The 56938-nt window shown below is 66.1% G+C and carries 55 protein-coding genes, 1 tRNA gene and 3 pseudogenes (2 of these 59 running past the window's edge); 23 read left to right on the top strand and 36 right to left on the bottom strand.

What is annotated here, in order from left to right; all coding sequences use genetic code 11:
• Positions 1–330, top strand: partial view of an acyl-CoA synthetase gene (locus BN972_RS12220; protein WP_036358055.1) — the 3' portion only. Its footprint begins 1308 nt before the window's first position; only the last 330 of its 1638 coding nucleotides appear in the window; its start codon lies beyond the left edge, outside the window; its stop codon occupies positions 328–330.
• Here BN972_RS12220 and BN972_RS12215 read toward each other — a convergent pair.
• Complete coding sequence (locus BN972_RS12215) at positions 327–1181, bottom strand: SDR family oxidoreductase (RefSeq protein WP_036358053.1); 855 nt, start codon at positions 1179–1181, stop codon at positions 327–329. The genes BN972_RS12220 and BN972_RS12215 overlap by 4 nt on opposite strands.
• A gap of 10 nt (positions 1182–1191) precedes the next feature.
• The gene (locus BN972_RS12210) at positions 1192–2370 is read right to left on the bottom strand and encodes an LLM class F420-dependent oxidoreductase (RefSeq protein ID WP_080696822.1); all 1179 of its coding nucleotides are present in this window, start codon (positions 2368–2370) and stop codon (positions 1192–1194) included.
• On the opposite strand from BN972_RS12210, the gene BN972_RS12205 reads away from it, so the two are divergent.
• Positions 2265–2651: a lipocalin-like domain-containing protein gene (locus tag BN972_RS12205; protein WP_036358047.1), complete on the top strand. Its 387-nt coding sequence runs from the start codon at positions 2265–2267 to the stop codon at positions 2649–2651. The two genes, BN972_RS12210 and BN972_RS12205, sit on opposite strands and share 106 nt — an antisense overlap.
• Here the strand turns inward: BN972_RS12205 and BN972_RS12200 are convergent.
• Positions 2648–3853: a cytochrome P450 gene (locus BN972_RS12200; protein ID WP_036360717.1), complete on the bottom strand. Its 1206-nt coding sequence runs from the start codon at positions 3851–3853 to the stop codon at positions 2648–2650. The genes BN972_RS12205 and BN972_RS12200 overlap by 4 nt on opposite strands.
• Before the next feature lie 181 nt (positions 3854–4034).
• Here BN972_RS12200 and BN972_RS12195 point away from each other — a divergent pair, with 181 nt between their 5' ends.
• Positions 4035–5180, top strand: coding sequence for a thiolase family protein (locus tag BN972_RS12195; RefSeq protein WP_036358044.1), 1146 nt, complete (start codon positions 4035–4037; stop codon positions 5178–5180).
• A gap of 19 nt (positions 5181–5199) precedes the next feature.
• Here the strand turns inward: BN972_RS12195 and BN972_RS12190 are convergent, their stop codons facing one another.
• The 7 genes from BN972_RS12190 to BN972_RS12160 all read right to left on the bottom strand — a co-directional run bounded on the left by BN972_RS12190 (position 5200) and on the right by BN972_RS12160 (position 12936).
• Positions 5200–5949 carry a YoaK family protein gene (locus tag BN972_RS12190; protein ID WP_051545396.1) on the bottom strand — a complete coding sequence of 250 codons (750 nt, stop codon included), beginning with the start codon at positions 5947–5949 and terminating at the stop codon, positions 5200–5202.
• A gap of 154 nt (positions 5950–6103) precedes the next feature.
• On the bottom strand, positions 6104–7297 hold the full coding sequence (locus BN972_RS12185; RefSeq protein ID WP_036358041.1) for an acyl-CoA dehydrogenase family protein: 1194 nt from the start codon (positions 7295–7297) through the stop codon (positions 6104–6106).
• A 4-nt stretch (positions 7298–7301) separates the two neighbouring features.
• Positions 7302–8339 carry an acyl-CoA dehydrogenase family protein gene (locus BN972_RS12180; protein ID WP_036358038.1) on the bottom strand — a complete coding sequence of 346 codons (1038 nt, stop codon included), beginning with the start codon at positions 8337–8339 and terminating at the stop codon, positions 7302–7304.
• Positions 8340–8341: 2 nt separating this feature from the next.
• The gene (locus BN972_RS12175) at positions 8342–9196 is read right to left on the bottom strand and encodes an amidohydrolase family protein (protein WP_036358033.1); all 855 of its coding nucleotides are present in this window, start codon (positions 9194–9196) and stop codon (positions 8342–8344) included.
• Positions 9193–10821 (bottom strand): acyl-CoA synthetase, encoded by a 1629-nt coding sequence (locus BN972_RS12170; RefSeq protein WP_036358031.1) that lies wholly within the window; start codon positions 10819–10821, stop codon positions 9193–9195. The genes BN972_RS12175 and BN972_RS12170 overlap by 4 nt, the downstream gene beginning before the upstream one ends.
• 8 nt (positions 10822–10829) lie before the next feature.
• A complete protein-coding gene (locus BN972_RS12165) occupies positions 10830–12041 on the bottom strand; it encodes an amidohydrolase family protein (protein WP_036358027.1) in 1212 nt (403 codons plus the stop codon).
• A 13-nt stretch (positions 12042–12054) separates the two neighbouring features.
• Positions 12055–12936: an enoyl-CoA hydratase gene (locus BN972_RS12160; RefSeq protein WP_036358024.1), complete on the bottom strand. Its 882-nt coding sequence runs from the start codon at positions 12934–12936 to the stop codon at positions 12055–12057.
• Positions 12937–13073: 137 nt separating this feature from the next.
• Here BN972_RS12160 and BN972_RS28825 point away from each other — a divergent pair.
• The 3 genes and pseudogenes from BN972_RS28825 to BN972_RS31185 form a co-directional block, all read left to right on the top strand.
• Positions 13074–13232: pseudogene (locus BN972_RS28825) on the top strand (cytochrome P450); the annotation flags it as partial.
• A 26-nt stretch (positions 13233–13258) separates the two neighbouring features.
• Complete coding sequence (locus tag BN972_RS12150) at positions 13259–14473, top strand: CaiB/BaiF CoA transferase family protein (RefSeq protein WP_036360713.1); 1215 nt, start codon at positions 13259–13261, stop codon at positions 14471–14473.
• Positions 14474–14578: 105 nt separating this feature from the next.
• Positions 14579–16122, top strand: a pseudogene (locus BN972_RS31185) (DUF222 domain-containing protein).
• 1 nt (position 16123) lies between these two features.
• Here BN972_RS31185 and BN972_RS12140 read toward each other — a convergent pair.
• Positions 16124–16975, bottom strand: a complete 852-nt coding sequence (locus BN972_RS12140) for an enoyl-CoA hydratase (RefSeq protein WP_036358018.1) — start codon at positions 16973–16975, stop codon at positions 16124–16126.
• Positions 16976–17010: 35 nt separating this feature from the next.
• Positions 17011–17283 (bottom strand): GlsB/YeaQ/YmgE family stress response membrane protein, encoded by a 273-nt coding sequence (locus BN972_RS12135; protein ID WP_036360711.1) that lies wholly within the window; start codon positions 17281–17283, stop codon positions 17011–17013.
• Positions 17284–17385: 102 nt separating this feature from the next.
• On the opposite strand from BN972_RS12135, the gene BN972_RS12130 reads away from it, so the two are divergent.
• On the top strand, positions 17386–17625 hold the full coding sequence (locus tag BN972_RS12130; RefSeq protein ID WP_036358015.1) for a hypothetical protein: 240 nt from the start codon (positions 17386–17388) through the stop codon (positions 17623–17625).
• Positions 17626–17678: 53 nt separating this feature from the next.
• Complete coding sequence (gene mbp1 / locus BN972_RS12125; protein WP_036358011.1) at positions 17679–17915, top strand: microaggregate-binding protein 1; 237 nt, start codon at positions 17679–17681, stop codon at positions 17913–17915.
• A gap of 76 nt (positions 17916–17991) precedes the next feature.
• Here mbp1 and BN972_RS12120 read toward each other — a convergent pair whose 3' ends face one another.
• On the bottom strand, positions 17992–18996 hold the full coding sequence (locus tag BN972_RS12120) for a dihydrodipicolinate synthase family protein (protein ID WP_036358009.1): 1005 nt from the start codon (positions 18994–18996) through the stop codon (positions 17992–17994).
• A gap of 114 nt (positions 18997–19110) precedes the next feature.
• Between BN972_RS12120 and BN972_RS12115 the strand changes: the two genes are divergently transcribed.
• Positions 19111–19887, top strand: coding sequence for a TetR/AcrR family transcriptional regulator (locus BN972_RS12115; RefSeq protein WP_036358007.1), 777 nt, complete (start codon positions 19111–19113; stop codon positions 19885–19887).
• A 15-nt stretch (positions 19888–19902) separates the two neighbouring features.
• Here the strand turns inward: BN972_RS12115 and BN972_RS12110 are convergent, their stop codons facing one another.
• Positions 19903–20796, bottom strand: a complete 894-nt coding sequence (locus BN972_RS12110) for an enoyl-CoA hydratase/isomerase family protein (protein ID WP_036358004.1) — start codon at positions 20794–20796, stop codon at positions 19903–19905.
• Positions 20793–21482 carry a hotdog family protein gene (locus tag BN972_RS12105; RefSeq protein ID WP_036358001.1) on the bottom strand — a complete coding sequence of 230 codons (690 nt, stop codon included), beginning with the start codon at positions 21480–21482 and terminating at the stop codon, positions 20793–20795. The genes BN972_RS12110 and BN972_RS12105 overlap by 4 nt, the downstream gene beginning before the upstream one ends.
• A 127-nt stretch (positions 21483–21609) precedes the next feature.
• Here BN972_RS12105 and BN972_RS12100 point away from each other — a divergent pair, with 127 nt between their 5' ends.
• The 6 genes from BN972_RS12100 to BN972_RS12075 are packed head-to-tail and all read left to right on the top strand — an operon-like array spanning position 21610 to position 28537.
• Positions 21610–22431, top strand: a complete 822-nt coding sequence (locus BN972_RS12100; protein WP_036360709.1) for an enoyl-CoA hydratase-related protein — start codon at positions 21610–21612, stop codon at positions 22429–22431.
• Positions 22432–22453: 22 nt separating this feature from the next.
• On the top strand, positions 22454–23260 hold the full coding sequence (locus BN972_RS12095; protein WP_036357998.1) for an enoyl-CoA hydratase/isomerase family protein: 807 nt from the start codon (positions 22454–22456) through the stop codon (positions 23258–23260).
• Complete coding sequence (locus tag BN972_RS12090; RefSeq protein ID WP_036357996.1) at positions 23260–24045, top strand: enoyl-CoA hydratase/isomerase family protein; 786 nt, start codon at positions 23260–23262, stop codon at positions 24043–24045. Before BN972_RS12095 ends, BN972_RS12090 begins: the two co-directional genes overlap by 1 nt.
• Positions 24045–25490 carry an AMP-binding protein gene (locus BN972_RS12085; RefSeq protein WP_036357994.1) on the top strand — a complete coding sequence of 482 codons (1446 nt, stop codon included), beginning with the start codon at positions 24045–24047 and terminating at the stop codon, positions 25488–25490. Before BN972_RS12090 ends, BN972_RS12085 begins: the two co-directional genes overlap by 1 nt.
• The gene (locus BN972_RS12080; RefSeq protein ID WP_036357991.1) at positions 25480–27024 is read left to right on the top strand and encodes a class I adenylate-forming enzyme family protein; all 1545 of its coding nucleotides are present in this window, start codon (positions 25480–25482) and stop codon (positions 27022–27024) included. The genes BN972_RS12085 and BN972_RS12080 overlap by 11 nt, the downstream gene beginning before the upstream one ends.
• Positions 27017–28537 (top strand): class I adenylate-forming enzyme family protein, encoded by a 1521-nt coding sequence (locus BN972_RS12075; RefSeq protein WP_036357988.1) that lies wholly within the window; start codon positions 27017–27019, stop codon positions 28535–28537. The genes BN972_RS12080 and BN972_RS12075 overlap by 8 nt, the downstream gene beginning before the upstream one ends.
• Here BN972_RS12075 and BN972_RS12070 read toward each other — a convergent pair.
• The 6 genes from BN972_RS12070 to fabG all read right to left on the bottom strand — a co-directional run bounded on the left by BN972_RS12070 (position 28534) and on the right by fabG (position 34026).
• On the bottom strand, positions 28534–28896 hold the full coding sequence (locus BN972_RS12070; RefSeq protein WP_036357985.1) for a hypothetical protein: 363 nt from the start codon (positions 28894–28896) through the stop codon (positions 28534–28536). The genes BN972_RS12075 and BN972_RS12070 overlap by 4 nt on opposite strands.
• Before the next feature lie 77 nt (positions 28897–28973).
• Positions 28974–29654: a GntR family transcriptional regulator gene (locus BN972_RS12065; RefSeq protein WP_036357982.1), complete on the bottom strand. Its 681-nt coding sequence runs from the start codon at positions 29652–29654 to the stop codon at positions 28974–28976.
• A gap of 4 nt (positions 29655–29658) precedes the next feature.
• Entirely contained in the window at positions 29659–30852 is a 1194-nt protein-coding gene (locus BN972_RS12060) for an acyl-CoA dehydrogenase family protein (protein WP_036357979.1), read from the bottom strand.
• On the bottom strand, positions 30849–32057 hold the full coding sequence (locus BN972_RS12055) for a CoA transferase (RefSeq protein WP_036357976.1): 1209 nt from the start codon (positions 32055–32057) through the stop codon (positions 30849–30851). Before BN972_RS12055 ends, BN972_RS12060 begins: the two co-directional genes overlap by 4 nt.
• Positions 32054–33280: an acetyl-CoA C-acetyltransferase gene (locus BN972_RS12050; RefSeq protein WP_036357973.1), complete on the bottom strand. Its 1227-nt coding sequence runs from the start codon at positions 33278–33280 to the stop codon at positions 32054–32056. The genes BN972_RS12055 and BN972_RS12050 overlap by 4 nt, the downstream gene beginning before the upstream one ends.
• Positions 33277–34026 (bottom strand): 3-oxoacyl-ACP reductase FabG, encoded by a 750-nt coding sequence (gene fabG / locus BN972_RS12045; RefSeq protein ID WP_036357970.1) that lies wholly within the window; start codon positions 34024–34026, stop codon positions 33277–33279. The genes BN972_RS12050 and fabG overlap by 4 nt, the downstream gene beginning before the upstream one ends.
• Positions 34027–34135: 109 nt before the next feature.
• Between fabG and BN972_RS12040 the strand changes: the two genes are divergently transcribed.
• Genes BN972_RS12040 through BN972_RS12030 form a run of 3 tightly spaced genes read left to right on the top strand, consistent with a single transcriptional unit; the run spans position 34136 to position 39482 of the window.
• Positions 34136–35305 (top strand): acyl-CoA dehydrogenase family protein, encoded by a 1170-nt coding sequence (locus BN972_RS12040; RefSeq protein ID WP_036357967.1) that lies wholly within the window; start codon positions 34136–34138, stop codon positions 35303–35305.
• Entirely contained in the window at positions 35302–36123 is an 822-nt protein-coding gene (locus tag BN972_RS12035) for a mycofactocin-coupled SDR family oxidoreductase (protein WP_036357964.1), read from the top strand. Before BN972_RS12040 ends, BN972_RS12035 begins: the two co-directional genes overlap by 4 nt.
• Positions 36124–36173: 50 nt before the next feature.
• The gene (locus tag BN972_RS12030) at positions 36174–39482 is read left to right on the top strand and encodes a helix-turn-helix transcriptional regulator (protein ID WP_036357961.1); all 3309 of its coding nucleotides are present in this window, start codon (positions 36174–36176) and stop codon (positions 39480–39482) included.
• A gap of 2 nt (positions 39483–39484) precedes the next feature.
• Here the strand turns inward: BN972_RS12030 and BN972_RS12025 are convergent, their stop codons facing one another.
• The 5 genes from BN972_RS12025 to BN972_RS12005 form a co-directional block, all read right to left on the bottom strand.
• Positions 39485–40561, bottom strand: a complete 1077-nt coding sequence (locus BN972_RS12025) for a phosphotransferase family protein (RefSeq protein WP_036357958.1) — start codon at positions 40559–40561, stop codon at positions 39485–39487.
• Between the two features lie 53 nt (positions 40562–40614).
• Positions 40615–42363, bottom strand: a complete 1749-nt coding sequence (locus BN972_RS12020; RefSeq protein WP_036357955.1) for an ABC transporter ATP-binding protein — start codon at positions 42361–42363, stop codon at positions 40615–40617.
• Positions 42360–44948, bottom strand: coding sequence for an ABC transporter ATP-binding protein/permease (locus BN972_RS12015; RefSeq protein ID WP_036357952.1), 2589 nt, complete (start codon positions 44946–44948; stop codon positions 42360–42362). The genes BN972_RS12020 and BN972_RS12015 overlap by 4 nt, the downstream gene beginning before the upstream one ends.
• On the bottom strand, positions 44948–45661 hold the full coding sequence (locus tag BN972_RS12010; RefSeq protein ID WP_051545393.1) for a TetR family transcriptional regulator: 714 nt from the start codon (positions 45659–45661) through the stop codon (positions 44948–44950). The genes BN972_RS12015 and BN972_RS12010 overlap by 1 nt, the downstream gene beginning before the upstream one ends.
• 89 nt (positions 45662–45750) lie before the next feature.
• A complete protein-coding gene (locus BN972_RS12005) occupies positions 45751–46371 on the bottom strand; it encodes a TIGR03085 family metal-binding protein (RefSeq protein ID WP_036360706.1) in 621 nt (206 codons plus the stop codon).
• An 86-nt stretch (positions 46372–46457) separates the two neighbouring features.
• Here BN972_RS12005 and BN972_RS12000 point away from each other — a divergent pair, with 86 nt between their 5' ends.
• The gene (locus tag BN972_RS12000; protein ID WP_036357950.1) at positions 46458–46673 is read left to right on the top strand and encodes a DUF3072 domain-containing protein; all 216 of its coding nucleotides are present in this window, start codon (positions 46458–46460) and stop codon (positions 46671–46673) included.
• A gap of 22 nt (positions 46674–46695) precedes the next feature.
• Here BN972_RS12000 and BN972_RS11995 read toward each other — a convergent pair.
• Positions 46696–46779: transfer RNA gene (locus BN972_RS11995), tRNA-Leu, on the bottom strand.
• Positions 46780–46840: 61 nt separating this feature from the next.
• On the opposite strand from BN972_RS11995, the gene BN972_RS11990 reads away from it, so the two are divergent.
• Positions 46841–47233 carry a hypothetical protein gene (locus BN972_RS11990; protein WP_036360705.1) on the top strand — a complete coding sequence of 131 codons (393 nt, stop codon included), beginning with the start codon at positions 46841–46843 and terminating at the stop codon, positions 47231–47233.
• Positions 47230–47586: a DUF3817 domain-containing protein gene (locus BN972_RS11985; RefSeq protein WP_036357948.1), complete on the top strand. Its 357-nt coding sequence runs from the start codon at positions 47230–47232 to the stop codon at positions 47584–47586. Before BN972_RS11990 ends, BN972_RS11985 begins: the two co-directional genes overlap by 4 nt.
• 1 nt (position 47587) lies before the next feature.
• Here BN972_RS11985 and rdgB read toward each other — a convergent pair whose 3' ends face one another.
• The 8 genes and pseudogenes from rdgB to clpS form a co-directional block, all read right to left on the bottom strand.
• The gene (gene rdgB / locus BN972_RS11980; RefSeq protein ID WP_036357946.1) at positions 47588–48190 is read right to left on the bottom strand and encodes an RdgB/HAM1 family non-canonical purine NTP pyrophosphatase; all 603 of its coding nucleotides are present in this window, start codon (positions 48188–48190) and stop codon (positions 47588–47590) included.
• The gene (rph, locus tag BN972_RS11975; protein ID WP_036357943.1) at positions 48187–48966 is read right to left on the bottom strand and encodes a ribonuclease PH; all 780 of its coding nucleotides are present in this window, start codon (positions 48964–48966) and stop codon (positions 48187–48189) included. Before rph ends, rdgB begins: the two co-directional genes overlap by 4 nt.
• Before the next feature lie 44 nt (positions 48967–49010).
• Positions 49011–49835 (bottom strand): cyclic nucleotide-degrading phosphodiesterase, encoded by an 825-nt coding sequence (locus BN972_RS11970; RefSeq protein ID WP_080696821.1) that lies wholly within the window; start codon positions 49833–49835, stop codon positions 49011–49013.
• Positions 49836–49857: 22 nt separating this feature from the next.
• Positions 49858–50673, bottom strand: a complete 816-nt coding sequence (gene murI, locus BN972_RS11965; protein WP_036357937.1) for a glutamate racemase — start codon at positions 50671–50673, stop codon at positions 49858–49860.
• Positions 50670–51331, bottom strand: a pseudogene (locus BN972_RS11960) (rhomboid family intramembrane serine protease). Before BN972_RS11960 ends, murI begins: the two are co-directional and overlap by 4 nt.
• Positions 51332–51379: 48 nt before the next feature.
• A complete protein-coding gene (locus tag BN972_RS11955; protein ID WP_036357934.1) occupies positions 51380–52414 on the bottom strand; it encodes a P1 family peptidase in 1035 nt (344 codons plus the stop codon).
• On the bottom strand, positions 52411–53016 hold the full coding sequence (aosR, locus tag BN972_RS11950) for an oxidative stress transcriptional regulator AosR (protein ID WP_036357932.1): 606 nt from the start codon (positions 53014–53016) through the stop codon (positions 52411–52413). The genes BN972_RS11955 and aosR overlap by 4 nt, the downstream gene beginning before the upstream one ends.
• Before the next feature lie 25 nt (positions 53017–53041).
• Positions 53042–53347: an ATP-dependent Clp protease adapter ClpS gene (clpS, locus tag BN972_RS29930; RefSeq protein ID WP_036357929.1), complete on the bottom strand. Its 306-nt coding sequence runs from the start codon at positions 53345–53347 to the stop codon at positions 53042–53044.
• 9 nt (positions 53348–53356) lie between these two features.
• Between clpS and BN972_RS11940 the strand changes: the two genes are divergently transcribed.
• Both BN972_RS11940 and BN972_RS11935 read left to right on the top strand, forming a co-directional pair.
• A complete protein-coding gene (locus BN972_RS11940) occupies positions 53357–54700 on the top strand; it encodes a nicotinate phosphoribosyltransferase (RefSeq protein ID WP_390176219.1) in 1344 nt (447 codons plus the stop codon).
• A gap of 6 nt (positions 54701–54706) precedes the next feature.
• A complete protein-coding gene (locus BN972_RS11935; RefSeq protein WP_036357923.1) occupies positions 54707–56707 on the top strand; it encodes an ATP-dependent DNA helicase in 2001 nt (666 codons plus the stop codon).
• On the opposite strand, the gene glgP is transcribed toward BN972_RS11935, so the two are convergent.
• Positions 56694–56938: the 3' portion of an alpha-glucan family phosphorylase gene (gene glgP / locus BN972_RS11930; RefSeq protein ID WP_036357920.1), read on the bottom strand. Its footprint extends 2350 nt past the window's final position; 245 of the gene's 2595 nt are visible here — the last part of the coding sequence; its start codon lies off the right edge, out of view — the gene reads right to left on this strand; the stop codon is at positions 56694–56696. The genes BN972_RS11935 and glgP overlap by 14 nt on opposite strands.

The following is a 56938-nucleotide window of genomic DNA, read 5'->3' as shown; positions in this document are numbered from 1 at the left end:
GAGTTGCTGGGCCGGGACTCGGTCACCATCAACTCCGGCGGAGAGAAGATCTTCGCCGAAGAGGTCGAGACCGCGATTGCCTCCCATCCGGCGGTGTTCGACGTGGTCGTCGCCGGGCGCCCGAGCGACCGGTGGGGACAGGAGGTGGTGGCCGTCGTCGCGCTGGCCGAGGGAGCACACGCCGAGCCCGAGGAACTGGTGGCCCACGCCGCCCAGTCGCTGGCGCGTTACAAGTTGCCCAAGGCGATCGTGTTTCGCTCGGTTGTCGTGCGCAGCCCGTCGGGCAAGGCCGACTACCGATGGGCGCGGGAGCAGGCTCTCAACCCCTAGCGATCGACGACTCCCAACGCGGATTGCGCACGCCGCTCGTAGAAAGCCCGGGCAGCATGGTCGATGTCGTCGAGAAACAGCGTGTCCGCGCCGATCCTCCTGTTGAACCACCGTCGGCCGCGTGCGCCGAGCATCGACACCACCGGCCCGACTAACCGGGCCGGCCGGGGTACCGACACCTGCGTGCGCGGTTTGTCCAGCGCCCCGACGATGGCGGCGGCCACCACATCGGGCTCAACTGGTCGGCCGACGCCGGACGCCTTGGTCCCGGCGATCAGATCGGTGCGGGTGAAGGGTGGCAATACGACGGTGACTTGCACACCGTGCGAGGCGAATTCGTCGGCCAGCGCCACGCTGAGCCCGACGACGCCGAATTTCGTGGCGGCATAGACCACCTGCCCCGGGATGGCCATCACGCCGGCCATCGATGCGATGTTGACGATGTGACCGCGACGCCGGGTCAGCATTTCCGGCAGTACCAGCTGACAACCGTTGAGTACGCCATAGAGATTCACCTCAAGGGCGGACCGAATGGCTTGTGCCGGTTGCTCGGTGAATGAACCCACGGGCATCACTCCGGCATTGTTGATCAGCACATCGATGCCGCCATCGCTGCCGGATTTGGCAAGGCTCAGAAAGTGTACAAACGAATCACGGTCCGCGACATCCAGCGGATAGCCCAAAACCGCACCGGCGCGGCTCAATTCCGCGACAGCGTCCCGGAGCGCGCCAGCGTCGCGGTCACCGATCACCACCAGCGCACCCCGCACCAGCAATGCCTTCGCCGTCGCGAACCCGATGCCCCGGGCGCCGCCGGTGACGACCACCGTTCGGCCGCGGACTCTGTCCATCCCGAACCCCCTACCGCAGTTCCTCGAGGATCGTCGCGATCACTTCTTTAGGCAGGCCGGCCGGAAATGCCGGCAGCACCCGGTCCACCGCGCCGTTGCACCGTTCCCGCAGCGCGACCGCTAGCCGGTCGACCGGCGCCACGACGGCGAAGGCGCCGAGCACCTCGTCGTCGATCAACGCACCCATGGCGTCCCAGTCGCCCCGACGTGACAACCGGTGCAACTCGGTGTGCAGGTCCGCCCAGCCGTGTAGGTCGAGTACGGTCAGGTAAGCCGGCGTGGACCCGTAGAACGCGATTTGTTTTCGCGCTGCCACGGCGGCATCGGACATTTCGCCTCCGGTGCGGCCCGTCACGACGAACACCGGGCACGACACCGCGACCTCACCGCGCGCGCGACCGGACCGCTGGAGCCCGCGTTGCAGCGCCGGGAGGGTCACCTCATCCAAGTACCGCGCGGTGGTGAACGCGTGGGCGACCACGCCGTCGGCGACCTCGCCGCACAGTTCGGTCATGGCCTCGCCCACCGCGGCGACGAAAACCTTTGGTGGCGCGCAGTTCAGCGGTTCCGGAGTGAACGTCGGCGTCATCAGCGTGTGGGTGTAGAAGTCGCCCTGAAAGCAGAGCCGGGTGCCGTGCTGCCAGCTGTCCCAGATCGCTCGTAGCGCGCAGATGAACTCGCGCATGCGCGGCACCGGACGGCTCCATGGCATACCGAACCGCTTTTCGATATGGGTCCGGATCTGGGTGCCCAGGCCCAGCATGAACCGTCCTACCGAGTAGGACTGCAGGTCCCAGGCGGTGTGCGCAACTGTCATCGGGTTGCGGGCGAAGGCCACCGCGATACTGGTGCCCAGTTCGATCCTGGACGTGTGCTCGGCCGCGAGCAGCATGGGTAGAAAGGGGTCGTGGTTGATCTCACCGGTCCAACAGCCGTCGTAGTCACGCCGTTCGAGTTCGGCGGCCACGCCGGGCGCCCGTCGCAGTTCCATGGGGATTCCCCCATCGATCTTGATGCCGGCGCGCTCAGAGGCACCGCTCATGCGTGTGGACGTTACTGTAATTAATTCGGTAGGGTCAACCGGTGCGTGCACTGGGTGAGACCATCCTGGGTGGCTGGCGATTGGAGTCTTTTGTCTCCCGCGATGCCGCGACCGGCGAGCTGCGGCATCCGTTCGGCGAGCAACCATCAGGCCTGATCCTCTACACCACCGACGGGCACATGTCCGCGCAGCTGACACCCGGGCCCGGTGGCGAATTCATCTCCTATGGCGGACGGTTCCGCGTCGATGAGGCCGCGGGCACGGTCTGCCACGACGTCGCGATCGCGACGATGCCGGAGTTGTTGCAGCGACCGCAGATTCGCAACGCGCAGGTCGACGGTGACCGGCTGACGTTATCGGCAAGCGTCACCTCGCCAGAGGGCACGACCACGCATAGCACCCTGGTGTGGCGCCGGGATCACACTTAGCGCAGCACCCGCACCGGCACGTTGCTCCAGCCCGCGACGTTTTGCATGTTGACCCGTCGGCAACCCGCCCAGTCGACCTCATAGCGCGGCATGAACTCGAGCATCCGTTCCAGCGCAATGGTGCTTTCCAGGCGTGCCAGCGCCGCGCCCAGACAACTGTGGATGCCGTAGCCGAGCCCGAGGTTCTGCGACTGGGTGCGGTCGCGGTCGATTTCGAAGGTGTCGGGGTCGGTCCAGGCCACCGGGTCACGGTTGGCCGACCCGCCCACCAGGAACACCGGTTTTCCGGCCGGGATGGTCTTGCCGTGCAGCCTGACTTCGCGGGTCGAGCGTCGCACGTTGTATTGCGCGGGCGCCTCGTAGCGCAGCAGTTCCTCGACCGCGAGCGGCACTTTGCTGCGATCGTCGAGCAGCTTGCGCCACTGTCCGGGGTTGCGGGCGAACACGACGGCCGCGTTGCCGATGAGCTTGGTGACCGTCTCAGCACCGGCGCCGCCCAACAACGTGGCGAATTCGGTGATCTCGACGTTGTCCAGCGGAGCCATTTCGCCGTTCTCGCGTTCGACCTCGGCCCGGATCAGCCGGCTCAGCAAATCATCGCCCAAGTTCTCCCGGCGCTGTTTGGTGAGGCGGTAGTAATAGATGGCCATGTCGACGGCGGACTTCAGACCGGCCTCGCCCATCTCGACCTCTCCCGGCGCGCGGTGCAACAGGTCGTCGATCCACAACCGGATCTGTTGGCGGTCGCCCTCCGGTACGCCTTGCATGGTGGTCATCACGTCGACGGGGAACAGTGCCGAGAAGTCCTGAACGAAGTCGAAACCGTCCGGGTCGACCCGCGATAGGTACCTGTCGACCACCTGGGTCACCAAGGGCCGCAACGCCTGAATAGCGCGAGGGGTGAACACCTTGTTGAGCAGGCCCCGCATGCGACGGTGTGCGGGCGGATCCATCGCGATGATCGACCCGTGCTTGGTCACCTGGCCTTTGCGCACCTGCGCCAGGTCGACACCGTACGCCGACGAGTAGGTCAGATGGTCCTTGAACGCGGTGGCGACATCTTCATGGCGGGTCAGCGCGTAGAAGTCGTATTCGGCACTGTAGTAGACGGGAGCTTCCGCGCGCATTCGCCGGTAGGTCACATACGGGCTGTTGAAGAATTCCTCGGAAAACGGGTCGAACACCACCGCGGCAGTGGTCACCGAAGGACCTCCGGTGCCTGGATACGGCGACGGATTCTGTTGCGCGGCAGCCAAAGCTGGCCGGAGCACCGATCCTCGGCCACGTTGCGACCTCTTCCCGATGGGCGTGGAATGATCAACGGTAATGGTTACAGTATTATAGTCAAGTGTCCTTGGCACCAGGGAAGCGAGAATCGCCGCAATGAAGGATGTCGCCATCATCGGCGTGGGCCTGCACCCCTTTGGCCGGTTCGAGGGAAAATCCGCGATGGAGATGGCCGTCGACGCGATCTTCGCCGCAGTAAAGGACGCCGGTGTGCGGTGGAGAGACATCCAGGCGGCGACCGGTGGGAGCTGGACGGTGGCCAATCCCGATGCGATCGTCGGCATGGTCGGACTGTCCGGCATCCCGTTCACCAACGTGTTCAACGCATGTGCCACCGCGGCGAGCGCGGCGAAGGCCTGCGCCGACGGAATCCGGCTGGGGGACTACGACATCGGGATCGCCATTGGGCTGGACAAACACCCACGGGGTGCGTTCACCGAAGATCCGGCCCTGGTCGGCATGCCGCGCTGGTACGCCGAGAACGGGCAATACCTCACCACCAAGTTTTTCGGGATGAAGGCTAACCGGTACCTCCACGACCACGGCATATCGCAGCGCACTCTGGCCAAGGTCGCCGCGAAGAATTTCCGCAACGGCGTGCTGAACCCGAACGCCTTCCGCCGCAAGCCGATATCCGAGGAGGATATCCTCGCTTCGGCGATGCTCAACTATCCGCTGACCCAGTACATGTTCTGCGCCCCGGACGAGGGTGCCGCTGCAGTGGTGATGTGCCGCGCCGACATCGCACACCGCTACAGCGACAAGCCGGTCTACTTGAAGGCGGCCGAAGTCCGCACCCGCCGATACGGCGCCTACGAGGTGAACACGACCTTCGCCCCGGTCGAGGAGGATGTCGCACCCACCGTCTACGCGGCGCGCGCCGCGTTCGAAAAGGCGGGTGTCAGTCCGGATGACGTGGACGTAATCCAGTTGCAGGACACCGATGCCGGCGCGGAAATCATCCACATGGCTGAATGCGGTTTCTGCGCCCACGGGGACCAGGAAAGATTGCTGGCCGACGGCGCCACCGAGATCAACGGCGCCATGCCGGTGAACACCGACGGCGGCCTGATCGCCAATGGGGAGCCGATCGGCGCGTCGGGCCTACGGCAGATCCACGAGATCGTGCGGCAACTGCGGGGCCAGGCCGGAGACCGTCAGGTTCCCGGCGAGCCGAAGGTCGGCTTCACTCAGCTCTACGGGGCGCCGGGCACGGCGGCGGCAACGATTCTGACCACCTGAGAGACGCGCCTGAGGCAACTCAGGGCATTACTGCTGCAGCTTGGGCCCCGCCGGTGTCTGGCATGAGACCGCGGCGCTCGCGGCATTGAAGCACCACCGCCGCGGCCACAACTACGCAAATCGCTGCCGGCACGATCAGCGCGTTGCCGCCCAAGCGGGCGCCGCTCAATATTCCGACGATTGCGCCGGTGAGGAACAGCAACAGCGTCGCGGACAGGATCGCAACCTTCCACTTGTCGATTCCGTGGTGACGGCTGCGGCCCAGCATGAGCCCGAGGTCGGTGACGGTGCCGGTGAAATGGGTAGTGCGGATAGACATGCCGCGAAAGCTTGAGGTGAGCCCGTTTTGCAGGCCGAGCGCCGCCGCTGCCAGCAACGCCTGGATTGCGGTCTCTTCGATTCCGAGAGCAGAAATTTGCGCCTTCACCGCCTCGATTTCGGATCCCACGGCGGCAAGCAGAAGCAGCGCGGCCTCGATGAGCAACACAGTGGCGTGCCGGGTGCTGCGAGGGCCTCTGGTGTAGGCGAGCACCGCCCCGGCGATGGCCGCTCCGATCAAGAATCCCAACAGGATGGCCACCAGCACATGACTCTCGTATCGCCACGGGTTGGCCGTGTCCATGCCAAGCTGAGTCGTGATGCCGGTTAGGTTGCCAACCGGAACGGCGAAGACCAGCAACGCCACCGCGTTGACGAATCCGGCGGCGGCCGCAAGCGCTGCACAGTAAACGAGCATCCGCCCTTGGGGTGGCAAATGACCAACGCTCATTAAGTACCCCTCCAAGTCTCACCTGCGCGATTGCGGGTTCATCGGCGCTGCCGGTGACCAATAGCAATGCTGCGGGGTGCGGCTTGGGGGATCCTTGAAGGATTCTTGCCGTCAGTGCGGCCGGGGTGTCGCTCGCTCAGGCCGGGGCACCCGGTCAGGACGCTTTAGTCGCGGGCGGCGCGTAGGAGGGCTTGCCGAGACCCAGCACATGCTGAGCGATCATGTTCCGGAAGACCTCCAACGTGCCGCCGTAAATGCCTGCCAGCGGGGCGAATCGGTAAAGGTATTCCGAGGTCCCGCCGTCCGCGGCCCCTTCGGACTCGATCGGTAGCACCGAGGCCGGGCCGGCGATGTCCATCAGATCGGGTCCGATGTCGCGCATCGTCTGTGCCTGCGCGACCCTGCCGAAGATGCTCGGCGTGGACAGCGCCGCCTCCAGCCGTGCGGCGCTGCGCCCCAACCGGTACGCCACGGATCCGTCGTCAATCGGCCGCGCCCCGTCGGGTCCCGGCCGCGCGGCCTTGGCCGCCACCGCGTCCACCGCCGCAGACATGAATCCAGTCTGGTGCTGCATGATAGCCACGTCCTGCAATCCATCCGGTGCCGCCGCAACGGCACCGTGCTCAGCGTCCAGCGGCCCGCGCAACACCGTCCAACCGCCGTTGACCTCACCGAGCAGATACTTGTCGTCGACCCGGACGTCGCTGTAGTAGACGATATTGGTCCGGTCGCCGTCGACGGTACGGATGCCCTGAATCTCGATACCGGGCAGGTCAAGCGGAACCAGAAACATGGTCAGGCTCTTGTGTTTTCGCGCCGTCGGATCGGTGTTGGTGATCAGGAACACGTACTGACAGTTGTGCGCGCCGGTGGTGAACATCTTCGAGCCGTTAATCACCCACTGATCGCCGTCGCGCACCGCCCGCGTCTTACAGGTCGCGACGTCCGAGCCGCCCTCGGGCTCGGTGTAGCCCAGACACATCCGCACCTCGCCGGTGAAGACCTTCGGCAGCACCTCCTCGACCAGTTCGGGCTTACCGAACGCGGCCACCGCCCGCGCCACCATCGCGGTGGTCCCCCACGTCACCCACGGCGTGTGCACCCGGCGTTTTTCCAGCTCCCAGATGCGGCGCCGGACGCGGGTGAACCCACCGTCGGCCGCCGACTTCCACTCCTTCTCCAGATAACCGGCGGCACCGATCGCCAGATGCACTCCCTCATCGAAATTGTCACCGGTTTCGCGGTCGCGGCGGCGAACCTCATCGGTCACGTGTTGGGCAAGAAAGGCCCGCACCTCGGCAAGAAAACCCCGGTCCTCAGCATTGAGTTCGACGCGCGCGAAATCCACTGCCTCAGGCTCCTTCTCGCTCGGCGACCAGTCGGCCCACCTGCTTGGCCGTGAGGCCCGGATCGCCCCCGGCCAGCGCCCATCCCCGGGCCCGGACCAGATACGCCGTCGCGGCTGCCTCCGAGGACACACCGAGGCCGCCTTGGATGTGCACCGCCATGGTCGCAGCCTTGGGCGCCTCTTCGGCCATGAACACGAACGCGCACCCGGGTAGTTCCGGGCGCTCATCCGGCTCGTTGTCGAGGAACCACGCGGCACGCCGGGCCAGGTTACGGCCACCTTGGACGGCAATTGCCATATTGGCCAAAGGATGTGAGATGGCCTGCAGTGTCGAGATGGGCACACCGAGGGTGTAGCGCGTCTTGGCAAACTCGGCGGCAATCGTCATGGTCTGCCCGACGAGACCGGTCAACGCCGCCGCGGTCAACACCCGCCATTCGTCGACGGCACGACCGTACGCGGAGATCGCCTCGGGGCCCGAGCCAAGCACCGTTCGTGAATCCGCAGCGTCCGGATCCACCCAGGCCATCGGAAACTGACCCAGGTTGGGCACCCGCGTCGGCCTGGTGGCGAAGGTCAGCAACGCCACCTCGTCGCCGTCCCGGACAATGAGGCCGTCGGCGATCGCCGCGGACGGGATCAGCCGCTGGCCCGACACGGGTTCCGGCGCAATTTCGATGCCGATGATGCGGTTGCCCTCCACCATCTCCGGCGCCACGGCGCCCAGCCGCTCGGCCAACCGCACCGCGCAGACATGGTCGATCCAGGGCACGGGCGCGAGCACCCGGCCGATCTCCTCTGCGACCAGCGCCAAGTCCACCAGCGTCGCGCCGTCCCCACCGGCCTGCTCCGCCACCGCCATCGAGGTGGCGCCCGTGGCGCACAATCGTTCCCACAGGCTCTTGTCGAATCCTGTCTCCTGGGCGGCCCACACCGTCTCGATTGGGCAGTGGGTCTCCAGCAGCTGACGGTAGGCGTCCTGCAGAGCCTTGTGGTCCTCGCTCAGGCTGTAGTCGACGCGGCGCAATTCGTAGCGATCCATCGTTACTGCTCCTGATTCTTCTCAGCGCCGAAAAAGAACTCGTTGGCGTTGTTGTACAAGTAGTTGTCCAGCACTTCGGCGGGTAGGTCTAGGGCGTTGGCCTCTGGAACGACGCGATGCTGGCGCAGCACCGGCCAGTCGGAGGCGAAGATCACCTTGCCGGGCCCCCGGGTGCGCATATAGTGAACGAGGCTGTCCGGCAGTCGTTTCGGCGACCAGGCGGAGGTCATCAGCCGCAGGTTGCGGTACTTGATCAACATCCGGATCGCGATGTCCCACCAGGGATCAGCGCCGTGGATCATGCACAGCTTCAGTTCGGGGAACCGCACGCACACCCGGTCCAAATGGATCGGGTTCTGGACCTCTCCGGGAATCGGCGGACCCGGCAGCCCGGTGTTGACACAGAGCGGCAGGCCGATCTCGGCGCACTTGGCATACAGCGGGTAATAGACGGCGTCGCTGGGCGGGTAGATGCCGTCGGCCCAGAAACTCGGGCCCACGACCGTGTACGCCACCGGTAGATCGGCGACCGTCGCAGTCAGTTCCCGTAGCGATGCCACCGGACGCAGCAGGTTGACGCCGCCGATGGCCAGGGCGAAGCGGTCCGGGCGCGCATCGGCGAACTTGCGCGCTGTGACCGAAGGCTTCGCGAGGTTGTCCATCAGGATGGCCTTCTGGACCCCCTGTTGGTCCATCTCGTCGAGCAGTTCGGCGAGATCCACCGGGTCGAACATCGACGCCGGCCCCTTGAAGTAGTCGTCGCGAACTCGCTTCATGAACTCGGGCTGCGCCTCGGTCTCCCCGAAGTGGACGTTGACCAGGCAATCGATCACGGGCCGGGCACCTTGCTGGCTCATTTTCCGGATATCCTTGCCATGCTTACCGTTTCAGCTTGTTGTTTGGCCCAGCGGTAGTCGGCTTTGCCGTTGCCCAGCCGGCGCACCCGATCTACCACGATAAACGCCTTGGGCACCTTGAACCCTGCCAACCCGGCCGCACAGTGTGTGCGCACCGCGTCGGGATCCAAATCGGCACCCGCACGCACTTGGATCAGCGCCACGACTTCCTGGCCCCACCGCTCGCTGTCGCGGCCGACCACGAGGGCATCTTCGATGGCGGAGTGCGCCCGCAGTATTTCCTCAACCTCTTCGACGAACACCTTCTCCCCGCCGGTGTTGACGACCAGCGAGTCCCGCCCGAACAGCCGCAGCGTCCCATCGGCGTCCACCGAGGCGCGGTCGCCCGATATCACCACCCGGCGACCCTCGACGACCGGGAATGTCTTGGCCGTCGCAGCCTCGTCGTCGAAGTAACCCAACGGAATTCGACCGGTGCGGGCTACCCAGCCGATCTGCGGTTCACCCGGTGCCAGAAACCGGCGGTAATCCTCCGACAGCACCAGGCCCCCGGCCCTGATCGTGAAGGTATCTGCCTGGGTGCCTTTGCGACTGTGCCCGAATCCCATGTTGCCGGTTTCCGAAGACCCGTAACCGTTGATCACGGTGATGTGCGGCAGGTACTTCAGTAGGGCCCGTTGATGTTTGACGTTGGTGGCGGCACCACCAGTGCCGATGGCGAACAGCGCGGACAGGTCGTAGTCGCGGCGGCCGAGCTCGTCGACCAGCGGTGCGGCGTAGGCATCGCCGACCATCGTCATCAGGCCGACCCTTTCGCGTTCGGCGATCGTCAGCACCGCCGCGGGATCAAACTTTCGCTGGGTGTCGTAGAGGACAGCCGTCTGCCCGGACAGGATGGCCGAGAACGCGGTCCACATGCCCGCGGCGTGCATCAGCGGGGATACCGCGAACCACGGCGCGCCCGCATTCTTCGCCCGCGCATGGATTTCCTCGACGCCGGCATGGTCGTCGCCATTCATCGACGCGACGTACATGTCGGCCTGCCGCCACAGCACGCCCTTGGGCCGCCCCGTCGTTCCTCCGGTGCAGATCATCAACAGGTCGTCCGGGGACGGCGCCTCGAGATGATCCGAATCACCCTGCTTTAGAGCATCTTCCAGGGTGACGGCACCCGCGAGCTCGGGAGATGGAGTGCCGTCGTCGATCGAAATCAGCAACTCTGCGCCGGCCGGCAACACGTCGGCAAACTTGGCGCCTAACGAGCGGTGATAGACGATGCCGCGCGGCCTGACGTAGGCCAGTAGCTCGGCCACTTCCCGCGGTGTGTAGTAGTGGTTGACGTTGACCGGCACCACCCGCGCCTTGAGGCAAGCGATTACCAGGTCGGGATACAGGTCGTTGTACATGATCAGCGCAACCCGGTCCTGACCGCATTCCCAGTTCCGTAGGGAGGCGCGCTCGGCGTGAGCGCCGAAACCCCGGTGCGCCAGAAAGTTAGCCAGTCGGCGCGTCCGTTCGGCGGATTCGGCGAACGTGCTGGAGCGGGTGCCACAGACCGTCATGACCCGATCGGGCACGGCGTCGGCGACCGCATCCAGGACGGCCCCGATCGTCCATTCACTCATCGGCGGCGCTAAACCGACGCTGCGATGTTCACACCGAGAAGATCTAGTGCGTTGTCTCGCATGACCTTACGGGTGTCTTCGGCACTGAATTCGGGGAACTGCGGGATGTCGGCGGTGAAGGCCATCGGATCGGCCAGCCCCTCACCGTGCGGCCAGTCGGAGCCGAACAGAATCTTCTCCACACCGATCGTCTCGGCGAGCAGCTTCACATCGTCCTCGTAGTACGGGGCGATCCAGACGTTGTTCTTCAGCTGCGCCACCGGGTCCTCCTTGAAATGGTAGGGGGCGGTATTCGCGGCTTTTTTGAGTCGCTTGATCAGCCGGTAGACGAAGTACGAACCGTTCTCGATGCTGGCGACCTTCAATTTCGGATGACGGGTGAAGACCTGATGCACGATCATCGAGGCCATCGAGTCGTGGATCGCCCGGTCGTCGAGGAGCACCTGGTCGAGCGGATCCTTCTTGCCGAATCCCTCGAAGGTGGCCTTGCCGCCCCACAACGCGTTGATCGCCAGATAACCACTGTCGCTCAAGTGGAAGCCAACGGGCACACCGGCTTCGGCGAGTCGAGCCCAGACCGGGTCGTGCACCGGGTCGCCCAGCGACCGTGGCCTGACCAGACCGGGCACCGGAGCCGGACGCACCAGCACCATCTTGGCGCCCCTGGCCAGGACAAACTCGACTTCCTCGACCGCCTTGGCCGGGTCGGCCAGCGAGATGATCGGGGCCGCGATGATCCGATGATCCGGACGGTCGAAACCCCAGTCCTCGTCGAGCCACAGATTGAACGCGTGCATCGAGGCCATGGTGGCGTCGATGTCCGATTTCAGGGCTTCCTCCACGCCGCAGGCGAAAGTCGGTAGCATGAATACGGTTTGGAGATTCTGAGTGTCCATGACCTTCACCCGGGCATCCCGATTCTGGTATTCGGGATGGTTCCCCAACCGGTCGACCTTCATCAACGACGCCGGGTCCACCCCTTCCGGGATCTCGCCGCGAAACAGCAGATCCAAGCATCCCGGTTCGATGATCGGGTCGAAGGTCGGGTTCGGGATGAACTGATTGATGCGTTCGCCGATCACCGCCCAGGTCCGCTTGCCGTCGCTCAGCATCTGCACGCCGCGGCGTTTGAACTCCTTCGGTAGGTGCCGAGTGAACGAGTCGATCGGTTCGTAATAGTGGTTGTCGACGTCAATCGCCTGGTAATCCAGCGTCGTCATCGCGGACGTCCTCTCAAATCTGCCGGTTCGCATAAGTGTCGTCGCTCTGAGCGGTCAGTGGTGGAAATCGTGGCGCGCGCTTCTCGAAGAAAGCGGTGATGCCCTCGATGAAATCCGAACGCGTCATTGACTCGTGCATCAATCGCTCGGCGGTGTGGCTCGTTTCGACGATCGGCAGACCTGCGTCGGCATAGAGCTGCCGTTTCATCACCGCCAGTGAACTCGGCGCGCAGTTCACCGCGATGTCTTCGGCGTACGCCAACGCCACGTCGAGCAACTGCTCACCCGGCACCACCGCCTTGACCAGGCCCAGTTCGCCAGCCTCCTCGGCAGTGAAGGTGCGACCGGACATCAGCAGGTCGACCGCGGCACCCCAGCCGGCCAGCCGTGGCAGGATCCACGAGATACCGTACTCCGCGACCAGCCCCCGGCGCGCGAACGAAGTGGTGAACTTAGCTCCGACGGCGGCGAAGCGGACATCGGCCATCAACGCCAGAGAGAGCCCGATGCCGGCTATCGACCCGTTGATGGCGGCGATCACCGGCTTGCGTAATTGAGTCAGAAAATACGGATGCTTCTCGGCCACCAGCGAGCTGACGTCGGTCTGGTTCGCCGACTCGACCGTCGTCGACGAGATGGAACCCAGGTCGCCCATGTCCGCGCCCACGCAGAACGCCGTTCCGTTACCGGTGATCACGATGACGCGCACGTCGCTGTCGGCATCCGCGATTTCCAAGCAGCGGAAGAACATCGACGTCAATGCCCCGCCCCACGCGTTTCGGCGCTGCGGGCGGTTCAGCGTGATCAGCGCGACGCCGGTCGGCGAGACCTCGTACAGCACCGCTTCCCCCGGCGCGGTCGGCCGTTCGGCAACCGCGCTGCCGTCGGTGCTCATCAGACCGTCCCCTCATCGTGCAACGCTCGCGCGACAACCGCCGAAGCAGGGCGCATGGTAGATACTGTATACCTATCGGTACTGCTTTCCGCAATGTCGGGCCGGCCCGGCTGAATGGGCAGGAAAGCCTGATCACGCTGGTTTTGCACCTGGAGCGTTTGGAGACCCGGGTGGCGCTGGAGTGCCTATTGGATCGGCTGACCGACATCGAGTTGGTCACCGACGACGATCCGCATATCGACGGCCAGCCATTCCGTTTCCCCACCGCACTGCCGGTAACGTTCGACTCGATGTGACGGGAGGCCAGATGACGATCAAGGTAATGGCGGGGATTCGCGTCCTCGAAGTTGCGCAGTTCACCTTCGTCCCCGCGGCCGGAGCCATCCTGGCCGACTGGGGCGCCGACGTCATCAAGGTCGAGCACCCGGTACGTGGCGACACCCAGCGCGGGTTTCTCAACATGGGCGGCATCCAGGTCGACCCGGACCGCCATCCGCTGATGGAGCATCCCAATCGGGGCAAACGCAGTGTCGGGATAGACATCTCCACGCCCGGCGGACAGGAAGTGATCTACGAGCTGGCCAAGAGTTCCGATGTGTTCCTCACCAATTACATGCCGGCGCAGCGTCAGAAGAACAAGTTCGATGTCGAACACATCCGAGCGGCGAATCCCGACATCGTGTACGCCCGCGGTTCGGCTTACGGCGACAAGGGATCCGAGCGTGACGTGGGCGGCTATGACGGCACCGCGTTCTGGACCCGCAGCGGCGTCGGCCACTCATTGACCCCCGCGGAGCTCGGCGGCGCACTGGGACAAGGCATTCCCGCTTTCGGGGATTCCATCGGCGGTATGTTCATCGCCGGCGGCATCTCGGCTGCGCTGCTGCATCGGGAACGTACCGGTGAAGCCGTCGAGCTCGACGTGTCGTTGCTGAGCACCGCGTGGTGGGCGGCCGGCGCGAGCGTGACCCAAGGGATGGAGACCGGCGAGGTGATGCGTTCGCACATGCCGGGATCCCTTGCCCCATCGGTGAACCCGTTCATGGGCAACTACCTGACCTCTGACGGCGGCACCATCAACCTGTGCATCATCAGCCCGACCGGCCTGATCCGCGACACCTTCGAACACCTCGGCATTCCCGAAACCGCCGACGATCCGCGCTTCTCCGAGGTGTTGCCGCTGATCCAGAACGCCGATGCGGCCGCGGAATTGATTGCTGAGGCGTTCGCCGCGAAGCCGTTTGAATATTGGCGTCAGCACCTTAAGACGATGCGCGGGCAGTGGGCTCCGTTCCAGAGCCTGCTCGATCTGGCTACCGACGACCAGGCCATTGCCAACGACATGATCGCCGAGGTCGAGGTGGCCAGCGGCGGCGCACCGTTCCGGGTGGTTCGTGGGCCAGTCCAGTTCAACCATGAGCCGCTGGAGACGACGCGGGCGCCGCAGGCGTCTGAGCACACCGAGATCGTGTTGATGGAGCTCGGGATGGACTGGGACCGGATCGCGGAGCTCAAGGAGTCGGGGGCTATCGCCTGACGTTTGATTGCACTGGCGCCGCGCGGTTGTCCACAGTTGGGCTTTTATCCACAGATTGCGATTTCGCTGGGACCGGGGCGGTGCCGCGTCACTAGCATCGAACCTATGTTCGAGGACGTGGATGATGCCGGCCTGATCGATGCCATGGCCGCCGGCGCAGCCGCGGAATCGATCGCCGCCGCCCGACGGTTGAGCGCGATCGCCGAACTGGTCACCCGCCACCGCGACGGACCCCCCGGCAGCGCCCGCTGGTCGTGCGACAACTGGGACATGCTGGCCGCCCAGGTCGCCGCCGCCCACCACATCAGCCACGCCAAAGCCTCCGCACAGATGTATCTGGCCTGCGCCCTACGCCACCGACTGCCCCGCGTCCAGGCCCTGCTGGGCGCCGGCACCATCACCGTGGGTCTGGCCAGCACCATCGTCTGGCACACCGACCTCATCGAAGACCCCGCCATCCTGGCCCGCCTCGATACCGCCCTGGCCGCCGACGCCACCCGCTACGGACCCCTGTCGGCCGCCAAAACCGCCACCGCCATCGACACCCTGATCACCCGCCACGATCCCGCCGCCGCACGCCGCACCCGCACCGCCATGCGCGGGCGCGACGTCATCATCACCCCCGCCACCAACAACACCGGCACCGCCACCATCTGGGGCACCCTGTCCGCGATCGACGCCGCCCTACTCAAACGCCGCCTCGAAGCGATGGCCCGCGACGTCTGCGGCGCCGACCCCGCACCCTGGGCCAACGCCGCGCCGATGCCCTCGGCGCCCTGGCCGCCGACGGCAAACACCTGGCCTGCACCTGCCACAACCCCGACTGCCCCCACCGCGAGCGCACCGACGCCCGCGCCACCTCCGTGGTCATCCACGTCGTCGCCGACCACACCAGCCTGGCCGCCGACCCCGACCCCCTGCACCACGGCGAACTCCCACCGCTCACCCCCGACTTCGGCCCAGCGCCAGACCCTGAACCCGAACCCGTCACCGGACACAACCCCGCCTACCTCGAGGGCGGCTACACCCTGCCCGCCCCCCTGCTGGCCGAACTCCTCGCTGCCGGCGCCACCCAAACCCCCCTCGACTCCCTCGCCCACACCACACCCGAACCTCGCTACCGCCCTTCGGCCGCCCTGCAACGCTTCATCCGCTCCCGCGACCTGACCTGCCGCTTCCCCGGCTGCGACGCCCCCGCCTGGACCACCGACATCGACCACACCATCGCCTACCCCTGGGGACCCACCCACCCCGCCGACCTCAAATGCCTCTGCCGAAAACACCACCTGCTCAAAACTTTCTGGACCGGACCACACGGATGGCGCGACCGCCAACACCCCGACGGCACCATCACCTGGACCGCCCCCACCGGCCACACCTACACCACCCAACCCGGCAGCCGCCTACTCTTCCCCACCCTGTGCCAACCCACCGAGCCACCACCCGCAACCCCCACCCCACCACCAGCGGCACCCCAGCGCACCCTCATGATGCCGCTACGCCGACGCACCCGCACCCAAGACCGCACCTACCGCATCCACACCCAACGAACCCTCAACCAACAAGCAATCGCAGCCACCAAACACACCAGAAAACAACCAATCTCACCACCCCCACCACCCGACAACGACGACCCACCACCCTTCTGAGCTACGCGTCGGATGGACTAAGCGGCGGAAACTGCGGCGGCCGCTTCTGCAGAAAGCTCACGATCCCTTCGACGACGTCGGGGCGCGGGAGCGCTTCCCACATCAGGGTTTCGGCGTCCGCCGTGGCCGCGACCACGTCGCGCGTTGCGTCGCCGTAGGCCTGTCTCTTGATCACCGCCATGGCTGTCGGCGAGCAGTACTTGGCAATGTCCTCGGCGTATTCCAGTACGCGCGGCATCAGGTCTTCTGGGGCCACCACTTCTTTCACCAAACCCAGCGCGACCGCCTCGTCGGCCAGAAAAGTACGTCCACTCAACAGCAACTCGAGCGCGACGCCCCACCCCACCAATCTCGGCAGGATCCAGGAGATTCCGAATTCCGCGATCAACCCACGGCGGGCGAACACCGCGCCGAACTTCGCACCTGCCGCGGCGAACCGGATATCGCACATCAACGCCTGGGTCAGGCCGATGCCAACGCACGGGCCGTTGATCGCCGCGATGACGGGCTTGCGCAACTCGGTCACGAAGTGCGGCGGTCGTTCACCGACCAGATCGGCCACACTCTTGCCACCAGCGCTCTGAACCGACTTACCTACGCTGCCTGACGAATCCGACGAGCCGAGATGCGCCCCGGCGCAGAACGCACGGCCGCGACCGGTCACCACGATCACTTTGATCGCGGCGTCCCGCTCCGCACGATCGATGGCCGCATAGAACGCGGGGGCCATATCTGGACCCCATGCGTTGAGACGCTCCGGGCGGTTGAGCGTGACGATTGCGACGCCGGCGGGCGTGTCCTCGTAGAGCACCGCGTCTTCGCCATCGGCGACGGCAGGCGACGGGTCAGGCACCCATACTGTCTACCTATCGGTAGCGCATTCCACAACTAGCGCGATACGCGCCGGCCGCTAACCAGTTTGACGATCGCCAGCAGGATCACCGCGCCCAGCAGACACGTCAAGAAAGAGAACAGCAGCCCTCCTCCTGCCACATCGACACCAAAGCCGCGGAGCAGAAATCCGCCGATCAGGCCGCCGACAATACCGACCACGATATTGAGCACCAGCCCCATCTGCGCGTCGGTCTTCATGATCTTGCTGCCGACCCAACCGGCCAGACCGCCGATGATGATCCAACCGATTACTCCTAGAGTGAGCATTTCCAATCCTTTCGAGGGCGACGGGCCCTGCCGCGCATGAAGGCCCATTGTCACGGGTATGCCCAGCTATCCGCTCCCATAACCGATCCTCGAGGGGACTTCATGGATAGAACGAAGGCAGTCGCTCATCGCCTGGGTCAGGCGCGCTCGGCGTTGGTGCGCGCCCAACTGGCCCTTACCCTCTCCCAGCTGCTGTTGTGGGTTTCACTGATCGGTGGACTCGTCGGCGCGGCACTGCTGTTCGTGCGGCGACGCGCCCACGCCGCGGAGCAGTCGGCGGCGTCGGCGCCCCAACCGGCCGCGCCCGTGACGAGCGACACGTCGCCAGCAAGTTTGCCCTGACCCTCCGATTGGGAAATGTCCTCAAAAGGACATCAACCGAAAGGGAGAGCATCATGGCGAACAGCAACAGCGGTCCGGCGGAGGCGATCAAGGGCATCGTGGAGGACGTCAAAGGCAAGGCCAAGGAAGTCATCGGCACCGTGACCGGCGCCAACGATCTCGTCAATGAGGGCAAGGCTCAGCAGGACAAGGCCGAAGCCCAGCGTGATGCGGCCAAGTACGAGGCCGAGGCCGACAAGGCTCGTGCCGAAGCGAAGGTTCAGGAGGCGCGCCAAGAAGCGCAGCAGTAGTCGGCGCGGATGAAGGCCCAGCCACCATAATCGGCCGGGCCTTCATCCAAATCCGTCGTGCCACAACGGCTTCTGACTATTCGACCAGCCCGAGTTGGCGATACGCGTTCTCGATCTGCGCTTTGGCCTCCGGCGGTAGCACGGCCTGGGGAGGCCGTGAATGCGGATAGTCCCCGATCGGCAGGCCCAGTACGGACGCCGCGAATTTGAACGCACCACCCCAATGCGTGAAGTAGTCAGCCCGCCCTGGGTAGCAGGTGAACCACCCGCCGATGTCAAGATCGAACTGATCCAACCCTGACTCGCGGCCGTAGTCCATCGCCTCGACCAACTTGTCGGCCAGCACCAGATCCCAGTATTCGGAGAACAATCGGCGCCCCGGCGTCTCGAACAGATAGCCGGCGGTGCCCAGTTGCGCCGGGCAGACGATTCCGGCGCGCAGCCACCCCGCGCGGTACACCGTCCGGTCGCATTCCCACAGCACCAGGTCGGGCGCCAGCTCGTGCAACCGCCTGCTGTTCTCCGGACGGAATGCCCCCTCCTTGGTGGCGCACACCGCGGGCACCTCGTGGTAGATCCGCGCGCTTTCGGCCGCGCTCACCACGTAGCCCGAAGACGGCGAGTTGAACATGCCTAGCGCGATGTCGGTGCGCGCCGCGATATAGGAGAAAAACCTCAGGACCCCTTCGCCGCCATGGGTTTCCATCATCGGCGTCTGGATGTAGGCGATGTCGGCGCCCGCCTGTTGAGCGTGCAGCGTCAACTCCAGACAGTCCTTGGCGGACGTGGCCGCGGTACAGGCCTGCACGACGACATCGGGGTTGGCTCGCCGGCCCTCCTCGATGGCCACCTCCAACAAGCGCTTTCGCTCATCAATGGTCAACGCCCAGAATTCGGCCAGGCCGCTGGTGCACCACAACAGGGGGTGTCCGAGATCACCGACGCAGTACCGGACCAGTGCGCGGTAGGCATCCCAATCGATATCGTCACCGTCGGGACCGCTGAAGGGGGTGTAAAGCGAGTCGCCGATGCCCCGCAAAGCGCCTCGGGCCCAAGCACGCGCCTCAGCGGCCGTCGCCACGACGGGCCTGCTCTGCGATGTATACAAAAAAGCCTACGATAGGTATTACAGTAGCAGGTGCAAACTGGGTTGAGACCGCGTGCGCACAACATATTGTGATGGAGGTGCCCGGCAGTGGCAAAGCAGGCAACTGCGGAAAAGCGTCAGCGGCGCGAACGTGGGTCCATCAACCCCGACGACATCATCACCGGCGCATTTGAACTGGCAGAACAGGTTTCGATCGACAACCTGAGCATGCCACTGCTCGGCAAGCACCTCGGTGTGGGCGTCACCAGCATCTACTGGTACTTCCGCAAAAAGGACGATCTGCTCAACGCGATGACCGACCGCGCGCTGAGCAAATACGTTTTTGCCACCCCCTATGTCGAAGCCGCCGATTGGCGCGAGACGCTGCGCAATCACGCGCGGTTGATGCGCAAGACGTTCATGGGCAATCCGATTTTGTGCGACCTGATTCTGATCCGGGCCGCGTTAAGCCCGAAGGCCGCCCGGGTCGGCGCCCAGGAGATGGAGAAGGCGATCAGCAACCTGGTCGAGGCGGGCCTGTCACCAGAGGACGCATTCGATACCTACTCCGCCATCTCGCTGCACGTGCGCGGGTCCGTGGTGTTGCATCGACTGCACGAGAAAAATGAGTCGTCCGACGACGGCAACCGCACCATCGAGGATGCCGTCGCCATCGATCCGGGGACCACCCCGTTGATCGCCCGGGTGACCGGCAAGGGGCACCGAATTGGGGCTCCGAACGAGCAGAATTTCGAATACGGCCTCGAGTGCATCCTCGACCACGCCAGTCAGCTCATCGAGAAGACCGCCAAGCCCGCGGCGAAAGCCAAGAAGGGCGCCCCGCGCAAGGCCGCGCCGCGCGCCCGCAGCACGACCGCTCGCTGACGACCAAACGCCTTGTCAGACTTCCGGTTCCGGCACGTGGAAGTGTTCGTCTCGTAGCCGGAACGCTTCCTTGGTGCCGTGCTGCGCTCGGGTCTTGACGAAATTGAACTCGCCCGGTGCGAATTGCAGGTTCGTGCCGAAGGCGTGAAAGAGATAGCTGGCGACCTCTTCGCCCTGATATGCCTGGCTCTGTTCGACGAGCCGAAAGGCCTCCTTGGCGATGACGATGCCGTCGGCCGGCATCTTGGCCGCCTTCTCCGCCCAGTAGCGGGCGCGTGCGGTGACCGATCCGGGATCGCATGTCTCGGTGAAGATTCCGAATTGGGCGAGGTCACCGGCTTCAATGATGTCGCCGGTCAACAGCAGTCGCCGCGCCAGCACCGGACCCAGTCGATGGAAGAACATGTGCAGGCTGCCCAGCGCGGGCCCGAGGAAACGCGTGGCCGGCATGCCGATCTTGGTGTCCCGGGCGATCACCGAAATGTCGGTCATCAGGGCTATCTCGAAACCGCCGCCCAGGGCGTAGCCGGCGATCTCGCCGACCGTCACCTTCGGAAAGCCCAGCAGGTTGTGGTAGAAGCCAAATGACTTGCGGTCCACGGCGAGTCGTCGTCGTTGGCTCGGCCGGCTGCGTTTGGACGGCTCGTCGCCGTCTTTCGTGCCATACCACCCGTAGGCGTTGTTCATGTCCGCGCCCGTGCTGAAGGTGCCGCCCGCACCGCGCAGCAACACCACGGTGAGGTCGTCGTCATCGGCGACCTGATCCAGGCATCTGGCAATCGCATCACGCATGGGCGGGTCGTAGGTGTTGCGGTGCTCGGGGTTGTTCAGCGTAATAGTGGCGATCCGATGGTCGGCATCCACATCGAAAAGCACCCGGTCGTCAGCGGTGTCGAAGGAGGCGGTCATCTGTCTAACTCCTCTCGGCGCCTGCCGAATTGGGTGGTGGAGAGCTGTTCCGGGCGGGACGCCAGTGTGTTGACCTCACCGATGCACAGCACCTCCTCGCCGAGCAACAGCCGGGCCGTCGAGGTGATGCCGCGCTCGGTCTGCGTTCGGGCAATGTCGAACCGCAACTCGGTCAGTATCGGGGTCGGCCGGCGGAATGTGACGGTCAGCGACCGGGTCTTTCCGGATAACCCGGTCACGCAATTCTGGTGCTGCATGATGCAGTCGAAGAAGACGCCCAGGAATCCGCCGTGCACCAGTCCCGGCGGCCCCTCGTAAACCAGCGGGAAGGTGACCCGGCCGGTGGCAGTCTCGGTGTCGAGGTGGTCGAACCGGTATTCCGGAAAGCATGGATTGAAGGCACCGATGTCGGTCGCATGATCCAGGTAGACCCGTCCGGCGTCGGCATGCACGTCGCCGACTCGCGGGGTGAGGTCGGTTGGCGCCGCAGCGGCGAGTTCGCCCTCCCAGACGGCGAACTGGGCGAGCATGGCATCCACGGTCGGATGTGCGCTCTCCATGGACAACAACAGTGAACTGAGCCGCCGGATGGCGCCCGCAACTGCGACGGTCTGGGCGAGAGGCGCCTCACCGAACCTGGTCCGCTCGGGACTTGCCTGCCCTCGACCTTCGACGCCTTCGGCCATGCGTCCTCTTTCACCCTGCTGTTCCGTCGGCAGCGATTCCTTGCTAACTTATACAGCGTATCAATCGTATTGTTTACTGTATGGGTAACCGTATAGTTGGAGATCAGTGGAAGAGCCGGATCCGACAGTGAGTCACGGGGCTGACTCGACCGAGGCCCAGGGTTCGGTGGCGGCGCACCGCGAGGGTGGCGTTCTCCGCATTACTCTCGATCGACCATCACGTCGTAATTCTCTGACACACATGATGATTCAGTCACTCGTCGATGTGCTGTCCGACGCGGCGACCGATTACTCGTTGCGCGCGATACATATCCGCGGTGCCGGAGACGACTTCTGCGCGGGCGCGGACTGGGTGGCCACCAACTCCGCCGACGGTAAGCGGCCCCGCACGGGTGACCTGGTGCGACGGGTCCCGCACGCCGCACACCGCGTGATCGAGCTGGTGCACACCATTCAACTGCCGGTGCTGTGCAGCGTGCGGGGTTGGGCTGCTGGCATGGGCTGCAATCTCGCTCTGGCCGCTGACTTCACCGTCGCCACCAGCGACGCGATGTTTTGGGAGCCGTTCATGGACCGCGGCTTCAGCCCGGACTCCGGCTCGACCTGGCTACTGCCACGGCTGATCGGGGTGGCCCGCGCCAGGCGGATGTTGTTGCTCGGCGAGAAGGTCGGTGCGATCGATGCGGCCGATTGGGGCCTCATTCACCAGGCCGTGCCCACCGAAGACTACGAGAATGCGGTCGAGGAGCTCCTAGCGCGCCTGGCCGGCGGCCCGACGGTGGCGATCGGACTGACCAAGCAGGCTCTGGGCTTCGGGCAGGGTGCCACCCTGAGTGAGTCCCTGACCCAGGAGCTGTTCAATCTGGAATTATCATGTCGAACAAGTGATTTCAGAGAGGGCTTGGATGCCTTCCGCGAACGGCGTGCGCCACAGTTCCGGGGCCGGTGAACTGTCATGAAGGGATGCGACAATGCCCACGTTTGACACCATCGGCTACGACGTCGATGGACACACCGCGATAATCACGCTGAACCGTCCCGAGGCGCTGAATGCGCTGAGTCCCCACATGATCACCGAGCTGCGTGCCGCGTATGCCGAAGCCGAGAACGACGACGACGTATGGCTGACCATCGTGACCGGCACCGGACGCGCGTTCTGCACGGGCGCCGACGTCAAGGAGATTCCCGAAGACGGCAAGGTGATCTACGAGCGTCCTTACCTGTCCACCTACGACCAGTGGGAGGCCCCCCAGGAGGGAACTCCGCCGTTTCGCACCATGGCCAAGCCGGTGCTGGCCGCCGTCAACGGATTGTGTTGCGGGGCAGGCATGGACTGGGTGACGACGTCGGATATCGTGATCGCCTCCGACCGCGCCACGTTCTTCGATCCGCACGTCAGCATCGGTCTGGTGGCCGGACGCGAGTTGGTGCGAATCTCACGGGTGCTGCCGCGATCGATTGCGCTACGGATGGCGCTGATGGGCAAACACGAGCGGATGAGCGCGCAACGCGCCTACGAACTCGGGCTGATCAGCGAGATCGTCGAACATGACCAACTGCTGGATCGGGCCCGCCAGATCGCCGACATCGTCAACTCCAATGCACCCCTGGCGGTTCGGGGAACACGGCTCGCAATACTGAAGGGCCTCAATGTCCCACTGCACGAAGCTGAGATCATGGCGGAGACATTCCGTGAGCGGGTGCTGCGCACCGAGGACGCGCAGGAAGGCCCCCGCGCATTCGTGGAGAAGCGGAAACCGAATTGGCAGTGCAAGTGATGAGCCACGAGTTCGAGACCATCCTGCTTGACGTCGACGCTGCCGCCCACGTCGCCACCATTACGCTGAACCGACCCGAGCATCTCAATGCCTTCAACCGCACCATGTGTCGGGAGATGGCCGAAGCATGGCGCACGGTCAAGCTGGACGATACGGTGAACGCGGTGGTGCTGCGGGCCGCCGGCAGCCAGGCGTTCAGTGCCGGCCTGGACATCAAGACACCCTACGGCCAACCCGAAAACATCTGGAATCATGAAGATCCCGGCGAATACCTCAGCCCCAAGTGGCAGAAGATGTGGAAGCCGGTGGTCTGCGCCGTCCAGGGCATGTGCACGGCGGGCGCCTTCTATTTCGTCAATGAATCCGACGTGGTCATCTGCTCGCGCGAGGCGACGTTTTTCGATTCCCACGTCTCGGTAGGTCTGGTTTGTGCACTCGAGCCGGTCGGACTGATGCGCCGCGTCGGCCTGGGCGACACGCTGCGCATCGCACTGATGGGCAACGACGAGCGGGTCAGCGCGGACACCGCCCTGCGCATCGGCCTGGTGACGGAAGTGGTGGAAACCGATCGGCTCTGGGGCCGCGCCCACGAAATCGCGGCCACGATCGCCGCCAACCCCCCGACGGCGACGCAGGGCACCGTGAAGGCGATCTGGGAGTCTTTGGACAAGCCGTACCGGACCGCCATGGAGCAGGGACTCATCTACACGCGGCTGGGTAACCCGCTGGGTCAGGCCGAGTTGGCCGCCCAGCCGCCCGCAAAGCGAAAGCCGCAGATCCGCTAGTGCCCGACCATCCACTCAGCCGACGTATTGCCGATGTGCTGGATCTGCAACCGGATTCACCCGCCATCGAGTACGACGACACGTGGTTGTCCTGGGGGCAGGTCGGTGCGGCGGCGCGACATATCGCGTGGTGCGCGCCGGCCGCCAACGTGGGAATGCTGTTGCGGAACAGGCCCGCTCACGTGGCGGCGTTGCTCGGTGTGCTGCTCGGCGGCGGGACGGTGGTCACCGTCAACCCGGCTCGCGGCGACGAACGCACGCGTGCCGATATCGAGGCGCTGCGGTTGCCGTTGATCATCGGGGAATCCGAGGACTTGACAGCACTGGTCGACGCAGGGGCCGAAACCGCGACGGTATCCATGTCCGACATCTTCGACCAACCCACCGAATCTCCGGTTGTGACAGGGATCTCGTCGGGCGTTGCGGTGCGGATGCTGACCAGCGGTACGACCGGCCCGCCCAAGCGCATCGATCTCAGCTACGACATGCTGGCCCACAGCGTGATGGGCCCCGACTACCGTGACGCACCACGGCCGGCCGCACTGCGTCGCGGGGTGGCGATCGTGAACTCTCCGCTGGTGCATATCGGGGGCGTGTTCCGGGTGCTGCAATGCATCGCCGAAGCCAGACCTTTCGTGTTGCTGGAGCGTTTCGAGCTGACGCGGTGGTCCGCGGCCGTACGCAAACACCGGCCCCGCACCGTGTCACTGGTGCCGGCTGCGCTGCGCGCGGTATTGCACTCCGACCTCACGCGTGCGGATCTGTCCAGCATCCGCGCCGTGACCTGTGGCACCGCACCGTTATCGGCCGATGATGCCGACGCGTTCACCGACAAATACGGGATTCCCGTCCTCACGTCGTACGCCGCAACCGAATTCGGTGGTGGGGTTGCCGGCTGGACCCTTACTGATCACCAGCAGTACTGGAAAGCCAAGCGCGGCAGTGTGGGTCGTGCCAATCCGGGTGCGCAACTGCGGGTGGTCGATGACGGTGGCGCTCCCCTACCTGCAGATCAGGTTGGCCGGCTGGAGGTCAAGCCCGCACAGCTGGGCTCGGGCGCGCCGTGGATGCGCACCACCGACATGGCCCGCATCGACTCCGACGGGTTCGTCTGGATCGTCGGGCGGGCTGATCAGGCGATCATCCGCGGTGGTTTCAAGGTGATGCCCGACGACGTACGCACCGCGCTGGAGAGCCATCCTGCGGTAGCCGGGGCGGCCGTGATCGGACGCCAAGACGACCGGCTCGGCGAAACCCCGGTGGCGATGGTGGAGCTTCGCGAGGCGGTGTCCCCCGACGAGCTCGTCGAATACCTGCGGACGCGACTGGCCCGCTACGAGATCCCCACGGACATCGCCATTGTCGATACGATCCCCCGCACCCCATCCGGCAAGGCCGACCTGGGCGCCGTCCGAGGTTACTTCGCAGTCGACCATGCCCGGTGAGCCCGGAACGATTGCCGGGGTTCTCCGGCAGCAGTCGCGGTCGCGGGGCGATCACCCACTACTGGTGTGCGACGACGAGCGCCTCGGCTATGCCGAGGCGGACCGGCGCTCAGCCGAGCTCGCTCGCGAGCTGATCGCGCGGGGAGCCGGCAAGGGCACTCATGTGGGGTTGCTCTACCCCAACGGCGCCGACTTCGTCGTCGGCATGCTGGCAGTCGCGCGCATCGGGGCGGTGGTGGTGCCGTTCTCCACCTTCATGACCACCGGTGAACTGCACCGGCAATTGGTACATAGTGACACCGCTCTGCTGCTGAGCGCCAACTCGTTTCGATCTCATGACTATGTGCAACGGCTGACCGAACTGCTCGGCCGCATCGACGGTGAGTTGTTTCACCCCGCCGTGCCGCAACTGCGCCACGTGCGGGTCGACTCGCGTAACGACCCATGCGCCGACCCCGACCTGTTGCGGGCTATGGAGGACGATGTCGACGGGTCCGACGTGTTGACGATCGTGTACACGTCCGGATCGACCAGCACCCCCAGGGGTGTGGTGCACACACACGCCGCACTGCTTGGACACCAGCGCAACCTCAACACGATTCGAGGTTTGAGCCCGCAGGACCGGCTGTTCTGCAACTCGCCGTTTTTCTGGATCGGCGGGCTGGCGTTCGGGCTGTTGGCCACCCTGGTCGCGGGGTCGACGCTGGTGTGCTCGAACGCAGCCGACGCCGGCACCGTTCTCGACTTGATCGAGGCCGCAAGGCCCACTGTCACCAACGGATTCGTGTCCGGCATCGCACACCTGGCCGAGCACCCGAGCTACCCTCGGCGCGATTTGTCGTCACTGCGGCGGGGCAACCTGTACCCGATCATGGCGCCGGAGACCCGGCCGGCCGACCCTGAGCTGCGGCACAACATGCTGGGGTTGACCGAAGCCGGGAGCGTGCTGCTGATCAGCGACGACGAATCCGATCAACCCGAGCATCGGCGCGGGTCCTACGGCAAACCAGCGCCTGGATTCCAGACCACTATCGTCGAACCGGATACGGGCAGGCCGGTTCGGTCCGGCGTCGTCGGCGAGCTGTGCATCCGCGGGCCGTATGTGATGCAGGGGTACTACAAACGCAGTCGAGAGCAGTGTTTCGACGCCGACGGCTGGTTCCACACCGGCGATCTGGTGCGCGTCGACGACGACGGTTTCATGTATTTCGTCGGCCGCAGGTCCGGCATGATCAAGACGGGCGGTGCCAATGTCTCAGCCGCCGAGGTCGAGCAGGCCTTGGCCAACCTAGGGGTGACGGCACACGTTTTCGGGCTGCCGGACGCACAGCGCGGGCAGGTGGTGGCCGCGGTGATCGCCCTGCCCGACACCACCGCGAATTTCGACGAAGAGGCGCTGCGTGACCGACTGAAGACCGCGCTGTCGTCCTACAAGATACCCAGACGTTTCATTGCTTTGCCTCGCACCCATATACCGCTGCTGTCCAGCGGCAAGGTTGACCTCGAGGGACTGAAGAGGTTGATCGGTGACTGACACGATAGCCGGTTTAGTCGGGGCACAAGCCGCTCAGCACGGCAGCAAACCCATGGTCATCGACCCAGCTTCGCGGGTCAGCTATATCGAACTCGACACGACCACAAAGGATATGGCTGCCACGCTCATCGCGGCCGGAGTGCGAAAGGGCACCCGGGTGGGGTTGATCATGCCCAATTGCACACGCTGGGTGCAGATCGCCATCGCCGTCACACGCATCGGCGGGGTACTGGTTCCGCTGAGCACGCTGCTGCAACCCACCGAACTCGTCGCGCAACTGCGGATGGCCTCGGTACAGTTCCTGGTCAGCGTTGAAGAATTCCGCGGCCACCGGTACCTCGACGCGGTCCGAGCGGTGCCGCGCGCGGAACTTCCTGCGCTGCAGCGGATCTGGCCCACCGGGTCATTGGTACAGACCACCGCCGAGGTCGCCCATGAAATCGTCGATGCCCTCGCCAAAACCGTCACCCCTGCCGACCCGTTCGTCATCATCTTCACCTCCGGCAGCAGCGGCCCGCCCAAGGGCGTCGTTCACTCGCACGGCAATGCGCTGGGAGCGGTGCACTCGGGATTGGCGGCGCGCTGCATCACCTCCGACACCCGGCTGTACCTTCCGATGCCGTTCTTCTGGGTGGGCGGGTTCGGCAGCGGCATTCTGTCGGCGCTGATCGCCGGCGCCACCTTGGTCACCGAGGAAAGACCGCAACCGGAGACCACACTGCGGCTGCTGGAAAAGGAACGCGTCACGCTGTTCCGGGGCTGGCCCGACCAGGCCGAAGCGTTGGCACGCCATCCCGACCGGGCCCATACCGATCTCACCGCGCTGCGCCCGGGCAGTCTGGAGGCGCTACTGCCTCCCGAACAGCGCGCGCAACCGGGCGCGCGGGCGACCCTCTTCGGCATGACTGAGTCATTCGGACCCTACAGCGGGTATGCCGCCGACACCGACCTGCCCGCACCAGCCTGGGGCAGCTGCGGAAAGCCGTTCCCCGGCATGGAAATTCGCATCGCCGACCCGGACACGGGCGATCCGGTCCCGGCGGGCACCATCGGCATGATCCAGCTCCGGGGGCCACACACGCTGCGCGGGATCTGCCGCCGCAGTAGAGAAGAACTGTTCACCGCGGACGGCTTCTACCTCACCGGCGACCTCGGCCGGCTGGACACCGAGGGCTTCCTCTTCTATCACGGTCGCTCGGACGACATGTTCAAAGTCAGCGGTGCCACCGTCTATCCCAGCGAAGTCGAAAGGGTCCTGCGCGGCATCGATGGAGTGCAGAGCGCCTTCGTCACAGATGTGCCTGGGGTCGGGGCGCGGCGGGTGGGAGCGGCGGTGGTGACCAGCGGCCGTACCGTAGAGCAATTACGCCGCGCAGCAAAGGAAGTGCTCAGCTCTTTCAAGGTACCGACGGTGTGGCTGCTGCTGGCCTCCGACGACGACATTCCGCGCGGCGGTACCGGCAAGGTGGACCTGGGGCGGCTGCGGGAAATGTTGGCCGAAGCAAAACCCTAAGGGACCCGCGTCCACGGTTGACAGTTCTGCGACTCGAAGGCCTTCACCGACGTGTTGATGTTCGCGAACATCGGTCCGACCGAGATGTTCGTCTGCAGCACATGCTCCTTGTTGGCGTCCGGTGTGCTGTAGGTGAACCACGCGCACATCGAATCCTGGGTCGGCACATTGTTGATCCACACCCCGAAGGTGGACGCCGACCCGGCCGTGCGATACAGGCCCGGCGCGATGTCGGGCCCCACGACGAAGACACCGTTGCCGGGGATGGGATCCAGTGGGTCGGCGGTAGCCGGCGGCGCCCACGTGACCGCCGTTACGCACACCAACAATCCGGCGGTAGCACGAGACGCGCGGCGCATTTGCTCTCCCTGCGATGGGACCCCTGGACAGCACCTTATGCGCAGAAGCCCGGCCCAACAAGCTCAGCGTCTCGGAGCTATTCCTGCGGCTGCACTACCACTCCACGCTCGATGAGGTGGTCGATCAGCGGGACCGCGCTGGCGGCAAGGTGTTCCGACATCGCCGCGCGGGCCAGCTGCTCATCGTGCCGGGCTAGCGCGTCCAGCACCCGTCGGTGGTCCTTGCCGGCCTGGTCCGGCCAGTGCTCGATCATCGGAAAGACCGACTCGGGGGCGTAACGGGTGATTTGCGACATCAGCTGCGCCAGCTTCGGTGACGCGGCAGCGATGTTGATCGCCCGGTGGAATTCGTGATTGAGCCGGATCGAGCGTTCGTCGTCGTCGGCGGCATACGCGGCCTCAAGTTGAGTTTGCAGGTCTTCTAATTCGCGTAACTGCTCGTCGGTGATGTTGAGCGCCGCGCGTGCGGCGAGCTCGCCGCCGACGTGTGCTTGCACGTTGGCGACATCGGCAAGGTCGCGCTGGGTCAGCGGCAGCACCACGAAGCCGCGGCGGGGCTGCTGCGCCACCAGTCCTTCGGCGCGCAACGCGAACAGCGCTTCTCGCACCGGCGTGACGCTGATCCCCAATTCGGCGGCCAGTTGGTCGAGCCGCACGTATTGGCCGGCCGCGTAGGTGCCTTCGAAGATCCGCTTGCGGACAAAGCTCGCGACGTCCTCGGAAAGTTGAGGCCGCGCACCGAAGTCCGGAACGGTCATGGCCTCACACCCGGTACTCGTCGAGCAGACGCTTGCTGATAATGGATTTCTGGATTTCGCTGGTGCCCTCGCCGATGAGCAGGAACGGCGCATCGCGCATCAGCCGCTCGATCTCGTACTCCTTGGAATAGCCGTAGCCGCCGTGAATCCGGAAGCTCTGCTGGGTCACCTCGGCGCAGAATTCGCTGGCGAGGTACTTCGCCATGCCTGCGGCGACGTCGTTGCGTTCGCCGGAGTCCTTTAGCCGGGCGGCATTGACCATCATCAAATGTGCCGCTTCGACTTTGGTGGCCATCTCGGCCAGCTGGAACGCGATAGCCTGGTGCTCGGCGATTGGTTTGCCGAAGGTCTGCCGTTGCTGGGCATACTTCACCGCAAGCTCGAATGCGCGCAGTCCGATACCGCAAGCCCGCGCGGACACGTTGACCCGGCCCACTTCGATGCCGTCCATCATCTGAAAGAAGCCCTGCCCGGCACGGCCGCCCAGGATGTCGTCGGCGCTGGCCCCGTAGCCGTCGAAGATGAGTTCCGTGGTGTCGATGCCCTTGTACCCCAGCTTGTCGATCTTGCCGGGGATGATCAGGCCGGGCACCACTTCCCCGAACCCCGTGGGCTTCTCGACCAGGAACGCCGTGAGGTTGCGGTGCGGTTTGTCCGCGCCCTCGTCGGTGCGCACCAGCACGGCAACCAGGGTGGAACTGCCGCCGTTGGTCAGCCACATCTTCTGACCGTCGATGGTGTAGGTGCCGTCGGGATTGCGGGTCGCGCGGGTACGGATCGCGGCGACGTCGGAGCCCAGTTCCGGTTCCGACATCGAGAAGGCGCCGCGCGTCTCGCCGGTCACCATCCGCGGCAGGAACCGTTGCTTCTGCTCGTCGGTGCCGTGCTGGCGCAACATGTACGCGACGATGAAATGGGTGTTCAGGACGCCCGAGATGCTCATCCAGCCGCGGGCCAGCTCCTCGACGCACAACGCATAGGTCAACAGCGACTCGCCCAGCCCGCCGTACTCCTCCGGGATCATCAGGCCGAACAGTCCCATGTCGCGCAGGGCGTCGACGATCGCCTGCGGGTAGGTGTCGGTGCGCTCCAGCGCCGGCGCGTTAGGGATGATCTCCTTGTCGACGAATTGCCTTACAGTCGCGACGATTTCGGTTTGAAATTCGGTCAATCCGAGGGTCTGGGCGAGTTTGGTCATTCGCTCGTTCCTATCGTCCCCGCGGTCGCCAACCGCTTGATGTCGGTTTCGGTCAAACCCAGGTACTCGGCGAGCAGATCCGCGGTATCCGCCCCCAATCGCGGCGCGGCGGCGCAGGCGGGGTGAACGCCGTCGATTGCAGCGGGCATGGCCGGAGCGAGGTAGTCACCGACCCCGGGCTGGTGCAGCCGGGAAAACAACGGATTGCCAGTCACTTTCGGTCCGGCGGCGACCTCGGCAAAGGTGCGGTACCGTTCCCACAACACCGAGGTGCCCGAGAGCGCGGCGCTGACCTCGTCGCCGCTATGGTCGGCGAACCAGGTGCCGAACAGTCCGGATATCGCATTCCGGTACCGGTAGCGGTCGCCCTCCGAGCCGAAGTCCGCCCCCAGCGCCTCGGCCAGTGCCGTCATGGCACCTTCAGTGCCGGTTATCTCGACCAGATCGCGAAAGTGGCGTCTGGTCAACAGGACTACCATGAACCGGACCCCGTCGTTGCTGACGAAGTCCTGCCCGTACTGGCCGTAGATGGCGTTGCCCAGCCGTTCGCGCTGCGTCCCGATCACCTGCGGCTCGGTCAGCAAGCCCAGGTTGCCGGCTGTCGCCAGAGCGACGTCTTCGAGCGCAATGCTGATGCGCGCCCCAATCCGCGCTTGCTCGCGGCGGCGGAGTGCGGCGACGACGGACAGGGCGGCGTACAGCCCGCAGCTGACGTCCCAGGCGGGCAGGACATGGTTGATCGGGCCGGCGTGCTCGGCGGGGCCGGTCACCATGGGGTATCCGAGCCCGGCGTTCACCGTGTAGTCCACCCCGGTGGATCCGTCGCCGCGGCCGAGCAGCTGAACGTGGATGATGTCGGAACGCTTGGCCGCCAGCGCATCATGGCTTAGCCACGACATTCCGGCGGCGTTGGTGACCACGATGCCGTCACCCTCGACGATCAGCCGCTGTACCAGCTCCTGGCCTTCGGTCGAGCGCAGATCGATGGTGGCCGACCGCTTGCCCTTGTTCAGCCCAGTCCAATAGATCGAGGTGCCGTCGGCGGCCAGCGGCCAGCGTTGCGTGTCGGCGCCCCCGCCGATCGGGTCGACGCGGATCACCTGCGCCCCGAGCTGGCTGAGTGTCATGCCGCACAGCGGCGCGGCGACGAAGCTGGACACTTCGACAACGCGGATGCCGGTCAGCGGCAGCGCCGGAGCCGTCATGTGACCCGCTCGAAGACTGCGGCCAAGCCCTGGCCGCCGCCGATGCACATGGTCTCCAGGCCGTAGCGCGCCTGGCGCCGGTTGAGTTCGCGGGCCAGCGTGGCCAGCATTCGGCCGCCGGTCGCCCCGACCGGGTGGCCCAGCGAGATTCCCGAGCCATGCACGTTGGTGCGGTCGTGGTCAGTCGGGGTGAAGTTCCACTCCCGCATCACCGCGAGGGCCTGGGCGGCGAAGGCCTCGTTGAGTTCGATGAGGTCGATGTCGGCTAGCCGTAGGCCCGCTTTGGCCAGGGCGACTTCGGTGGCCGGGACCGGACCGATACCCATGATGTTGGGTGCCACACCGGCCGACCCCCATGACACGAGCCGCACCAGCGGCGTCAAGCCGTATTCCGACGCCTTCTCCGGGGTGGTGACCACGCACATAGAAGCGGCGTCGTTCTGTCCGCTGGCGTTGCCGGCCGTCACCGTCGCCTCCGGATCATCCTTGGCCAGAACGGGTTTGAGCTTGCCCAATGACTCCAGGGTGGTGTCGGCTCGCGGATGTTCGTCGGTGTCGATCAGCTCCTCGCCGTGGCGGGTGGCCACCGGCACTCCGATGATCTCTTCGCTGAGGATGCCGTCCTTTTGCGCGGCCACCGCACGCTGATGCGACCGCACCGCAAGCTCGTCCTGCTCCTGGCGCGAGATGCCGTACTGACGGCGCAGATTCTCCGCCGTCTCGAGCATCCCACCAGGAACCGGGTAGTGGCGCCCCCCGGCGGTGGTGCGCCCGCGCGCTAGCCCGTCGTGCACACGGACACCGGAACGTGCACCGCCCCAACGCATGTCGGTGGAGTAGAAGGCGACGTTGCTCATGCTTTCACAACCACCGGCGACGACGAGGTCGTTGTTGCCGGTGCTCACCTGCAGGCACGCCTGGATCACCGCCTGCAAACCCGACCCGCAGCGCCGATCGACCTGCATGCCCGGGACGGTGACGGGCAGCCCGGCGTCCAGGGCCACCACGCGCCCGATCGCGGGCGCCTCGCTGCTGGGATAGCAGTGTCCCAGGATCACGTCCTGCACGGCCTCGGGCGAGATGCCGGCGCGGTCGAGCAGTCCCTTGAGCGCCGCGACACCGAGGTCTACGGCGCTGAGCGACTTGAACATTCCGCCGTAACGCCCGATCGGTGTGCGTACCGGCTCACAGATGACGGCCTCCTGCCGAACCCCACCACTCATAGGTGCCGGCCGCCGGTGATCTCCATGACGGTTCCGGTCATGTACGACGACAGGTCCGAGGCAAGGAACAGGGCGACGCTGGCCACCTCGCTGGGCTCACCGGCTCGCCCCATCGGGACCTCGGCCACCTTGGAATCCCAGATGCGTTGCGGCATCGCTTCGGTCATCGCGGAGCGGATCAGGCCAGGCGCGATCGCGTTGACCCGAACGCCAAGGTAGGCAAGCTCTTTGGCGGCCGCCTTGGTCATACCGACGATCCCCGCCTTGGCCGCCGAGTAGTTGGTCTGGCCGACCATCCCTACCTTGCCCGAGACGGACGACATGTTGATGATGGCGCCGCGCTTGTTTTCCCGCATCACCGCCGCAGCCAGCCGGGTGCCGTTCCAGGTTCCCTTCAGGTGCACGTTGATGACCTGATCGAACTGCTCTTCGGTCATCTTGCGCATGGTCGCATCGCGGGTGATGCCGGCGTTGTTGACCATGATGTCCAGCCCACCGAAGCGATCGATGGCAGTCTGGATCAGGTTTTGCACCTGGTCGGATTGGGTTACGTCGCATCGCACCGCGAGAGCGACTTCCGCACCGCCCAGTTTCTCGGCCGCCGCCTCGGTCGCTTCCAGATTGACATCGCCGAGCACCACCCGGGCTCCCTCGGCGATGAATCGCTCCGCTATCGCGAATCCGAGACCTTGCGCAGCGCCGGTAACCACGGCGGTCTGACCTTCGAGCAACGACACCTGTATCACGCACCCCTACATGTCATGGTTGGCCCGCCTTCGGGCACCCGTCCGTCCAACATCATATTTCATATATGATATTGCTAATCACCCGCCCGGCCCCAAGGAGCACCAAGCAATGACGGCTGAGGTTGCCGAAGTCGCCGACGAGGATTTCCAGGAGATCCTGGCGCAGACCCGCCACTTCGTCCGTACCGCGGTCGTCCCGCGGGAGCAGGAGATTCTCGACGAGGACCGGGTGCCTGACGAGCTTCGCGACCAGGCCAAGAAGATGGGCCTGTTCGGCTACGCCATCCCGCAGGAGTGGGGCGGGCTGGGCCTGAACCTGGTTCAGGACGTCGAAATGGCGATGGAGTTGGGATACACCTCGCTCGCGGTGCGGTCGATGTTCGGCACCAACAACGGCATTGCCGGACAGGTCCTCGTCGGCTTCGGCACCGACGAGCAGAAACAACGCTGGCTGGAAGGTATTGCCTCCGGTGATGTGGTCGCGTCGTTCGCGCTCACCGAACCGGGCGCCGGCTCCAATCCTGCCGGATTGAAGACCAAAGCCGTTCGCGACGGCCAAGATTGGTTAATCTCGGGACAGAAGCGCTTCATCACGAACGCCCCTACCGCCAACCTGTTCGTCGTGTTCGCCCGCACCCGGCCCGCCGATGACCAGGGCCCCGGCATCGCCGTCTTCCTGGTTCCCGCCGATGCGCCGGGCGTGTCAGTAGGCACCAAGGACGCCAAGATGGGTCAGGAGGGCGCCTGGACCGCCGACGTCAGCTTCGACGACGTCCGTGTGGACCACACAGCTTTGATCGGGGGCAGCGAGGACATCGGGTACCGCGCCGCCATGACCTCGCTGGCCCGCGGCCGGGTGCATATCGCTGCGATCGCCGTCGGTGCCGCGCAGCGCGCGCTCGACGAATCCGTGGCCTACGCCGCGACCGCCACCCAAGGCGGGACGCCGATCGGCAACTTCCAATTGGTGCAGGCGATGCTCGCCGACCAGCAGACCGGGGTGCTAGCCGGCCGGGCTTTGGTCCGCGACACCGCACGCCAGTGGGTGAACAACTCCGACCGGCGGATCGCCCCGTCGGCCGCGAAGCTGTTCTGCACCGAAATGGCCGGAAAGGTAGCCGATCTCGCGGTGCAGATCCACGGCGGCAGCGGTTACATGCGCGGAGTGCCGGTCGAACGGATCTACCGCGATGTTCGCCTGCTGCGTCTCTACGAGGGAACCAGCGAGATCCAGCAACTGATCATCGGCGCGAACCTGGTCAAGGCGGCGCAGCGATGACCGGCCGACTGCAGGACAAGGTCGCATTCATCACCGGGGCCGCGCGGGGCCAGGGACGGGCACACGCCGTTCGGATGGCCAGCGAGGGCGCGGACATCATCGCCGTCGACATCGCCGGCGAGTTGCCGCCCTGTGTCCCCTACGATTCCGCCACGCCCGAAGACCTGGCCGAAACCGTCCGCCTCGTCGAACAGACCGGGCGGCGGATCATCGCCGCCACCGCCGACACTCGTGACCTCGCGGCGCTCCGCAGGGTCGTCGACGACGGCGTCGCGCAGCTCGGCCGGTTGGACATAATCGTTGCCAACGCGGGCATTTCGGCGCCACAAGCGTGGAACGAGATCACCCCGCAAGACTTCCGCGATGTGATGGACATCAACGTCACCGGCACCTGGAACACCGTGATGGCTGGGGCGGACAAGATCATCGAGGGCGGCCGGGGTGGGTCGATCATCCTGATCAGTTCCGCGGCCGGGGCCAAGATGCAGCCGTTCATGGTGCACTACACCGCCAGCAAGCATGCCGTCACCGGGTTGGCTCGCGCCTTCGCCGCCGAGTTGGGCAAGCATTCGATCCGGGTGAACAGCGTCCACCCCGGGCCGGTGAACTCGCCGATGGGTAGCGGCCAGATGATCTCTGCCATGGGCAAAGCCATGGAAACCAACCCGCAACTGTCCAACATGCTGACGCCGTTCCTGCCCAGTTGGTCCGCCGAACCGGAGGACATCGCCGACACCGTCTGCTGGCTGGCCAGCGACGAATCGCGGAACATCACCGCTGCCAAGATCCCCGTCGATCAGGGATCCACCCAGTACTAGCAGGGTGAAATACGCGCAGACGCGTATGTTTTCCAGGCGTCGTCGGCTGCATGCTGGATAGCATGAGCGAGATCGATCGACTGGCCGCCTCTGACTGGAGCGATGCCGCCATGAATGCGCATCTCCCGACCGGAACAGTGACGTTGCTGCTGGCAGACGTCGAGGGATCGACGCAACTGTGGCAGTCCAGGCCCGAAGAGATGACCGCCGCGATCGCCGCCCTCGACCGGACACTGGCCGGGCTCGTCAGCGCGCACGGCGGGGTGCGCCCGACCGAGCAGGGTGAAGGCGACAGCTTCGTGCTTGCCTTCCACCGCGCATCGAACGCCGTGGCGTGCGCGCTGGCGCTGCAACGAGCTCCGCTGGCACCCTTGCGTTTGCGTATCGGCATCCATACCGGCGAGGTGCAACTGCGCGATGAGAACAATTACGTGGGACCGACGATCAATCGCACAGCGCGGGTGCGCGAGCTCGCCCACGGCGGGCAAACCGTTCTGTCCGGCACCGCCAGCGATTTGGTCGCCGACTCCCTTCCGGCGGACGCGTGGCTAGCTGATCTGGGCACCCACCCCTTGCGGGATCTGCCCCGGCCGGAACGCATCGTACAACTCTGCCATCCCGATCTGTGTAATGAGTTCGCGCCCCTCAGATTACGCGAAACCGCTGTGGCTGAGCACCTTCCGGCCCAACTCACCAGCTTCGTCGGACGAGCGGCGGAAATGTCCTCGGTGCGCGAAGTCCTTGCCGAAAACAGGATGGTGACGCTCACGGGGGCCGGCGGAGTGGGCAAGACCCGCTTGGCGGTAGAGGTCGCCGCGGCCGCGACTGCTGAATTCCGGGACGGTGTGTGGTCCGTCGACCTGGCCCCAATCGTCACCCCCGACCTGGTGTCGATCACCGCGGCGCGGGCACTAGGTCTACCGGACCAGCCAGGTCGGTCTGCGCAGACCAAGCTGCTGCAGTTCATCGGCGCGCGAAAGATGCTACTGGTACTGGACAACTGCGAGCATCTGCTCGACGCGACCGCCGAGCTCGTTACCGCGCTCATCGGTGGCTGTCCCGGACTCTCGGTGCTGGCGACCAGTCGCGAGCCGATTGGTGTACCCGGTGAAGTCACCTGGCGGGTGCCGTCGCTGTCGCTTGCCGACGACGCGGTCCAGCTGTTCGGTGATCGGGCGCGTCAAGTACAGCCCAGCTTCTCGGTCCGTGAGGACAACTCCGATGTCGTTGTGGAGATCTGCCGCCGCCTCGATGGCATGCCCCTGGCAATCGAATTGGCCGCGGCGCGAATGCGCGCTCTGTCGCCACAGGAGATCCTTGCGGGACTCAGGGACCGGTTCCGATTGTTGACCGGAGGCTCGCGAACCGCGGTGCGCCGCCAGCAGACGCTGCAGGCATCCGTGGACTGGTCGCACAATCTGTTGACAGAGCCCGAGCGAGTATTGTTCCGCCGATTGGCCGTATTCCTGGGCGGATTCGACCTGACGGCCTGCCAGGAGGTTCTCAGCGACCGCACCCTGGCGCGCCATCAGGTGCTGGATGTGTTGGCTCTGCTCGTCGACAAGTCGCTGGTGATTGCCGAAACCGATAGGGGCACAACCCGATACCGGCTGCTGGAAACGATCCGCCAGTATGCCCAAGAAAAGCTGACCGAGTCGCCGGACAGCGCTGCCGTGCGAGACCGCCACCGCGACTACTACACCGCGCTGGCCGCGGCCTTGGAAGCTCCCGCGACCAAGAACCTGGCGCTACAACTGAACCGGGCAGAAGCCGAGATTGACAATCTGCGTGCCGCATTCGCGTGGAGCGAAGAAAACTCCGACATCGACAGCGCGTTACGGCTGGCGACATCGTTGCAGGCGCTCTGGTTGACACGGGGACTCCTCAAAGAAGGAAGGGATTGGCTTGACATCGGACTGGCACGTGCCGCCTCCACTGAGGTGACACCCACCAACCTGGCACGAGCGTTGGCCGATAAGGCATACCTGGACAACATGCGCACGGCCGAATGCGCCGAGTCGGCACGCCACGCGGTGGCGATCGCGCGCGAACTTGACGATCCGGCGTTGTTAGCCCGCACCTTGGCTGCGCTCGGACGTGTCACCGCGTGGGACGCCAACCAGTCCGGTCCGATCCTGTCGGAAGCCGCCGAGTTGGCGCGCGGCATGGATGACCGCTGGCTTCTGAGCCAGGTCCTGTACTTCCAGGCACTCATGGCCGCCGTCGGCTCGGGGGACCTTGACCACGGAATCGCGGCCGCGGAGGAGGGTCGCGCCCTGGCCGATGAGATCGGCGACCAAGGCTACTCACGAGCATGCCGCTGGTGTCTGGCCGGGGCGCAATCGGCGCGCGGCGACCTCGTGGGCGCCGAGAAGCAGTTGCGTGAGCTGATGATCGAAGCGGACCTGGCACACGCGCTGGTCTGGGAAGTGAACGCCCGCACGGCTCTTGGCCAGGTACTGGCCTACACCGGACGAGCCGCTGAGGGCCGATCCATCGTGCTCGAATCATTAAGCCGTGCTGCCGAACTCGGCGGCTACACGGAGGGCATTGGTTACGCTGCGCTGGCTGTCACCGCTCTTGCCGACGGCGACGTGGCGCAGGCTGTCGAGGCCAGCAACGCCACCGTCGAGCGCCTCAGTGGCTGGCCGTGGCTGGCCACTACCGTCGCCAAGCCTGCCGCCCAGACCGCGTTGGCCCAAGGTGACCACGCAACAGCCCGCCGTCACGCAGATGCGGATGTGGACACAGCGGTCGGCTGGTTCTCGGTACATGCACTGACCACCCGGGCGCGGGTCGCATTAGCGCAGAACGAGTTCGGACAGGCGGAACGTGACGCACACGAGGCGCTGGCGCGCGCCGCCGAGATGAGCACTCTCCTGTTCGTCCCGGATCTGCTGGAGATACTGGCCACGCTGACCAACGCAGCGGGCAGCCACTTGGAGTCGACGCGGCTGTACGCGGCAGCACAAGCGATTCGGGAACGTACCGCAATCGTTCGCTTCCGAGTCTACGATGCCCCTTACCACGAATCGCTAGACGAGGCGCGAAATGCACTGGGCATAAGCGCCTTTGACGAGGCGTGGGCCGCCGGCCTAGCGCTGTCCACCGATGAGGCGATCGCGTACGCGCAGCGCGGCCGCGGCGAACGGAAACGACCGCCCAGCGGTTGGGATTCGCTAACTCCGACCGAGCTCAACATCGTGCGGCTGGTCAGCGAAGGTCTAGGCAATAAAGATATTGGCAGTCGATTGTTCATCTCGCCGAGAACGGTTCAGACGCACCTGACGCACGTATACAACAAGCTGGGACTCACGTCGCGAATGCAATTGGCGCAAGAAGCGGCACGACGGACCTGAGCTCAACCGATCAGATCCAGCGTGCCCAAGTCGCGAATCGCCTCGCACCCGCGCCGCAGCATGGTCAGCACCATGTCGTCGCCACGCTCGGTGGCGGTCGCGAATGCGAAGCCCAGCGCCGAGATCAGCACGGTGTGCGGCATGCCCAGTCGGTAATCACGCCAGCAGGTTTCGCGGTCGTAGCCGGTGACACCGTGCCCGAGCAGTGCCCGGTGGTAGTCGTCGACGAGATCCGCCTCGATGGCTTTACGTAGTTCGGAGTCGAGGCTGGTCGCCGTGAAATAAGCCAGATCCCTTGCCGGCAGACCGATACCGAGGGTCTGCCAGTCCACCACGCTCACCCGCATGTGCTCGGGATCGAACAACAGGTTGTCCAGCCGGTAGTCACCGTGCAGCAGCGCGAAGCGGTCCCGCTCGGCAAGCAACCACGGCCTCACCAACCCCATTGTGGCGGTGAAGGTCTCGCGGTCCGGCGCGGTCATCCGGTCACCCAGCTTGTCCAGGGTGATATCGGCGCTCATCTGCGCCACGTCGCCGAGGCCCTTGGCGGAATTCTCGTCGGGACGTCCGAAGGCGATGCCAGGCAGATCCAGCCACACCGGATCACACCAGCTGGGCCCGTGCAGCCCGGCCAGCGCCGTCACCGCCAGCCGCGCCTCCTGCTCACCACAACCGGCGAGCTGGTCGCCCTGCACCGCGGGCGCCTGATCAGCCAGCAAGAGCGCGTATTCCATAGCATCATCAGTGATTTCGCAATAGAAACAGTCGGGTACCGGCACCCTTACCCGGTCTGCCACCGAGGTATAGAACGCGCACTCACTGCGATAGCCGAAGACGACGCGGTCGCGCACCGCATCGTCCTGGGCCGGGAGCTTGATCACGAAGGTCTGCGGGAGATCACCCGGATCGGTCCGGTAGGTGGCCGTCACCCGGTAGGTGGCCCCGGTTTGTCCGGTACCGATCGCCACCACGTCGGCCTGCGCCACCTCGACCGGGGTGCCCCGGTGGCTCAGCGCTGTCGACAACCACTCGGGCGTGACGTCGGCGGGGTACCGCGGAATGGACAACAAGGCACTCATATCACAACTGTAAGACATACCGCATGAGCTTCCGGCAGGCCCCTTTGCCGGACCTAATCGGCCAGGATCCGCCAGTCCGCGGCCTCGTGCTGCTGGCGCCAGAACTCGCTGAAACGTCCTCCGGCACTGAGCAACTCGTCGACACCGCCATCCTCGACCACCCGACCGTTCTCCAGGAACAGCACCCGGTCGGCGTGCCGGATGCTGGCCAACCGGTGCGCCACAATCACCCGGGTGTGCGAATGCGGGTCGGCCGTCAGAGCCTCGACCACGGCAACTTCGTTTTCGTTGTCCAGGGCGCTGGTCGCCTCGTCGACGAGCAGGGTCGGTGCGCCCTTCAGCAGGGCGCGGGCGATGCTGACCCGCTGACGTTCCCCACCGGACAGCGCCGAGCCCGCTTCGCCCACAATGGAGTCCACCCCGTCCGGCAGTCTGTTGGTGAGCTCATCGACGCGGGCAAGTCGGACGGCGCGTGCGAACCGCTCATCGTCGGCTTCGGGGTCACCGGCGAGCACGTTCTCCCGGATCGTGCCGTGGAATAGGTACGGGTGCTGGAAGACCACGCTGCTGGCGCGCCGACGGGCACCGGCGTCCAATGTGGTGGCATCCACCCCGTCGATGAGCACCCGGCCACCGGTCGGCTGGTGCAGTCCGGCGATCAGCGCAAGGATGGTGCTCTTGCCGGATCCGGACGGCCCCACTATCGCGGTGGCCGTGCCTGGCTGCAACGAGAAACTGACCTTGTCCAGTACCAGAGCGCCGCCTTCCCGGCATCCCTCGTAACTGAAAGAGACGTCGTCGAATTGGATGCGGGGCGCCGCGGAGGGGTCGCGCAGGGCGGCCGCTCCGGCGCCCAGGGCCGGCGCGGTCAGCACCGACCGAATGCGGTCGAGTGTGGCGCGAACGGTTTCCAGTGCCGGCGCGAGCTCGCTCACGGTGACGAACGGCTCGAGATAGCGTGCCATCACCACGATCAACGCAACGGCCTCGGAAACCGACAACGTGCCGCCAACCGTCAGCGCCGTCGTGGCGCCGGCCAGCAGAATCAGCGCCAGCTGGCTGGCGATGCTGAACAACAGCTGGCCCGGAATCTGCATGCCCAGCAGCCGCATCATCGCGCTGTGCTGCGCGCTCAGCGCGTCGCCGACCAGGCTGCGGGCTGGTTCGACGCGCCGCGCGGCGCGCAACGCCTGCTGGGTGCGGGCGAATTCGATGATGCGTTCCGTCAGTGCGCTGTTGGCTTCCCCCGCCGCGGCGTCGGCCTTGCGCGACAACCGGACTGATGCCCACAGCGCTCCGAGCAGCAGCGGCACACCGGCCAGCGCTGCAGCGCCCAGCTGCCAGGAGATCGGCAACAACACCAGCGCGATCACGGCGGGCAGCAGCACCGCGCTGAGCAGTGGGGTCAGCAGGTTGACCACCAACCCGACCAGCTCCGGTCCGGTCGAGGCGATCGCCTGCCGTGCGGTTGCGGTGTTCTCGGCGGTGAACCACTCCAGCCGCACTTCGGGTAGCCGGTCGGCGATGTCGTGCTGGGTGTGGTCCAGGACGGCGAAACCCAGATCGAAACCGATTCGGGCCGTGGTGGTGTCGATGACCCAGCCAAGCACGGTGGCGGCGGTGAGCCAGCCCAGCCAGACCAGCGCCCGTTGCGGCGAGTCGCTGAACAGGGCGCCCACCAGCGGGACCAGCAACACGGTGTCCACCGCACGCACCACCACCGAGAGCAAGGTGAGCACTGCATAGTGCAGCACTTTGGCGCGGCGGTCCGCCGGCACCAGGCCGATCCAGGTGCGGATCATCGGCTGGCCCCCTGTCCTGCGATCGATGCGGACACGGGTCGTCCGGTCTCCCAGAGTCTGCGATAGCGGCCGTCGGCGGCCAGCAATTCGTCGTGGGTACCGCGCTCGGCGATGCTGCCGTGGTCGAGCACGATGATCTGGTCGGCCCCGGTGATGGTGTGCAGCCGGTGCGCGATCACCAGCACGGTCCGGTCTCTGGTAAGCCGGTTCAGCGCTTGCTGCACAAGATATTCCGATTCCGGGTCGGCGTAGGCGGTGGCCTCGTCGAGGATCAGCACCGGCGTGTCGGCCAGGATCGCGCGCGCGATGGTCAAACGTTGCTTCTCCCCGCCCGAGAGGGCGGCGCTGGCGCCCAGCACGGTGTCGTAGCCGTTGGGCAGGCGCAGGATGCGGTCGTGGATCTGGGCCTCGCGGGCGGCATCCTGGATTTGCGCGAGGGTGGCATCGGGCACGGCCAGCGCGATGTTCTCCGCGACGGTGCCATGCACGAGTTGGGTCTCCTGCAAGACGAAACCGACGCGGGTGTACAGCTCGTCGGCCGTCAAGGTCCGAATGTCTTGTCCGCCCACCCGGATCGACCCCTGCTGGATGTCGTGAAAGCGGGCCAGCAGGGCGGCCAGCGTCGACTTACCCGAACCCGAGGGGCCGACGAGCGCGGTGACCGTGCCCGCCCGCAGTTGCAGCGAGACGTCACGAATCACCGGGACACCGGGGCGGTAGGCGAAGCTCACCCGGTCGAACACGACCGTAGCGGCGTCGGACGGTTCGCGGGGTCGGTCCTCGACCGCGAGTTCGGGCTCGGCGAGCGCGTTTTGGAGGCGCCGAGCAGCCAGCGTGCCACCGCGAATGCCGGCGATGCCGTAGCCGATACCGAGCAACCGGGTGCCGAACGTGGTGCCCAGCAACAGGAACGGCAACAGATCCACCGGGTCCATCCGGTGCGTCACCACCAGCAGGGTGCCGGCCGTGACGATGAGCCACAGGAACGTTGATGGACGCGTGGCCAGGTCCATCATGGTCTTCTTGCCCGCCAGCGGACGCTGCCAGGCAACGAGAAATCCGATGTATTCGTCCAGGCGGCGCCGGAATGTCGAGGCGGCGGCCCCGCCGAAGACGCGGATCACCGGTTGGCCTTCCAGGTAGGCACCGGCTTCGGTACTCATCTTCTCGGCCCAGCGCTGGGACTGGGCGATCCGCGGACCGGACTGCACCATCAGGGCCGACGAGGTCATCAGGTAAACCAGCACGGGTCCGAACAGCACGAGCGCTACCCGCCAGTCGACGACGAAGAGGTACAACAACACCGCCACCGGCGCGACGGCGGCGTTGACCGCATCCGGGATGGCGTGGGTGACCAGGTAGTGCAGTGCGAGGGTGTCGTCCTGGACCAGTTGTTTGATGGAGCCCGATCCGCGCGCGGTGAACCAGCCGAGCGGCAATCGAGATAGCTTGCCCAACAACCGCGAACGCAGCTCACTGGCGAACCGCGCGTCGACGATATGCAACCAGAGGGTGAGTGCAGCACCAAGCAGGGTGCCCAATCCCAGCAGCGAGACGGCCGCGATCCCCAGGTTCCACAGCCGGGATTCGTCGGCGCCCGAGATCAGCAACCGCGCCAGTTCGACCAGCAGCACGAACGGCGCCAGCTGCACCAGCGTGATGATGGCTTGGAGCACCCCGGAGACGATCAGCGCCGAGCGCAGCGGGGCCAGCAACTCGCCCGCCGCTTGCGCACGCCAGCTGCCGCGGGCGGCCGGAACCGGAGGTGCTGTCTCGGTCTGTGCGGCAGGGGTTTCCGGCTGTTCGTCAGCGTTGTGGTCGGCGGTGTCTGGCTCCTCGCCGCGACGGGTGCCCATTTCCTTGCCGGCGCTCCAGTAGGCCTGCGCATGAACCTCAGACTTCGGAAACCCGAACGCGTCCCGGAGCCGTTTACGAACGTGCTTGAGCGTGTTGGCTTCTGGGGTGGCCCAGGCATACCAGTTGGACCAGTCACGAGTTTCGATCGCGTCGGCCAGCGACTTGTCGTCCCGCCGGCTGACCCAGTGCACCCGCAGGCGGGGATGCTCGGAGATGGGGATCAGGATGTCGTTGTCGTCATGCTGCTCGAGGTACATCTCGATCGGGACATCCTTGGGGACGGTCCCGATGATGCCGTTCATGCCGGGGATCGACGCGGAGTCACCGATGAGTAGGTAGCCGGCGGGCTGCTCGTCGGGCGGGTCGAACCGGGTGGAGCCCATTAGCGAGGTGACGGCGATGGTGGCGCCCGGCTGGACGGTGCGCGCCCAGGTCGAGGCCGGGCCCGCGGGTTCGTGCAGCACCACGTCGACCGCGAAGCGGCCACTCGCCGGGTCCGCCTCGGAAAGTGTGTAGCCGCGCTGGAATTCGGTCTTGGAGCCCTTCGGATCGGGGAACCAGAACCGCAGCCACGCGGCCGGTTCCGCCTCGGTGTCCTCGAACAGCGTCGGGGACTCCATCCTGATCCGGATGAAATGCGGTGCGATCATTACGGTTTCGGTCACCGTCGCCATATGGTCGCGCGCACCAAAGCCTTTGAGCATCGCACCCGAGAACCCGCGTGCCATCAACGATCCTCTCCCGCGGCGGTGTGGGCCGCCACGACTTCCATGATCGGGCGGCCCGGGGGGATTTCTCCGACCAGACCCCGAATCGACGCGGCCAGCAACAGCCGCACGTATTGCGAACTGGACAGCTCGGGCAGGCCGAGGTGGGCCGCCCCCAGCCGTTCGTCATCGGCCAGGCGCCGATTGGCGGCATCGCGCTCCTGCACGAACCGGTCGGCCTGTTCACCGCCGGTAGTGCTGGCATTGCTCTCTTCCCGGGCGGCCAAGCTGATCGCCAGCGTGGCCACGGCACTGGCCACCACAATGGCCGCGTCTTTGGCGTACCCGCGCCCGCCAAGGGCGTCGACTTCGGCGATCAGCAACCCCATGCCGGTGTCGCCGCGGGGGAACAAGACCTGCATATAGGACGCCAGTCCGGGGTGGTCGACGGTGAAGCGCCATAGCTGGAGTCCGAAAGAAAGCAGGTGCTGCTCGACGTTCTCGTCCGGTTCGTCCGTCAGCTCGAGTTCGGCCAGCAGACTTTCGCCGACCAAACGTTCTAGCGCCCAACGGCTTTCGACGTGCCGGTACAGAGCGGTGGCCGAAACACCGAGCCGGCCGGCGACGGCGTTGATGCTGAGTCGCTGCATACCCAGCTCACGGCCCACCCGCAGCACGTCGTCCAGCGCGATGAGCGCCGGACGACCGCCGGTGCGCTGAGCAATGGTTTTCACCCGGCTGACCCCTCGACGCAGAAAGTTACCCCCGTAAACTAAGGGTTACCTTACACGGCGTCAAACGGGCTGGTCGGACGTTGTCCCCGTTAGAGACTCTTGGGTGCGTTCTGCACGTCGGAGATCGCCTGCTCGTCGCCGTCGAAGTCGACCCGGGCCGTCCTGCCTACCGCGAACAGCAGCAACTCCTCGGGCGCACCCGTTACCGTGACGGCCGGGCCTTGACCGGCGATCAGCACCGTCTTGCCGTCGGTGGTGCGCAGCGCGACGCGACCGGGCACCTTCGCCAACGTCAGCCGCCCCATCAGCCCCAGGGTCCGCTGCAGTCCGGCGACCAGCTTGGGCTCGAGTTGTCTTGGTTCCCAATCCGTTCCGGCGCGGCGTACGTCCTCGTGGTGGATGAACATTTCCGCGACATTGGCGACCGGATCGAGCAGTTTGAACGGTGAGTAGACGGGCGGGCCGGCCGCGATCTTGCCGACCAACTCCTCCCAGTCGGTGTTCTCCGCGACCTTGTTCTGCAACTTCTCGGTGTGGCCGGCGAAGAAGGGAATGAGGATGCCCGGTCCGGCGTCGATGCGGTGCTCCCGGATCACCAGATGAGCCGCCAGGTCGCGGGTGCGCCAACCTTCACACAGGGTGGGCGCATCGGGGCCCGCGGCAAGCATCGTCTCTACCAGAGCGGCGCGCTCACGTCGTGCAACGGACACTTCGTCTCCAATCGTTCGGGCTTCGACCACCATCGTGCCGCACACCACATGTTTCGAATGTATGTGCGATGGTTATCCGCGCTGGTATGAGTAGCAACGCGCAACCAGCACCGCAGGAGAACCCCGAAAAGGACCCGTCGAACTGGGTGACCGGCGACGAGCCGATGACCGGCCCGCAGCGCAGCTATGTGAGCACGTTGGCGCAGGAGGCCGGCCGGGAAGTTCCGGACGATCTGACGAAGGCGCAAGCGTCGGAGTTGATCGACGAGCTGCAGCAGCAGACGGGCCGGGGTGCCCATTAGGCCCGGCTAGCCCCGGCATCGGTGCGGGCGGAGGGACTCGAACCCACACGCTCTTTCGAGCACCGGCACCTAAAGCCGGCATGTCTGCCAATTTCATCACGCCCGCGCGACTAGCGATCCTACGCGCGCACAACGCCCGCATGACCACCGCGCGGTACCGTCATGGTGTGTCCACCCCCGCCCCGCTACGACGCCACCGCCGCGTCGCGGCGATCATTCTGGTGATCGTTGCGGCCTGCGGTTGCCTGGCGTTGGGCTGGTGGCAGTGGACCCGATTCCAGTCGGTGTCGGGCACCTACCAGAACTTGGGCTACGCGCTGCAGTGGCCGCTGTTCGCCGGGTTCTGCGTGTACGCCTACCGGAATTTCGTCCGCTATGAGGAGGCACCGCCCGAGCCGGGGAACCGCCACGCGGACACCGAGATCCCTCCCGGCTTGTTGCCCGAGCGGCCGAAGCCGGCCCAGCAGCAACCCGATGATCCCGCCCTGCGCGAGTACAACGCGTACCTGGCCGAGCTTGCCAAGAACGACGCCGAGAAGCAGAACAGGACCACTGCATGAGTGCACCCGAGACACCCGAAGCCGAGCGCAACGCCCCGGTCTTCCCGATCGAGAAGATCCGGACCGCGTTGCTCGCCTACCGCGTGATGGCGTGGGCGACGGGCATCTGGCTGATCGCGCTGTGCGGCGAGATCGTGTCGCACCTGGTCTATCACCGCGAGATCCGGTGGATCGAAGTCGTGCACGGCTGGGTGTACTTCGTCTACGTGCTCGCGGCGTTCAATCTGGCGATCAAAGTTCGCTGGCCGATCGGCAAGACCATCGGCGTGCTGCTGGCCGGCACGGTTCCGCTGCTGGGCATCATCGTCGAGCACCGCCAAACCAAGGACATCAAAGCGCGCTTCGACCTGTGAATCAGTGCGCCAGCGCGCGCAGCGCGGGCAACAACAGCGCCAGCGCGCGTCCGCGGTGCGACACCGCGTCCTTTTCGGCCGGGGTCAGCTCGGCTGCGGTCCGCTGCTCGCCGTTGGGAACAAAGACCGGGTCGTAACCGAAGCCGCCGTCGCCGCGCGGCGCACGCGCGATCGAGCCGCGCCACTCCCCACGAACCACCACCTGGTCCGCTTCGGAGACCAGCGCACAGGCCGACACGAACGCCGCGCCGCGCCGCCCGTCGGGCACGTCAGACAACTGTGCCAACAGCAGCTCGGTATTGGCAGCATCGTCCCCGTGCCGTCCCGACCACCGCGCCGACAACACCCCGGGCATCCCGTTAAGCGCGGCGACTGTCAATCCCGAGTCGTCGGCGATGCTCGGCAGGCCGGTGGCGGTGAACGCGTCGCGCGCCTTGGCCAGCGCGTTCTCCTCAAACGTCGCGCCCGTCTCGGGTGCCTCGGCGAATTCCGGCACGTCGTCCAGGGACACCAGCGTCACCCCCGACAGACCTGCGCCATCCAGGACGCGCTGAAGTTCGGCCAGCTTCTTGCGGTTGCGGCTGGCGACCAATACCCGAGTCAGCTTCCGAACGCCTTCGGTTGCGGGGGCCCGTCCGGCAGCTCGCCCGGGTACGGCAACGCCAAGGCTTCACGCTGGGCGGCGAACAGCTCGTCGCAGGCCTTGAGCGCCACGTCGAGCAGCTTGTCCAACGTCGAGCGGGGGAACGTCGCGCCCTCGCCGGTGCCCTGCACCTCCACCAGTGTGCCGGTGTCGGTGGCGACCACATTCATGTCGACTTCGGCGCGCGAGTCCTCTTCGTAAGGCAGGTCCGCGCGGATCCGGCCGTCGACGACGCCCACGCTGATGGCTGCGATGGCACACGACAACGGCCGGGGGTCGGACAATTTGCCGGCGGCGGCCAGGTAAGTGACCGCGTCGGCCAGCGCCACGTAGGCACCGGTGATCGCGGCGGTGCGGGTGCCGCCGTCGGCCTGCAGCACGTCGCAGTCGACGGCAATGGTGTTCTCGCCCAGTGCGGCAAGGTCGATGCACGCGCGCAGCGATCGGCCGACCAGACGACTGATCTCCTGGGTGCGGCCGCTGGGCCGGCCCTTCACCGATTCGCGGTCGGAACGAGTGTGGGTAGCCGAGGGCAGCATCGCGTACTCCGCGGTCAGCCAGCCCAGACCCGAACCCTTCCGCCAGCGCGGCACGCCCTCGGTGACACTCGCGGTGCACAACACCTTGGTGCGACCGAATTCGATCAGCACCGAACCCGCTGGGTTTTCGGTGAACCCCCGCGTGATGACCACCTGGCGAAGCTCGTCGTCGCGGCGGCCGTCTTCTCGTTTCGACACGCCGACAACCCTAACTCGCGGCCAAAGCCGGCAGATCTACACCGCTAACTGGCGCGGCGGACTTCGAACGTCTCGTCGGGCACCACCGCATGCACCGGGCCGTCGAACTCCGCCTTGGCCTCGCTGATCACATCCTCACGCGACGTCCAAGGCGGAATATGGGTGAGCAGCAACTCGCGGACACCGGCCCGCGCCGCGGCGCGGCCGGCCTCGGTGCCGGACAGGTGCAGCGCCGGCGGATGCTTCGGTGAGTGCGGCCAGGACGCCTCGCACAAGAAGACGTCGGCGCCGCGAGCCAGTTCGATGAGCTGGTCGCACTCGCCGGTATCGCCGCTGTAGACCAGCGTCGCTCCGGTGGGATCGGTGAATCGCATCCCGAACGACTCGGTCGGATGCGCAACCACCCGGGGCAGCACCGTGATCTCGCCGAACGTCACCGGCTCACCGTCAACCCAGTGCCGCACGTCGAAGATGTCCGAGCAATCGTCGATCTCGCCGCCATACGGCGACGACGCCGCGCCCAGCCGCGACCAGGTGTCGCTCGGGCCGTACAGCAGCGCCTTTCCGGACGGACGCGCGGTTGGGTGGTAACGGCGCCAGACGAACAGCCCGGGGACATCGAGGCAGTGGTCGGCGTGCAGGTGCGACAACAACACGTGCACCGAACTCGGATCGGCGTGCCGTTGCAACGCCCCCAACACACCCCCGCCGAAATCGATGACGAGGGGCGGCGTCCCCGGAGCCCGAAGGAGATATCCCGACGCGGGCGAATCCGGACCCACGACGCTCCCGGAGCATCCGAGCACGGTTATGCGCACGGAGACCACTGTGCCATGCGAAATACCACGATGGGGAAAACATCGCCGCATTCCGTCATAAACATCGGCATATCTAATGAACGTGCGTGGCGCGGGCGGGTTCAACGCCGATGACGGCGGGCCCGAGGAATCGAGTCGCGAGTTTGGTGAACGCCTCGGGGTCGCCGGTGGCTTCGAACACCCGCGCGGCGGGGGGTCCACCATGGGGGCGCAGCAGATCCAACTCGGTGAGTACCCGCAGCACTTGCTTAGCGGTTTCTTCGGCGCTGGAGACCAGCGTGACGTCCTCCCCCATCACCAGCTGAATGAGACCGGACAACAACGGATAGTGCGTGCAGCCCAGCACCAGGGTGTCGACCTCGGCGCGCTGCAACGGCTCCAGGTAGCCCTCGGCCAAGCCGAGCACCTGCCGACCGCTGGTGACACCACGCTCGACAAAGTCGACGAACCGTGGGCATGCCACCGCCGTGATCTCGGTGTCGCGGGCGGCGGCAAAGGCGTCCTGGTAGGCGTGCGAAGTGATCGTGGCGCGGGTACCGATCACTCCAATGCGACCGTTGCGGGTGGCGGCCACCGCGCGGCGCACCGCGGGCAGGATCACTTCCACGACGGGCACGTCGTAGCGTTCACGTGCGTCCCGCAGGCAGGCGGCCGACGCCGAGTTGCAGGCGATTACCAACGCCTTGACTCCCCTGTTGACCAAGTCGTCACCGATGGCCAGCGCGTGGGCACGGATCTCCGGGATGGGCAGCGGCCCGTACGGGCCGTTGCCGGTGTCGCCGACATAGATGATGTCCTCGTCGGGCAGCTGGTCGATGATGGCCCGCGCGACGGTCAACCCGCCGACGCCGGAGTCGAAGATCCCGACGGGCGAAAGCGGCGAACTCATGCTCTGCGCGGCAACGGCTTGCCCGCCCTCTTCAGCTCGCGCGCCTTGCGCTCGGGGGCGGAGAGCAGATAGGCGGCCACCACACCGGCCAGCGCACCACAGAGGTGGCCCTGCCACGACACGCCGCCGCACATGCCCAGCCGCGGCAGGGCGCCCAGCAGTACGCCGCCGTAGACGAACAGCACCGCCAGCCCGATGATGATGTCCCACACGCGGCGCACGAAAATCCCGAACACCAGCAGGAATGACAGCCAGCCGAAGATCAGGCCGGACGCCCCGATGTGGTCGGTAGGCCCACAGCTGCTACCGACGTTGCCGATCAGCCAGGTGCCGAAGCCGCCCAGGATCCAGACGATCGCCGTTGCCCAGACGAACCGGGACAGACCGGCCAGCGTCATGAGGAAACCGAGCACCAGCATGGGGACGGTGTTGGCGATCAGGTGCTGCCAGTTCGCGTGCAACAGCGGGGCAAAGACGATTCCCCACAGTCCGTCGGTGGTCAGCGGTCGGATGCCGTTGCGGTCGAGCCGGTCACCGCTGAGCTGATCGATCAGCTCGACGACATAGAGCAGCGCGACGAAGGTGATGATGGTGGTCGCCCCACCGCCCAGCGCGGCTTCTTCGTCTCCGTCGCCGGGGTGCGATCTTTCCTGCCCATGGCTGCCCTTCCAGAGCGTTTTCGGCATTATCCAGGCTACCGGCCTGGTTAACCATCACCCGTATTGGCGAACGCGCCGGGCAGCACGTCCCGGTAGGCGGGTACGCCGGCCACCGACTCCGCGGCGACGACCCCGCCGAGCACGGCGCGGGCCAGGCAATCGGCGGCGGCCGCTCCCACCGCGGTGAGCAGTCCGGTTTCCGGCGACATCGCCGCGGGTGTGTCCGCTGCCGGCGGCACCTCCACCGCCCCGGTTGCCAGGGCGAACACGGTGTCGCCGTCCAGCGGGGTGTGCGCAGGACGCAGCGTGCGGGCCAGCCCGTCGTGCGCGGCGATCGCGACCCGCCGGCACGCTGCCGGGCTCAGCGCGGCGTCGGTGGCCACCACGGCGATGGTGGTGTTCAGCGAGCTCAGCGGTGACGGCAATTGCGCCAGCTCCGCGATCTGTTCGGGCGGCGGCGGCGTCAGCTCGAACTCAGTGATCAACTCGGCCATCCAGGGCAGCCCGGTCTTTGGGTCCACCGCGTCACCGGCGGCGTTCACGATCACCAGCGCGCCCACCGTAACGCCGGATGCCAGGGTGACCGACGCCGTCCCGACACCGCCTTTGAGCACCCCGGCACGTGCCCCGACCCCGGCACCGACCGTGCCGACTGCCACGTCCGTGCCGGCCGCCTCGCATGCCGCAAAGCCAAACTCGGCGGTGGGCCGGCAATCCCAGCCGCCTACCGGCAGGTCGAAGATCACGGCGCCCGGCACGATCGGCACGACTCCGCCGCTCATCGCGACGCCGCGCTGCCTCTCCTCCAGCCAGCGCATGATGCCGTCGGCGGCGGCCAGTCCGAAGGCGCTGCCACCGGCCAGCAGCACGGCGTCCACGTAGCGCACGCTGTTGACCGGGTCGAGCAGATCAGTTTCCCGGGTTCCCGGTGCACCGCCGCGGCAGTCGACCGCGCCCACGGTTCCCGGCGGCGGCAGGATGACCGTGACGCCACACGCCCAGCCGCTGCCGAGCGACGCATCCGCGTCCAGCTTGTGGTGGTGTCCGACGCGGATCCCGCCGACGTCGGTGATTCCGTTCATCCCGCCGGCTTCCCCATCAGCACCAGCACCAGGTATTCCTGCAACACGGTCAACCACTGGTACACATCGAAGTGCGCGGCCAGCGGGTGGTCGGCCGGCAGGCGTTCCGGCCCCTGCGGGCCGATGTCGAGCATCACGCCCAACGTCAGGCGGAGGTCGTTGACGGCCGAGATCCAGGCGTTGGCGCTCTCTTCTGTCAGCTCGAACCTGCCGCCGTTGGCCGGGACGGTGTCGAGCAACCGTTGCGCGGCAACGCGTTTGGCATCGATGATCTCCGGCTCATGCAGGCTGCGTAGCGCGGCGTTCAGCGCCTCGGACTCCTGCAGTGACATCGGGTCCGACGAGTTGGTCGGCTGCGAATCGTCGCGTCGGTAGAAATCCGGCAGCAGCCGCCCGAGCGTCGGATCAGCCGGTCGATCCGAATGACCGGTCTTGATGCCGGTGATCTCCTCGAGTTCGTCCGACGGCGAGGTGGCTTGCCGCTCGTCGAGCAACCCGACCATCGCTCCGACCAGATTCTTCAACAGGGCCGACTCGTGCGGTGCCAGCGAGGACCGGAATCTGGGGCCGTTACGGGTTTCGACGCGCTTCCATTTCCGCACGATGGCTTCCGACTACCTGGATATCTCAGCTGTCCTGCTGCATCGTCGCCCACAAACCGGCGGCATGCAGCTTGGACACGTCTGCTTCCATGGACTCTCTGCTGCCCGAGGACACCACGGCCTTTCCTTCGTTGTGCACCTGCAGCATCAGCTTCGTCGCGTGCGGTTCGCTGTAACCGAACAACTTCTGGAACACATAAGTCACATACGTCATCAGGTTGACCGGGTCGTCCCAGACGATGGTGACCCATGGACTCGTCGTAGCCTCGACCGGCGCGGATTCGCGTTGTCCGGTACTGCCTGGCTTGGCCGGCGCTATCGCTACAACCATGGGCCAAGGATACCGAGCCAGGACTGCGTTGCGGCCAGCCGATACCGTGGCAATGTGAATGCCCCGGTCTTGGCAGGCCTGCTGACCGACAAATACGAGTTGACGATGTTGGCGGCGGCGCTGCGGGACGGCACCGCGCATCGGCAGACCAGTTGGGAGATGTTCGCCCGCCGGCTCCCGCCGGGCCGGCGCTACGGGGTGGTCGCCGGAACCGGCCGATTGCTGGAAACGTTGCCACAGTTCAGGTTTGACGATGTCGCGTGCGGTCTGCTCGCCGAGTTCCTCGACACCGAGACCGTCGATTATCTACGGGACTTTCGCTTCCGCGGCGACATCGACGGCTACGCCGAGGGCGAGCTGTTTTTCCCCTATTCGCCCGTGCTCTCGGTGCATGGCACCTTCGCCGAATGCGTGTTGCTGGAAACCCTGGTGCTGTCCATCTTCAACCACGACGCGGCCATCGCGTCGGCCGCGGCCCGCATGGTGTACGCGGCCGAGGGCCGCGAGCTGATCGACATGGGGTCCCGTCGCACGCACGAGCAGGCCGCGGTGGCCGCGGCGCGGGCCGCCTACGTGGCCGGCTTCGCGGGCACGTCCAACCTCGAAGCGCAGCGACGATACGGCATTCCCGCGGTCGGCACGGCCGCGCACGCCTTCACCATGGTGCACACCACCGAAGCGGGGCCCGATGAACTGGCCGCGTTCCGGGGCCAGGTCGCGGCGCTGGGAACCGGCACCACGCTGCTCGTCGACACCTACGACATCACCGAGGGCGTGGCCAACGCCGTAGCCGCCGCGGGGCCGGAGCTCGGGGCGGTGCGGATCGACTCCGGTGACCTGGTGGAGATGACGCGCCAGGTCCGCGCCCAACTCGACGAGCTCGGTGCGACCGGAACCCGCATCGTGGTGTCGAGCGATCTCGACGAGATGTCGATCGCAGGCCTGCAGGCCGCGCCGGTGGACAGTTACGGGGTGGGCACCGCACTGGTCACCGGATCGGGTGCGCCGACGGCGAGCATGGTTTACAAGTTGGTTGAGGTGGACGGCATTCCGGTGCAGAAGCGCAGCAGTCAGAAGGAGTCGCGCGGCGGGCGCAAAGCCGCGATGCGGCTGGCGCGGCCCTCCGGGATCGTCACCGAGGAAGTGGTACATCCCGCCGGGCGCCCACCGGCGGGCATCGACGCGCACCGGGTGTTGACCACGCCCTTGGTCCAGGGCGGACGGGCGGTCGCCGACGCGGACCTGAACGCGGCGCGGGAACTGGTGGCGTCGGGGTTGCGCAGCCTGCCTTGGGAAGGGCTTCGACTGTCGCCCGGCGATCCCGCGATCCCGACCCAAGTCGTCCCGGCCTGACCGCCCGTGAGCGCTTCAGTACCCGATCTGCTGGCAGTCGCGGTGGCCGCGCTGGGCGGCAGTGAGCGGCAAGGCCAGGTGGAGATGGCGGCCGCGGTCGCTCAGGCCTTCGAAACGGGTGAGCACCTCGTGGTGCAGGCCGGCACCGGCACCGGCAAGTCCCTGGCCTATTTGATCCCCTCGATCGTCCGGGCGGTCAGCGACGACACCCCCGTGGTGGTGTCGACGGCCACGATCGCGCTGCAGCGTCAACTCGTCGACCGGGATCTGCCCCGGTTGGCCGACTCGCTGGCCGACGTGCTGCCCCGGCGACCGACCTTCGCGTTACTCAAGGGGCGACGAAACTATCTGTGTTTGAACAAGATTCACAACGGTGGTGGAGCCGAAGATGCCGACGACCGGCCCCAGGAGGAGCTGTTCAACCCGGTGGCGGTGAGCGCGTTAGGCCGCGACGTGCAACGCCTCACCGAATGGGCCTCGAGCACCGAGTCCGGTGACCGCGACGACCTCAAGCCCGGTGTGCCAGACCGATCCTGGTCGCAGGTGAGTGTTTCGGCGCGAGAATGCATCGGTGTCGCCCGCTGTTCCTTTGGCGCCGAATGCTTTTCGGAGCGTGCACGCGCGCGGGCCGGTGCCGCCGATGTGGTCGTCACCAATCATGCGCTGCTCGCGATCGACGCCGTGTCCGATTCCACGGTTTTGCCCGAACACGAGTTCCTGGTCGTGGACGAAGCGCACGAACTGACCGAGCGGGTCACTTCGGTGGCCACCGCGGAACTGACGTCGGCGACCTTGGGGGTCGCGGCCCGCCGAATAGCCCGGTTGGTGAACCCAGAGCTGGTCGAGCGGCTGGAAGCCGCCTCGGCAACCTTCTCCTCGGCGATCCACGATGCGCAGCCCGGCCGCATCGACTATCTCGATGACGAGCTGGCGACCTATTTGACCGCGCTGCGTGACGCGGCCAGTGCCGCCCGCTCGGCGATCGAGAGCACCGGCGACGCCCGGGCGGCCGCAGCGCGCGCCGAGGCGGCCGCGGCACTGATCGAGATCTCGGATACCGCCGCGCGAATCCTCGATTCGTTCGGACCGGCCATCCCGGACCGCACCGACATCGTCTGGCTGGACCACGAGGACAACCGCGGCTCACCGCGCGCGGTGCTGCGGGTCGCCCCGTTGACGGTGGCCGCTCTCTTGGCCAGTCACGTCTTCGCCCGGTCGACGACCGTGCTGACCTCGGCGACGCTGACGGTCGGTGGGACGTTCGACGCGATGGCCGAGGCGTGGGGATTGAGCGGCGACGCGCAGCAATGGCGGGGGCTGGACGTGGGTTCGCCGTTCCAGCACGCCAAGTCCGGAATCCTCTACGTGGCCGCCCACCTGCCACCGCCCGGCCGCGACGGCGTGGGCTCTTCCGAACAGCTGACCGAAATCGCCGAACTCGTCACCGCGGCCGGCGGCCGCACCCTGGGTCTGTTCTCGTCGATGCGGGCGGCCCGCGCAGCCGCCGAGGCCATGCGCGAACGGTTGTCCACCCCGGTGCTGTGTCAAGGTGACGACAGCACGTCAGCCTTGGTCGCGCAATTCTCCGAGGACCCGGCGACGTCGCTGTTCGGCACGCTGTCGTTGTGGCAGGGCGTCGACGTTCCGGGGCCGTCGCTGTCTCTGGTGCTGATCGACCGGATCCCGTTCCCCCGGCCCGACGACCCGCTGCTCAGCGCCCGCCAGCGGGCGGTGGCGGCCCGCGGCGGCAACGGGTTCATGGCGGTCGCGGCCAGCCATGCGGCGCTGCTACTGGCGCAGGGGTCGGGACGGTTGTTGCGTCGCGTCACCGACCGGGGCGTGGTCGCGGTGCTCGACTCACGAATGGCGACCGCCCGGTACGGCGCATACCTGCGAGCGTCCCTGCCGCCGTTCTGGCCCACGACCAACGCAGAACAGGTCCGCGCGGCGCTCACCCGGTTGGCGCGAGCAGACGCGGGGGGTCCGGAGCCAGCTAGGCCAGCGTGACCAGCCCGAGTTCGCCGCTGCCGGCCAACATCGGGTGCCGGGGCAGCACCCGCACGGTGTAGCCGAGCGCTCCGGCCAACGGCAGCGGCGTCGTCGCCGAGAAGACCTGATTGCCGCCTTCGGCACTGCCCGCGTAGGACATCTCCACAGTGATCGGATCCAGCAACTCGTCGCCGGCATCGACCCGGCCCAGCACCGCCTGCACCGCCACCTCGTCGGGCGCCAGTCCGG

This window comes from Mycobacterium asiaticum DSM 44297 (assembly GCF_000613245.1).
Taxonomy (GTDB): domain Bacteria; phylum Actinomycetota; class Actinomycetes; order Mycobacteriales; family Mycobacteriaceae; genus Mycobacterium; species Mycobacterium asiaticum.
The sequence above is the reverse complement of the archived record's forward strand: the minus strand, read 5'-3'. Positions and strand labels throughout refer to the sequence as shown.

What these genes read in the sequence shown, in the direction of transcription:
- BN972_RS12180 (WP_036358038.1), bottom strand. Translation starts at nt 8,339, where the DNA reads ATGGATCGCTACGAATTGCGCCGCGTCGACTACAGCCTGAGCGAGGAC.
- BN972_RS12105 (WP_036358001.1), bottom strand. Translation starts at nt 21,482, where the DNA reads ATGGCCGAAGGCGTCGAAGGTCGAGGGCAGGCAAGTCCCGAGCGGACC.
- BN972_RS12020 (WP_036357955.1), bottom strand. Translation starts at nt 42,363, where the DNA reads ATGATCCGCACCTGGATCGGCCTGGTGCCGGCGGACCGCCGCGCCAAA.
- BN972_RS12055 (WP_036357976.1), bottom strand. Translation starts at nt 32,057, where the DNA reads ATGACGGCTCCGGCGCTGCCGCTGACCGGCATCCGCGTTGTCGAAGTG.
- BN972_RS11970 (WP_080696821.1), bottom strand. Translation starts at nt 49,835, where the DNA reads ATGCGGCGATGTTTTCCCCATCGTGGTATTTCGCATGGCACAGTGGTC.
- BN972_RS12060 (WP_036357979.1), bottom strand. Translation starts at nt 30,852, where the DNA reads ATGACCAAACTCGCCCAGACCCTCGGATTGACCGAATTTCAAACCGAA.
- BN972_RS12165 (WP_036358027.1), bottom strand. Translation starts at nt 12,041, where the DNA reads ATGACGACGCTGGATTACCAGGCGATTGACGTCGACAACCACTATTAC.
- BN972_RS12000 (WP_036357950.1), top strand. Translation starts at nt 46,458, where the DNA reads ATGAGTAGCAACGCGCAACCAGCACCGCAGGAGAACCCCGAAAAGGAC.
- BN972_RS11985 (WP_036357948.1), top strand. Translation starts at nt 47,230, where the DNA reads ATGAGTGCACCCGAGACACCCGAAGCCGAGCGCAACGCCCCGGTCTTC.
- murI (WP_036357937.1), bottom strand. Translation starts at nt 50,673, where the DNA reads ATGAGTTCGCCGCTTTCGCCCGTCGGGATCTTCGACTCCGGCGTCGGC.
- BN972_RS12175 (WP_036358033.1), bottom strand. Translation starts at nt 9,196, where the DNA reads ATGAGCCAGCAAGGTGCCCGGCCCGTGATCGATTGCCTGGTCAACGTC.
- BN972_RS12080 (WP_036357991.1), top strand. Translation starts at nt 25,480, where the DNA reads ATGCCCGGTGAGCCCGGAACGATTGCCGGGGTTCTCCGGCAGCAGTCG.
- mbp1 (WP_036358011.1), top strand. Translation starts at nt 17,679, where the DNA reads ATGGCGAACAGCAACAGCGGTCCGGCGGAGGCGATCAAGGGCATCGTG.
- BN972_RS12090 (WP_036357996.1), top strand. Translation starts at nt 23,260, where the DNA reads ATGAGCCACGAGTTCGAGACCATCCTGCTTGACGTCGACGCTGCCGCC.
- clpS (WP_036357929.1), bottom strand. Translation starts at nt 53,347, where the DNA reads ATGGTTGTAGCGATAGCGCCGGCCAAGCCAGGCAGTACCGGACAACGC.
- BN972_RS12065 (WP_036357982.1), bottom strand. Translation starts at nt 29,654, where the DNA reads ATGACCGTTCCGGACTTCGGTGCGCGGCCTCAACTTTCCGAGGACGTC.
- BN972_RS12130 (WP_036358015.1), top strand. Translation starts at nt 17,386, where the DNA reads ATGGATAGAACGAAGGCAGTCGCTCATCGCCTGGGTCAGGCGCGCTCG.
- BN972_RS12015 (WP_036357952.1), bottom strand. Translation starts at nt 44,948, where the DNA reads ATGGCACGCGGGTTCTCGGGTGCGATGCTCAAAGGCTTTGGTGCGCGC.
- BN972_RS12110 (WP_036358004.1), bottom strand. Translation starts at nt 20,796, where the DNA reads ATGACCGCCTCCTTCGACACCGCTGACGACCGGGTGCTTTTCGATGTG.
- BN972_RS12135 (WP_036360711.1), bottom strand. Translation starts at nt 17,283, where the DNA reads ATGCTCACTCTAGGAGTAATCGGTTGGATCATCATCGGCGGTCTGGCC.
- BN972_RS12150 (WP_036360713.1), top strand. Translation starts at nt 13,259, where the DNA reads ATGGCGGGGATTCGCGTCCTCGAAGTTGCGCAGTTCACCTTCGTCCCC.
- BN972_RS12040 (WP_036357967.1), top strand. Translation starts at nt 34,136, where the DNA reads ATGACGGCTGAGGTTGCCGAAGTCGCCGACGAGGATTTCCAGGAGATC.
- BN972_RS12190 (WP_051545396.1), bottom strand. Translation starts at nt 5,949, where the DNA reads ATGAGCGTTGGTCATTTGCCACCCCAAGGGCGGATGCTCGTTTACTGT.
- BN972_RS12215 (WP_036358053.1), bottom strand. Translation starts at nt 1,181, where the DNA reads ATGGACAGAGTCCGCGGCCGAACGGTGGTCGTCACCGGCGGCGCCCGG.
- BN972_RS12170 (WP_036358031.1), bottom strand. Translation starts at nt 10,821, where the DNA reads ATGAGTGAATGGACGATCGGGGCCGTCCTGGATGCGGTCGCCGACGCC.
- BN972_RS11955 (WP_036357934.1), bottom strand. Translation starts at nt 52,414, where the DNA reads ATGAACGGAATCACCGACGTCGGCGGGATCCGCGTCGGACACCACCAC.
- BN972_RS12035 (WP_036357964.1), top strand. Translation starts at nt 35,302, where the DNA reads ATGACCGGCCGACTGCAGGACAAGGTCGCATTCATCACCGGGGCCGCG.
- BN972_RS12210 (WP_080696822.1), bottom strand. Translation starts at nt 2,370, where the DNA reads ATGGTTGCTCGCCGAACGGATGCCGCAGCTCGCCGGTCGCGGCATCGC.
- BN972_RS12195 (WP_036358044.1), top strand. Translation starts at nt 4,035, where the DNA reads ATGAAGGATGTCGCCATCATCGGCGTGGGCCTGCACCCCTTTGGCCGG.
- BN972_RS12050 (WP_036357973.1), bottom strand. Translation starts at nt 33,280, where the DNA reads ATGAGTGGTGGGGTTCGGCAGGAGGCCGTCATCTGTGAGCCGGTACGC.
- BN972_RS12030 (WP_036357961.1), top strand. Translation starts at nt 36,174, where the DNA reads ATGCTGGATAGCATGAGCGAGATCGATCGACTGGCCGCCTCTGACTGG.
- BN972_RS12095 (WP_036357998.1), top strand. Translation starts at nt 22,454, where the DNA reads ATGCCCACGTTTGACACCATCGGCTACGACGTCGATGGACACACCGCG.
- BN972_RS12025 (WP_036357958.1), bottom strand. Translation starts at nt 40,561, where the DNA reads ATGAGTGCCTTGTTGTCCATTCCGCGGTACCCCGCCGACGTCACGCCC.
- BN972_RS12070 (WP_036357985.1), bottom strand. Translation starts at nt 28,896, where the DNA reads ATGCGCCGCGCGTCTCGTGCTACCGCCGGATTGTTGGTGTGCGTAACG.
- BN972_RS12160 (WP_036358024.1), bottom strand. Translation starts at nt 12,936, where the DNA reads ATGAGCACCGACGGCAGCGCGGTTGCCGAACGGCCGACCGCGCCGGGG.